Origin of the sequence: Aeromonas sp. 55A, from assembly GCF_051919665.1 — a bacterium.
GTDB lineage: Bacteria > Pseudomonadota > Gammaproteobacteria > Enterobacterales > Aeromonadaceae > Aeromonas > Aeromonas veronii.
In genome coordinates, this window is sequence record NZ_JBQBEH010000008.1 from 173015 (window position 1) to 230685 (window position 57671).

Here is a 57671-nt window from a genome sequence, read left to right on the forward strand (position 1 = left end):
TGAAATTCGTCAAGGCTCGAGCCTTGGCTCCGGGCATAATCGGTTCAAACATTGGCATCATCCCTATAGATAGAGTCAATTAAGGTCATGAAGTCTTGGTTCAGGACATATCTAGTCCAGCCATCGCTATCACGTTCAGCGACAAATAGGTTGAAAAAACGTACGATTTTGCCATCCAATGTTTCCTGACCACTAGATCTGGCACCACATAAGTTGAGGTAGATAGGCAATACTGTTTTAGAACCCAATTTCCGTTCAACGATTTTGGCCCCACGGATAGCAATCCTCTGTGCTTTTATCGGGATCTGCAAAGACTTCTCAACTATCAGAGTTTTGTTAGCAGCGGCGTCTCGTAGTCTGCGCCCCACAAGGCGATCTGTACGCCGTCCCCAATTTTTTAAGTCGATAGCCAAAATCTGCATCCTCCCTTCTATGAACACATCAAATCGCTCAAAAATTTCCCCAGCGCTTGGATGATTTGCTGCATCTATGGTCTTGATCCAAGGACGGCTCGAAATCAGGTTGATAAAAACTAACTCAGCGAAGTAACCCTTCGCATAGTCCATGAAGAATTGTGGTCTTGGAACCCAATCAACAAATAGCGAATCAAGATTAATCACTGTCTTTTGAAGTGCCGCCATAAAATCAGGGGAACTGCGTAAACCTGCTGGAACCAGCTGCTCTTCTGGCTTATATCTTCGACCATCGGTGTGATACAAATCAGTAATGATGGGCAATGAGCTCAATCTACCATTGACGGCGTCAATAACATCCTCTCCTAATGCCTCATCAGCATTAGAGATAGCAACCACAGCTTTGCTAGCTGAAACTAGATATAGATCACTTTTCTTTCTGGAGATAAATGCATAACCAATAAAAGATATCCATCTTTCGGCCGGCATACTGGCAGGTCCACGATCGAGTGAATGCAAGTATCCTATTGGATCAGTAAACATCATGGGATTTCTGATCTTTTCCCATACCTCACGCTTTTCGCTATTGCGAAACCCGCGGTAAAGCGAAGCACTTGCGGCAAGAAATGAATCACCACTTTGTATTTCATGTTTTATATAACACGTCCAATCGTGCTCTGTATGGAACATGGCTGTTCTTTGCTTGACCGCTTCAATATGTTGAAATACAGCATAGTTTCCGGCAGAGAGACGTGTCGCAAAGTGAGGTTCCATTTTGTAAAACTGGACCAACTCTTGTACAACTTCCTTATTAAGGAGTATTTTCTGAACTGTAGGCATACCCTCGACACGTTCTACCCTACCAATCGTTTGAATGAGCTCTCGCCCAATTTTCCGATAATACTCCGGATGAAACGCCTCTTCACGACCATCCGCAATGGCTTGGGGCAGATCACGATAGCGGTACATTCCCAAGGTATTATTAAGATACAAGTGTTGCAACATAGCCTGAAGGCGCTCAGTCAACGTCGCGGCATCATCCGGTGCTCGGTATAAGCCATCATAATATGGAGACATTGCAACCATTAGGATGTCAAAGTCCTTCCGATTGCAACCCTGAACTGATGCTCTGTCGAAACCGGAGTGCTTCAACGTCAAATTCAGTCCTCGCGCAGCAGAGCGGAAACTGCTCGCAAAAAAAATCTTGTGTCCAGTTTCATCCAAAAGAGTTGATAGCAGAGACTCATCAACATCTTCATCAGCTTCATCTGCTTCATCTAATATAAGAATCTCATTATTAATTAATTTAGGGGTATCCTTACCGAAACTTGCAGTATATGCGATGATGCGAATGGGATCACAAGCAACACCAAAGACTTGTGGATCAAAGGTATAAAGCCCCTTGGTTTGTCCTGATGCCTCAACTCCAATACCTCGTGCAGCCATCCGGTTCAGGATCCCCTTTAACTTCTCAACAGTTTGCGTAAAAACCATTGCTGACCGCTCCTGACCACATATAAGCCTAGATAGGAGCGCAGTTAGATAACGGATCTCGTTACATTTATGTGGATTGTTCTCGGCATGACCATCTGTGCTACGTGCATTAAACTCATCCAGAAACTCTTTCTCCAGTCGGCTATAAAGAAAGCCTGGTTTTATCCCAGTTATCAAGCTAGCTCGCTCAGCATCAAAGTCACTCACATGAATTTTCCGCTTTGAAGTACGATAACGCCTGAAGTCTTTCATGAATTGAACTTCATTTTCTGTAGCGTTCTCCAATACCGACTCAGCCAAGCCCAATCGATGGGATAAGTATGGCAAGTTATATCCCCCCCAACAGCCTTGCATTCCACCTGTTGCTGACATTAGATAAACCAGATTACCGGTAGGCATTATACTATTTTTATCGGGAGCGTTTGTTCTAAGGAAAGTAAGTAATAAATTTTCAGGGGTCTTACGAAGTACTGTCGCAGCTATGGAGATAATTCTAAGGTCGGTAGAGTATTCATTTTTACGCCCAAAGTCTTCTACAAGACTCAGAGCAAACTTACTTTGCTGAAAAACCAAAGCCTCAGATAAAAATGGATCATCGGCAGTTACAGAGTCTTCTAGAAAGTGATCTCGACTAATACCCCAGTGACCAATTTTCTGGCGATATCTAAATAAAACCTTCCACTGGTCATCGCTGATTCTCGAAAATTTATTGTCATCCTGAACGGGAATTGGTGTATTCAATAGGATTCGGGTCATCATCATGATGAAGCGAAGGAGCTCACCAAGCGAAAAGCTCTCTTTCTGCTTTGATATCGATTCCTGTTTAAGAGTATCAACAGTTACTAGTTCAAGATTTCGATGAGCTATGGATGGCACTACGCGAACTTTTTCAAGTACAGCATGGTCAAATAACTCTAGCTGTTCATTGAAGAATAGATATTCGAGATCAGTCCTTAGCTCCTTAATGACTTGCCGTCCCGCAAGAATTTGTTTCTTGTCCTGAAAAACTCTTTGTAAACGCCGATAGACATCAAAAGGTGTTTCAGCAGTTTCTGTTAATGGCCATGGTCTATGCACATCAACAATAAATCTCTTTATTTTTTCGAGAATATGTAACTTTTGTTTAAGATTTTTAAATTCATTCTGAAAATCGCTTTTACCAAAAAAGTCATCAACCAAGACTCTAAGTTGCGATCTATTAAACGTTGACAGGCTTGATATTTTTTCTAGGGAATCAATCTTCTCGTATATTGTACTACCAACCTCCATTGCTATTTTTATGTCTATCAGCTGAGCAACAATCTGACTGGTAGAATCGAAAAGGTTTCTGGCAAAATACTCACCTTCAGTATCGGCATAATTGGCGAAGCTACCAAGATCGAAGTGATGGAAAAATGCATATACTACTCGATGTAAATCAACGTCTCGATTCGTTAACTCTTTTTTCTGAGAATTAAAAATGTAAGAGTATACCTCCTCTTCTTCATCAACTAGGAGACAAAATCGTTCATCACGAGACGCCACCCACTCAAAAAAGCTATCATAGGTACGATAAACAGCTTTCACACCACCTAACTTATTTATTTTCTTTTGAACTTCTCTTGCTTGAGATACAAATTTACTTGCTGTTGAAATGATAATTCCTGGCCTGTGAACAAATAAATTAACAGGCATGAGTTTATGCAAAATCACTCTCAGTGCAGGTCTATTAATATAACCACATCTGTAATTACCCAGCACCTCACGCCGAATAATCTCAGAACATAAGGACGTCAGCCCTGCCCATATCCGGTTTAACGCATCTGACATTTGCTCGGAAAGAACTGTGTCTAAAGGGCTAATTTTTACCCATTCTCGACATCGCTGGTATTGATATACAGAATTCTCAACCTGTTTGATCCAATCCCCAGGGAGCTTCCCCTTACGAGATTTGCTGGAGCTATCTACCACCTCAGAAGGAAACGCCTCTTCAATCGGATTGCTCCCATCAAGTACCTGCCTAGCATCTCTACAGAATGGTAGGACATCATCCAGAGCAGCCTCGTCGTTCGCAAAATCGCTTCGCGCATACAATCGATAGATTGGGATATCAACGATCTCTCTTTTCTTCATCTCATCAGAGATAGCTTTCTCGAAATCTTCAACCAGGCGTTTGATTGGTGCGATGTAGATAGGAATTGCTGGATTGGATGCGATGACTGTGTCTATGGCGAATTTGGCTGCGGAATAGGTTTTACCGCTACCTGTTGGTTCATGGATCCACTTGATGATTGGTCGGCCGGTGCGAATACATCGCACCAAAGCAGCTTCAAAGGCATCAAACACCGGAAATTCTGGCCTAGACTCCTTATCTTCGTATCCCATAGCATCCAACCTCAGGTACAAAAGCTGACTATATCCTACTCCAAAGGAAACCCAAATGAGTTCCAATGATCATTTTTTGTGAATCAGGTAATGTAGTTCAAAGGGGCTGAAGACCTTACAAGCAAGATATATCTGTAAACACGGATGGCTCAACACCGCTAATCTATCGGGGGAACTTAACCATGTATCCTATGATTGCGCCCAGCTTCTCTTCGAAACGCACAAGCGCAGCTCAAAGACGATCGGCGTAAAATCTTCTCGCAAAGTTATTTATCGTCAGAAATGCTGTCCTAGTTTGAAGTTACTGTTCATGTTAACCTGAATATACCTCCAGTGTGACTGTGGATCGTTTGCCGTTGAATAACGGCAATTAAAAATAATTGGTCAAGCTATTGGTTAATCATTATTTATACTACCCAACCAACCTAAGGAACCATATTCGTAGGCTTATTTTCGCTAATGGTTAGATGGTTAAGTAGGTTCGCTATAAAGCGATAAGTATATTGACAACGTTGAATTATACTCATCCATACCTCACAATATTATTTTCATTGAAATTACTTAACCACCTAACCATAACTATCACTCAATCAGTAATAATGTGGCTTACGGATGGTTAGCAACATCATAATGCTCACTTAACCAGAATATAATACATTAACCATTAGTCGCATCTTTTGATAAAAACACCCGCCTCAGTGGCGGGTGTTTTTTTACTTTATTGCTTTATTACTTTATTACTTTATTACTTTATTACTTTATCTATCCTATTTGTTCCAATCACTGGCAAACAGTATAGAGTTTGATTAGATCGGCCTTTTTTGCTCTTTATTTTCCCCTCGCTCGCAAGCATCCTGAGTGCCTTACCACAAGATGTTGCCATATTGACCTTCTCTCCATGTAGCTTGCACAATTCACTCGCAACAACCCATTTAGTATCATTATATTTCCCTGACAGATAATGATGGCAAATAATATCGTACCAAGCCCCCTTATCAGTGTGAGCATCGTTTACAGACGCAGCTTGAATGACTGTCGTTTCATCCAGATACCAAGAGCCCCCATCATCATATTTTGCCTTTACCTCCAACCAAAACTGACGTAATTTCTCGGGTTCGGTGTGACGCACTCGCCCCTCATCCCAACTCCAACCAAGAATTTCATTCAGAACATCCATATTTGCTGGTGACGCCAACTCGATCACCGCAAACCGCGAACTCCCAGTAGCATCTTTCAGGAAACCAGTGCCGTTAACCGTGCCAATAAAACTAGTTTGACGCCGCTTAACAGTGAAATTACGCCCATACGGCACTCGAAAACGGTCATGATCTCTCGTTAAAAACGCTTTCAGGCTGCCAGCCTCATGCCTGGTAGTACTCTCAAGTTCGGCCAATTCTACCACCCACGCGGAAACTGCGCGTCTCACATCATCAGGCACATCGGGATTGATGGAGCAATCCAGTGTTGACCCAGGTACCACAGTGGCAATATGGCGTATCCATGCAGATTTTTTGAATGATTGGCCACCCGCGAGGACCGGAACCAATTTTGATATCCAATTGGGTTCATATAATGCAGCAACACATCCAATCAACCATGGATTTATTACCTGAGCGGCATAACCTGGGTTGACCGCACCTAGGGTGGCTATCACCTTATCCACTCGTAATTGACCATCCCACGGCATCCCGTCCTCCAGCCAACTACGTACAGGATGAGGTGATGCATCCGATCGGTTGAGTTGATATGATGAACTCTTTTGAGACCGACAGCTTCATGGCATCCATCACCGTTCACTGCCCTCGCTGCAGGATGAGGTGATGCATCCGATCGGTTGAGTTGATATGATGAACTCTTTTGAGACCGACAGCTTCATGGCATCCATCACCGTTCACTGCCCTCGCTGCAACTCTGACCACGTATATCGCCATGGGAAGACCCCTGCCGGCCATGTTCGCTATCGTTGCCCCGTCTGTCCGCACGTGTTTCAGCTCACCTACACCTATGAAGCCCGCAAGCCTGGCGTCAAAGACAAGATTGTTGATATGGCGTTCAACGGCTCAGGTGTTCGTGATACTGCTCGCGTCCTCAAGATTGGCATCAACACAGTCATACGCACCCTAAAAAACTCACCCCAAGGCAAGTAACCTCCGAAAAGGTGGTGCTCGATGACGTGGCACTTATCTGTGAACTTGATGAGCAATGGGCCTATGTTGGCAACAAACAGCATCGACATTGGCTTTGGTATGCTTTTGATACCAAGAGAAAACGAGTCGTGGCATATACCTTTGGCCCACGCAACGATGAGACATGCCGTCGGTTGCTGAGCCTGCTTTCTCCGTTCCAGATAGGCTTTATCACCAGTGATGATTGGGGAAGCTATGCCAGAGAGGTGCCGAGCGAGATGCATCTGACCGGGAAGATATTCACCCAGCGTATCGAGCGTAACAACCTGACGCTCAGAATGCGCATCAAGCGATTGGCTCGCAAGACCATCTGCTTCTCTCGTTCCGTTGAGCTCCACGAGAAAGTGATTGGTGCCTTTATAGAAAGACACCATTTCAACTGATTGGAGTCATTACCCAGAGAGCTATAGACCTTTGCAGACAAGCACACATGCAAGGCTGGTCTGGTGATTGGGATAAAAGGATCGAGAGATATAAGAAAAAAGCGGGCAAAGTTACAGGCTAGTAATCATCATAATTTGCATCCCACTGACATCCGAAAATGAGATGCAGACCAACAAACAGAGATTCAGAGTTAAGTTTTGTCAGGTTTTCTCCAGTCCCAATCTTGATGCAATGAATTGCAAAGGAGGGGTACAGGGAGGGGTATGAAGCAAAAAAGCACAAAGGGTTAGCCTCACTGAGAAGCTAACCCTTTGTTTTATATGGTGCGTATTCCGGCGAAGTTGAACAGCCATTCCGGCCAACGTGAACACCCTGATCCTTAACGCGCTCACGTCATCCCGTTTCTAACTCGACTGTTCAGATTGGGTCAACTCACTTCTCCTCTTTCTCATCGATTCTCCCTTCAGTGACAGCCGGTGAGCGTTGTGCATCAGCCGGTCCAGGATCGCATCTGCCAGGGTGTTGTCACCCAAGCTCGCGTACCACTCTTCAGTTGGCAGCTGACTGACTACTACCGTCGAGTATTTCCCGTACCGATCATCCATGATCTCCAGCAGGGCGTTGCGCTGCTCGGCATTCACCGCTTCCAGTCCCCAGTCATCGAGGACCAGTAGCTCTATCCTGGCCAGTTGACCCAGCAGTCTGGCGTAACTGCCATCTACCTTGGCCTGGCTCAGCTCAAGTAGCAGACGCGGCAGCCGGTAGTAACGAGTGCTATGCCCTTGCTGACAGGCTTGGTAGCCCAGCGCACAAGCCAGGTAGGTTTTTCCACAGCCACAGGGGCCGGTAATGAGCAGGTTCTGGCCTCGGCGCAGCCACTCTCCTTGGGCCAGGTTTGCAACCTGTGACCGCTCCAGGTTGCGTGCAGACTGGTAGTCCACCTCTTGCACCGTGGCTTGGAGTTTGAGCCGCGCCTGCTTGACTAGCCGAGCTTGTTTACGTTGCTCCCGGCTCAGTTGTTCGTGTTCGACCAGCAGGCTTAGACGCTCGATGAAGGGCAGCCCTTCGTAGGTACTGGCCTGTTCCAGTTGTTGTTGCACTGCATCCGCCATGCCGGTCAGTTTCAGGTTTCTCAGGCGGGTCAGGGTTTGTTGGGTCATGGGGCGTATCCTCTTTAGTGGAAGCTCTGGGGGCCACGGATGTTCTCGTGCTCTTGCGGTAACTCTGGGTAGCTCAGCGGGCTTTCGGGCAGTTGGTCGCGGCCACTGGTCAGCACCGACTTGAGCTGTTTGAGTCGCACCAGTCCTTCCCGATTAGCCAACTGACAGCAGGCCTCGACCCGTGATGGCGGATACTCCCGGCTAAGACTCAGTAGCCCCAGGCAGAGTCGGTATGCCTGCTCGACATGGGCTTTCTCTTCCAGCCGTTCGCTCACCCAGCACAAGGTGCCCGGTCCGATATCAGCAGCCCACTGCTTGAGACGGCCTGGCGTCCAGCGTTGCTGCTTGCTGTGGCGTTCCGGCATGTGCTCCGGGATCGTGCTCATCCCCGGGATGGTTTTACGCGGATGGCTCGCGACCAGCTGTTGCTGGTGATAGACCTGAAGCAAAGTGTCGCCAGCATGGAGCTCCAGTTGCTGGCCCACATACTGGTGTGGCACCGAGTAGTGGTGCTGCTCATAGCTGACGTGATAGTCGATGTTGACCTTGACCGTTTTGATGGCGACATAGCGATAGGGATGCACCGGCAGTGGTCCCAGCGCCGGGCGGTCCAACTGCTCAAACGCCTCGCGCCGGTTACCGGGCAGTTGCTTGAACGGGCGCTCGTTGAGTTCGTCCAGCAAGGCCCGGATGCACTGGTTGAGCTCGGCCAGCGAGAAAAAGGTCTGGTGGCGCAAGCGGGCGAGGATCCAGCGCTCGACGATCTGCACACCCACCTCAGCCTTGGCTTTATCCTTGGGCTTGTAAGGGCGAGCTGGCATCACTGCCACCTGATAGTGCTCGGCCAACTGCTGGTAGCTGGGGTTGAGCTCGGGATCGTATCGGCAAGCCTTGCTGACACCGCTTTTGAGGTTGTCGGGGATCAGCAGTGCAGGTGTACCGCCGAAAAACTCAAAGGCACGGACATGGCTTTGCAACCAGTCCGGCAGTGACTGTGACCAGGTAGCCTCGGCAAAGGTGTAGTTGGACGCACCAAGCACGGCGACAAAGATCTGGGCCTGACGGACCTCCCCCGTGGAGGGCGAGGCGATGGGCACCGTGGGCCCGCAGTAGTCGATAAAGAGCTTTTCCCCCGCCTTGTGGATCTGGCGCATGGAGCGCTTTTGCAACTGACACCAGGATTTGTAACGGTCGCAGAACTGGGAGTAGCTGTAACAGCTGTTGGGATAGCGCTGGGTGTACTCCTCCCAGAGCAGTTGTTTGGAGACCCCCTTACGCTTGAGCTCCTGATGGACAGAGGGCCAATCCGGTACAACATGGCGGGCCGAGATGGTGGTATCGGCCTGCGGATAGAACAGGGCCGCCAGTTGGCCATCATCAAGCTGGCTAGGTAAGGGCCAGGTCAGGCCGAGCGTCTGGGCACTTTTGAGGAGTTTCTGGATGGAGCCAACGCTGACCTTGGTGCAGCAACTTATCTGGCGAACAGAGAGGTCAGCTTCCAGCCGCAGTCGCAGCACTTCACGAATTTTACGCATTGCAATCCTCTTGGCAGACATAGGCTCTTCCCTGGCAAAAGGGAGAGCGTATCAAAGGTTGTTAAATCAATGCGTTAAGGATGATTCCGGTGAATGTGAACAGTGATTCCGGGATGTTGAACACTGTTTCCGGAAAGGAGGAGCAAAGTGTTCAGGTTGAGCCGGAATGAGCGTTCACATTGGTCCGGAAATGGTGTTCACGTTGAACCGGAATCGGTGTTCATGATCGGCCGGAATATGCATATGGTGCCGATAAGGGGAATCGAACTCCTGACCTTCGCATTACGAAGTCAATAAACTCACGTTTAATCCTGTCTTGATAAATCCAACAAACAAATTCATTCACTTTAAATTCAATTGTTTAAGTATGCGACGAATTCACTCTTGTCCAACGACATACAACCCTATACGATGCCAAATGTGGTACCCCATGTGGTACCCCAAAACGAGGTTTTAGGATGATTTCTCAAGATCGACAAGTCGCGGTAGCAGAGCTTAAAGAAGGTGCAACCGCAACCCGATTTGCTATCAGCTCTAAACATGGTAACGGTTTATCACTCGAGGTTCGGGCCGGTAAGCAAAAACGCTTCGTGTATAGATTTAGGCTACTTGGCAAGCAACAAACCATGGTCCTTGGACTATACCCTGCGATGGGACTTGCTCAAGCTCGTGAGCGACATTGTGTTGCGGTGGGGCAAGTCAAACAGGGCATCGATCCCCGTCAGGTTGTTGCAGAGGCTAAACAAAAGAACGAACAGATGCTCGTGCTTGATGAACTGTTTGAGCAATGGCTTAGCCACAAAGCCAGCGTAAAACGTCGTGATGGCGTTCGATCAGAGATTAGCCTTCGAACAGTCACTGATTATCGTCGAATTTACCAAACACACTTGCAAAAGGTCCTTGGTAAATATCGAATTTGCGATATAACCATGGCTGTCCTCCACCAACATTATCAGAAGCTACAGAAGGTCTCTCTTGAAGGACTTCGTAAAGCAATGGGGATAATGAACCAGGTGATGGAAGAGGCTATGCGACGACAGCTTATCGAGATGAGCCCCACGTTGGCACTCAAACCCAAAGTTTACAATGCGACTCCCAATCCACCTCGAGAACGTTGGCTACCAATCTCTGAATTACGAGCCTTGTGGCATGCATTAGAAGAGGGTGTTGAAGGTGGCGGAGCGTTAACAGCTGGTGGCCGTGGCATTGCTACGACTTCTGTTCTTTCTGGAAGTGTCGCCAATGCAATTAAAATCGTCATATTGAGCGCGGTTCGTCGAGGTGAAGTGATATCGATGCAGTGGGCACACTTGGATGGTGATCGCTGGACGATTCCGGAAACCAAAAATGGGCGCCCGCATGTGGTGACCTTGTCGCATTTGGCTCAGGAAATCATTGCAGAGCAGCGAATGATAACCTCCCCTACCAGTCCATATGTGTTCGAATCAACGACGAAGCTGGGTCATGCCATCACAGGTGACGCACTTATGCGCGCCCTTGACCGGCTACAGAAGCGTAAGCTGGCTGAACTTGAGCCTTTTAGCGTACACGACCTGCGGCGCAGTGTTGCAAACTGCTGTGGAATTGAACTTGGTGCAGGACCTCTAGAGATAGAGCATATGCTGAACCACCAAATCAGTGACAAACTCCTGCGAACTTATCAGGCAGGCTCTTTACGTAACCCTGAAAAACTGAGGAGTTTATTTCTTCGGTGGGGGGATATTGTGAAACATCAAATAGCCCAACATGAAGTAGAAAAATCACCTGATGTTATGGGGAACGTAATCCAAGGGGCATTCGGTAAACGCTGAGTTTTCAGCCCAATCAGACCTAAGAAGGAAGCGGCCGATGGCCGCTTCCTTCTATGCTCCTTTTTAGCTTTTCCTCGCCGTTGATGGCATCTTGCCAAACCAGTGTTCCGACAGTTTCTGAGCCTGTTTGACTTCTTGCTTGGTCATCATAGCCTCCAGCTCGTCACGAACTTGTACTACTTCGGTCATCCATTCTGTTGCCACTAGTGAGAGCCCGGCGTAAGCATGTACTCGGTTAGGAGGAGCCCCGAGGCCTTCTTCACGCAGTGTCCCCATCCGGTATTGTGCCATGCGGTCGCCTTGTTGGGCCGCCAGACGATACTACTTGAGAGCCTACGCGTGCCACCTTGTCCCAGACGTAATATTTCACCATAGGTGTACTGCGGGAGAATGTGCCCTTGTTTGGCAGCCTTGGCATAACTGGCTCTGGCCTGTTCCAGTTCACCTTGCATATGCTGTAACTCCGCCAGTTCGAACAATGTCTTGGTTGTGCCACCATTAGCGGCCAGCTCTAGCCAGTCACGACCCAAAGCGGGATCTACTGATACCTTCTCCCCGCCCAGATAAGCTTTGCCAAGCCTAAATTTCATATCGTTTTAATTATCGATTTTGAGCAAGAAATCAGAAAACGTCTTGTCTATAAATTCTGTTTTTCCTGTCTCAAAATCCAAAAAGAAGACCATATGATTATTTCTATCGAAGCATATGTAGTTACCAAAGTTATCAATTGCAAAAGCAACGAGTAGCTTTGATATTCCAGCGACAGCTTTGTTCAATTTGACGATGTTTTCTACATCACTAGGGTTGAAGGATAAAAAGGATTTAATTGTTTTCTCTTGCAATGAGCTCGTTGTAAATACACTTACAGGAGGACGACTACCATTATACTTCTTAACAAAATCCACATAGGAATCCGTGAATTTGCAGCCAAGTTTCTCCTCGACCTCTAAAATGAGGTTTTCCGTCTCCAATGGTTTTATATAACGCCATTCTTTCATTTTCTAGCTCCTCTATATCAACGATTTTCTTTTCCACCGCCCCAAATGGCTTTACCGCCAGTATGTCGGTTGTTTTGATGCTCTTCCGTGTTAATCAGCTGCATTCCACCATATTCTTCACTGTGATGCCAAGTATAGCCATCGGGAGTTTCACCATTTCCAATCTGTTCTAGCTGTTCATCGCTGAATTGCTTTGCAAACTCAGGATCGTTGTCAATTTTTTGTTTAAGTACTTCATTCGCATATTCTGCTTGTGCAGAGTCTCTTGCTTGGATCAACTGTTCGGGCAGTTGTAGATCAATGGTGCTATTGAATTGCGGGAACACACCTTCAATTTCTACGCCATTAACTTCAACTGTTTTGCGTTCATATATAACGCCATCTTCACCTGTTTGACCCTCTTTGCTTTCATTTATTGTTTTTAGGAAAATTTTTCCATTTTCATCGATAGTCGCATTCTCAAGTAAACTCCCTGAGCAACCGATCTTTTCTTTATAGTAATCCTTCTCTTCTTGGGTCAAAGGTCTGACCTCGCCCTCTTCGCATTCAGGTTTCGCATCCACTTGCTCTAAGATAGGGCGGTCAAGCTCATTTAAATCGATGCTTTTTGCATCAATACTCTCTAACATTTTCGACAGTTCGGGTTGCAGCTTATTTGCAATCTCTTTTATTGTCATTAAATCCATCATCCTGCAAGGCTCCTTTTAGCAAACTGTATCCATTCAGAGTAGAGTTTGGTGTATAATTCTCCATTGGGAACTAATGATCTGAGTAGAGGTTGAATGAACATAACTATCTGTTCTTGAGACGCGGCATGGAACTTTTCGAAAACTAGGCTTTGAATATTAGAGTGTATTTGCTCTATGCTATTAGCTCGGCAAACAGCGCTATCTAGCTTGTTCTTACAATCTAATAAGTGTGGTAAAAGAGATGCGAAGTCACTGAATTGCATTTCAGTTAGGCCAGAGTGTAAATAATTTCTGAGTCGAATTTTCATTTCAGTGGGTAAATTACTTCTATAGAGTTCTTCTGCCAGCTGCTCTTCATTCGCTACTGATGGCACTTGATTGTACCCACTCAAAAGATGAATGAGTAGATTAAAGCGAAATGTCATTTCATTCATTGCTTTGGTTGATGCTCTTTCATAACGGTAAAGCCTGTCTTGTCCAGGACAACGGCTAACCTTACATAACACAGCTTCGATCCATTCATTCTGATAAACTACCGCAACCCCCCTAGGTAAACGGGCCATTTCGTCAACTTGCTCATCCGTTAGTGCTGCAGATTTACCAGCCAACAAACGGTCAGCTTCATCCGGTAAGCGCATTAGGATTTTAGTGTTGGTATTGCGGATAGCTGAAATATGTACCGCTGACGGTGATTGATCCGCGATGATAAATCCTTCACCATACGTTCGCATTTCTGCGATGGCATTCGACAGCATTTCGACTGATTTCTCGGCAACGCTGCTGCCTTCAGCGCCACTCATTGATGGGTTTGCTCGCAAGATATTGTGGGCTTCTTCCAACACAGTAATGTGTTTGAGAGGCTGGTTCATGAGCATTTGTTCAGCACGGTATTCACCAAGTCTAATGATCAATAATCCCATTAGAAGTGATTTGGTTTCTTGCGACCCGACTCGGCTCAAATCGATGATGACGTTGCGGTCGAACAGGTCGACATTACTAATTTCATCAGCGGCAAAGATTTGGCCGTTCAGTCCGTTAACCATTGACCGAACACGCGTGACTAATGCACCTGTATAGTTGCTCTTCATTTCGTCAGAGTATGCAGATTGGGCGATGACGGACTCTAGCTGCATAAGCAAATCGGCAAACGTCGGGAACAACGATGTACCGAGTGTTGACGTCGAGTCACTCAAATCCCAACCACAGGCCTCATAACTTCTCAGCACTGCATCTTTGAGAATGGCAGGCATTGCGGCATACATTGGCCAGCAGACGTTAAACACTTCTATCAAGCGATCCACATGTTCAAGGACATGCGTTTGTTCAGGGAAAGAAAACGGATTAATTTTCAGTAGTTCTGTAAATCGGTCGTTTGTGCCCAAAACACGCACATCTAGGCGATTTCCAAAGACGTGCTTATACTCGCCCTTTGCAGGCTCAATGACCAAGAATGGAATGTCTTGCCGTATTGCTTGATTCAGTAGCGCGTAGACCGTATTGCTTTTGCCTGAACCTGTTGAGCCAGTGATCAGGGTGTGGCTTGTCAGTTGGTCAAGGTCTAATTCTACAGTTTGTGGCAAGTCGGTCCACAGGTGACGTACTTGGCCCAATGATATAGTTCGTGAGTTGGTGTTAGCGACTTCAGTGTTCAGCATTTGCACTTTCCGGCCAAATGCGGCGGTTTCCTGAACCACGACTGTAGACGTAGAACGACGAGGAAGACTTAGCTGCAGTGCCATTTCCTTGCTCGATACCAAGGTCGCAGGAGTGAGGTAGGGAATGTGAGTATTCCCTACAAAACTTGGATCAAGTCGAGGGTGCATGAGCTGCCCCAGCCATTGTGTTATCGCATTGGCTTTTTTGCCAGCCCATGTGGTCAGAGCAAAATCTTCCATGGACGATTGAGTCCCGCGGGTTAGGCCTAAGAAAATGCTGGATAGTGCCTCACTGGAGGCTGCGCTGTCACTGACAAAGTAAGCGGTACTGAGCCAGCCACCATGGCTTTTCGCTTCGTTGATACGATTTAGGTGGTGGTCGACCTTCTCAAGCATACTAAGAATGCTCTTATCTGCCGTTTCAAAGCTAACTTGCTGTGTTGAGCCGTGTGTCTGCGTTAGGCCTTTGGTGTTGGTCGTGCTATGTGTGTCAGTCTCTGTTGTTGTGGTACTTGTTGCTGTCGACTGGTTAATCGAATGGCTATTGCTTTCGCTTGTTGAGGTGGAATCAGAGGTGCCGACAGTGTCAGTTGTTTGGAACATGCTCGCAAATTGACCACCAGCGATCACGCCAATTGGGCCAAAGCATGCACCTATTGCCATGGCGCCAATTCCCATGACTCTGTCTTTTTTGTTCGGTGATGTCTTGCTTGTACTTGTGGTGTGAGTCTGGGTACTTGAAGTAGTTGTACTTTCACTGGTACCTGTTGTTTCGGTCAGCCCGAGGCTTTCGCCCAGAGAGTGGCTCAGTCCTTCACTGATGCTGAGGTTGATAGCATCGCTGTCCTGAATGCCGTAGCTGTATTGTCGATTTGACAGAGCGGAAAGCTGGGTCGCGACCTGCTCATAGCCTATTCGAACAGTATTCAATGCTTGCATAGAAACCGGCTCGGCGAGGATCAGTCCCTCATAAGTGCGGTTTTCTGCAGCATCGATAAAACGCTCTAGCCCTTGCATGAAGTGGGTCTGGTCTTCAGTAGAAAGCCCAGGCACGCTGCTGACCGCAGTGACTGTTTTGCAAGTGTTGTCCGCACTGAGTTCGTCCAACAAGGCGTCAACATCGATGCCGTTAAGTGGGGAAAGCTTGCTGCCCGGGAAATGTCCTTTGAAAGTCTCTTGCAATAAGTCTCCCGAATTTTGGCCCAGCATTTTCCCAGGCTCACCACGTGTGCCAATGTAGAGCTGTGTCTCTTTTCCGTTAGATTTTAGATAAAGGAACACTGTGTATCCGGTAGCGCCCAATGCAGTGTAAGCCGCGGTGGTGCTTTCTAGTACGGATTGCTTGTTTTCCTGCACCAAACGCTCCACACGGAAAATGCGTACATCGCCACCTCGGTTAAGTGGCACGCTTTGTTGGTTTTCCACCGGTAACACATCGTAGTGTTTGAGTTCAGCAAGGTAGCTTTTGTTAACCAATGCATGCGCACTCGATAGCGTAGTCAGCGCCTCTTGTTGTGCGGGAAGCAATCCGGTTTCGGAAGGCAGATATTCTCTTTCAGTCGTAGATTGATTCATCGTAAGACCCACTAAACAATAACTGCCAGTATGACTAAGGCGATAGTTGCTGCGATACCACCAATTAATAGCAATAAATTAAAAATATTATCTTCAGATTTAGATGCGGTTTGTAGAGTATTTCCTGTAGACAACTGTTGATGCTGACGTGGTGTGGCTTGTTGCATCGTTCTTTGTGATTGTGTTTTTGGTAATGTTGCAGGGCGAGCGTCATTTTGTGCAATTGTAAACACATGCTCACGCACTGCGATCATATGGCGAATGCGTTCCAATGAGAAATTAGATGTAGCATATAACTCTTGCGTATGGTAGTAGCGACTGTCCCACTTTGTCTTGTCGTGTTCCATTTGCTGGGAATATGCATTTTCTTCGTAAACAACAAAAAGGGTTGGGCATTTAGAAAGTACCCATGCAATAGCTTGTCTAATAGTCTCTGTTGATAGACGCTTATCGTTCATTTCCATAAATAATGAGATGCGAACTGAGGAAAGGTCATTACTGTTAACGCTGTTGCTTAATGAACGGGAGGGGGTGAAGCCTGTTAAATCGACAGACGAAAAATCAGCACTCATCGTGTATTCCTTTGTATTTTTTGCCTCTTCGCGGCTTGTTCTCGAACTGGAGACTGAGCGTGAAAAACCGGCGATACCTTGTTCAGTTAAGTGACTTTTAACCTGAATAAGGTGTTCCAGTCGTTTTAAACAGAAATTTTTTTCTGCCATACTGAGTTGCGAGAAGAAATATCTCCCCGACTCACGCTCCCACTTATAACTGTCTTCACAAATTGGATCCGTTGTGCTATCTGTTCGATATTCTTCCAAAAGTACAAGTTTGTCATCAGGCAGTGCTGACAATATTTGACGGAGCAACTCCGCTTTAAAATCCCTACTTTTAATAAAATCTATTATTTCTGTTTTAAACTCTGCGGCTGTTAAATTTGGCGCTATAAGTACCGTGGATGCAGTCATGGTATTTCTCCTCTGATGGTACACTGATCTTATCAGTGATCCAGTAACCGGTTAAAACTGCAAGATGGCTTCCAGCTCTTGCTTGATAGCGCGAATCTCGTCGATATCAGTTTTTGCTTGAGCAATGGCATTTTCGCGCTGAGCTTGGCTTTCAACTTTTTGTTCTAGATCGGCGAGAATGGCTACGAACTTGGTGCTAAACTCGCCTTCCAAGAAGGCGAGATAGTTATCAATTAGCTTATCCTTGTCTTCTCTAATACGTTGAAGTGCACCGCCCTTTAAGGAAGCAAACTGATTACGGATTACGATAATTCGTTCTTTCCAAAGTTCTTGAAGATCAACGTATTCTTTATCGCCATACACTTTAACTGTCTCAGTATCTCCCCAAGTCCAGGGTTTATACCAAGTAGAAGTGCTTCTTTCGTATGAATCAACCACCACTCTTTTAGTTTGCACTTCATCACTCTTCAATTCAATATTGAGAGAGAAAGAGCTTATAGATTTCTTCAGTGACTGAAATACGGGCAACTCCAATGTGCGACTCTCAGGAAACAGTTGCGCTACATGATTCTGATACTCTTGATGCAATTCTTGTTTAATAATTTCTTGTGAGCTCAGGAATGCCTTCTCGTACTCATTTATGCTGCGATTAAACAGAAACTTAATGTCTTTAGACGCAACATCGATTTTCGATTCTGCCTCTCTGCTACTGACATCACCGATAAACAGGTCGCCCAACTCCCCGATTCGTGTGTAGATGTCTATTTCTAAATCATTCAGAGCATTGTGCACATCCATCGGCAAGTCACGACCTTCTTGTTTGAGCTGCTCTTTGTAGGCCTGCGTATTGAAGCCCTTGTCACGACGCGCTTTTAGGCTATGAATTTCAGACTGAAGCATGGAAAGGGTTTGCTTATCAATCTCCAGCTGTTTGATTAACTCTGCTTCTTGCATTCCACGCTCGATAGCAGCGGTCATGGCCAAATGGGCGCGGTTGAGTCGCATTGGAAAGCTGTATTTATTAATGTATTCACCAATAACAGCTTCAACACTAGGTAAACCACTGTTGAGCAGAGCACGCCACATGGTTTTGTCTTGCAAAGCTTCATCATGTTGCGCTTTTTCTTGCATCGTTGACATTACAGAGGTACTGAGCGACATATATTTCGGAAACTCCATACTTGGTTCTTCAAGTAATAAGTCGGCAATATTTGTTTTGTCGTTACGCTCTGCACGAGTTAATTCACCTTGCTTACGCAGCAGGTAAGCCATGCGCGAGGATACAGGGAAGAGATTCGGGTCGTGAATACCGTTCTCTTCGAGATAGCTTTTCACGCGATTTAGCGCGTCTTCAATGTTCTCACCACGCTCGGGGTCGAACATGTCCATTTTATTCACCACAAACAGGAAGCGATCCTTACTTTGCTTACCGCCTTTGCTCATTGTGTCAGCAACAAGTCTTAGCAACTGAGCATCGTCGTTAGTGCCCAACTGTGTCGCATTCAACACATAGATAATGAGTGGATTACGCTTTGAATCTTGGATAAACCCCAGTGTTGTACGCTGGTGTTCAGGGTCTTGACTGTTATTAGGCCCAGGGGTATCGGTTAGCACGAGACGGACATTGTTGTTTTCTTTGATAGCTCGGATATTACCGTGCAACTTGATGGTTTTGGTTTCACTGTTGGCGTTCCACACCTTCATTGTCGCCAAATCAACGGCTTCATTACACTCAATATGATTGCCATTGCTGTCGAAACGTTCGCCGTAAAAAGCATCACTTTTGGATTTGTCGTCAAAAATGTGGGCAATGGTTGCAGTGGTTGCTTCATTTGCTGCGGGCAGCAAGTCTTGCCCCAGCATGGCGTTGATAAAGGTGGATTTGCCTGAAGACATGGTGGCGACCACATAAGCGTCAAAATCATTGTTCAATGCGTCTTCAAAGTCTTGCTTAGCTTTTAAGTCGCTATTCGCTAAGTAGTTAGCAAACTTTGGCGACTCTTCGCTGACACGTGTCATGAGGGCTTTGATTTTTTCTAGGCGTTCCTCAGCAGGCGCAACAAGGTTGAACTTCAGCTCAACATACATGCCTTTTTGGATTGCATTGTTGGCAGCTTCTTTAATGTCATTGAAGTCCGATTCTACACCTGTGAATTCAATAAAGAAGTCGTTGCTGCCATTAAACAGTGCCTGAAGGTCATCAAAAATCTGTTCTACCCATAGCTGTAATCGCTTAGAGCCATATGCCGTGATGTTCGAACTTTCAGATGGGGAATGACCATTAATAAGAAATTCGGTTTCGACTAAAAACGGGTTATGCGTTATTGCAATGTGATTCATAGTAAAGTCTCGTCTTTATATGAGATAAATTGTTCTAGTCAAGAAGCGTTTACGCAGCCCCCATGATGAGTGCACTCACCGCGCTTAAGCCGGTATAGTCAACGAAGGCATGCAGCTCTTCTTTGCTCATCGCAGGAATTTTTCCTTTCGAAATTTTCGTTAGCCTTTTCCTGACATTTTTTTTCAGTAATTGTGGAACAATTGCAGCACTGTTGAAGTGAAAAGGGTGTTCTCTAAAACGTTCTAATTCAGTGCGTAGGATATTACGCTCTGCGCGCCCTAGGTCAAGGTGATTGAGCGATTTCTTAGCTATCAACGCAGATTGCGCCATAAGCGGTATAATATTGGCATTGGAATAACCAAGACCTGCTAAATATGTGCGTGCTAAGGACACGTAATGCTTAGCGTCTTCGCCCTTCTCCTCATCCAAAGCGTCTACTTTATTCAATGCAAAGATGATGCGTTGTTTTGGGTTAATTTCTCGAATGGTGCGAATGATCTCCGCGTCATCATTGGTGCCGAGTTGTGTTGCATTTAGCACGTAAAGAATCGGACTTTTCGGGTAAGCTTTTACCGCATTGACAAACTGCTCTTTATGTCGGTCGTCTCTGCTGTTGTTAGCTCCGGGAGTGTCGACTAAGGTGTAACCCGCCACCATTGAATGTTGTTTGCTTCCCGAATGAGGAATGACGACATCAAAAGCGGCTATGTCGTCTGATAAGTTCCATGCCCGAATTTGTTCAGAGCAAATGGTGTTGCTTGTTGCAACAACGGCCCCCAAGTGGGAATAGGCCACTGCATTCGGCTTTGTTTTCGAGCCTACAGTTATGCGTGCGACTTTGGCAGTCGTTGCTTCGTTGCCGGCAGGCAGAAGCTCTTTACCGATAAGTGCATTAATTAGTGAAGACTTCCCGGCACTCATAGAGGCAGCAATGAGTATAAATTTTGTTCTTTTGTTCATAACACTACGCTTTCAGTTGTGTTGCTTGTTTAATCGGACCAAGATGTTAGATTTTGTCTTATATCAAGTACAGGACCTTTAGGTGGGCATCAAACGATGCCTCTTTGTGAGGTCATGAGTCTCACTTGGTATCAGGGATAAGGTTCAGCATGAATCACCTGTTCACTTTGCGGATGGCGAGTCCAATGGAAAACGTCGTAAAACCCGCAAGGATTTATTTCTGGCTCGTATGGATATGTGGCTCCCATGAGAGATGATGCAGGAGGCCATCAAGCCTGTCTATCACAAGGCAGGTAACGTGCGTTTTCCCTATACTCGTTACCATGCTGCGCTTTCACTGTATGAATGCAGCAGTAGTACAGCTTCAGCGACGGCCTTCATGGAGGATGCGCTCTACAAGAGCGCCTCGATGTATCTGTTTGCCAAACTTTCCCTAGACCAAGCTATCCCCGATCGCGCCACCATCATGAACTTCCGCCATCTGCTGGAGCTGCGCCAATTGGTACGTCAGCCCTTCAATACCATCAACCAGTGGCTTTCTGACACCAGCATCATGATGAAGTTAAGGCACCGATATAAGTGGTACAGACAGCACAATCCCTTTCGCCACACTATGATTAACTCAGTATATGTCGCCTGTATACTCATGCCGATACTGGTTACATACACATGTCGCATTTTGGAGCACATATGACCCCCAGAGATCTCACTTGGGATCAGACCCTGCGCTTTCGCCTCCTAGAGATCGTGTTGCAATGGGAAGGACGGCTGACCACCAATCACCTGACAACCGCCTTCAATATCGGCCGCCAGCAAGCATCCCGGGATATCAATCACTACCTGACCCACTACTCACCAGAAGGGTTGATCTATGACCGAAGCCTGAAGGGATACAAACCGACCGAGCAGTTTATGCCGCGCTTTAGTGAAGGAAAAGTAGATGAGTACCTGATGCTGTTACATCGTGAAAAACAGCACCAACGCCAACATGAAGCGGGGCTGTTGACCCTGCCGCTGATGGATTTGCGCTACGGCCATATCGAGATCTTGGATGTACCCAACCGCCATATCGACCCCAAGATTGTGCGGGGTCTGGTGCAAGCGGCTCGCGGTCAGTTGCGGGTCGATGTCGATTACGTATCCCTCAGCTCAGAGGAGCAAAGCGGCCGCAATATCGTGCCCCATACCCTGGTCTATGACGGGATCCGCTGGCACGTGCGCGCTTACTGCGAGAAGAAAGGGGTATATCTGGATTTTGTGATGAGCCGGTTTCGTGGGGAACCTGAGCTACTTGATACCTCTCCTCACGGCCGAGATCAGGATCTTGAGTGGAACACTCAAGTCACTGCGGTAGTCATACCCAATCCAACCCTCAGCGCAGGACAACAGGCCATCATTGCCAGTGACTATGCCATGCCAGATGGCAAGCTGCTGCTCAACCAGCGCATCCCTTTGATGCATTACGCGCTGGAGCGCATGCAAGTGAGCTATAACGGCGATCATGAACAGCATCCGCTGCTCTACCCGCTGGTGCTGGCAAACCGGGACGAGTTGGTAGCCAAGGGCTGCATCTTCAAGCTCCGAAGCCCGGATTTACGCGAGAGTTAAGGGCTTTATGATGTCCCACATAAGAACGTGAATAAAGGAGGGAGCCAAGGCTCCCTCCTGCGGCAAGGACCTATACGTTGTCTCTAGGTTCTTTCTCTGTGGTATGACGACCGCAGAAATACTCCTTCTGGGCGGTGTTATCACCGTAGATCCGGTGCCCACTGAGCAGCCATGCAAACCGCTCGAACTGTACTACCTCACTGCTGGTGCAATGATAGGCTATTGGCCCCAACCCAGGCTCAAGTGGAATCCGTTCAATTTCTTTCCAAAAATTAAATCGCCGCATCACGCACTCACGCCAGTAAGCAGCCACTTTATAAGCAAACACCTCAGGGGCTAGACGAACCTGTTCTTCAAATACAAATACAACACGCAACAACGAGCACTCGCCTGATAAGCTAACGCGGCACAGTACGCCATCTAACTTACTAAATATCCCTTTGGTCTGGATACGCCGACTTAACCAAGTTGTCATCCATTCGCTTGCTGCACAAACGTACTCGAAGTACGCCGCACCAAAGTAAATCTCTAAACTAACCGAGTGCTGAAGTCTGCCCGAATCGATGACCCTCAGCCACAGTTTCTGGAAGTCCATCTTTTCCAGGTCCGGATACACTTCAAACCTTTCCTCTGTGTAGCTGTCGTTGGCGATTTGAACTAAATATTGTTCCTGCTGCGGCGGCACCTTTTCACCGACTGCTACATTTTCGTTAATTTCCGTCATCTTACACTCCTTAGTTTGAAAAAGGTTGACTACTACCAAAATTACGCTGACCGGGAACCTTTGTTCTGGTCTTCGCTAAATAAGCAGCTCGCAATAAAAACTCGCGAAACACAGGGGAATGTACCGTCGCAGCACGGCGGTCAAATACGTACGCAGGGTTCTTCGGAAAATGCACTAAAGACGCATAGTCCGGGTAGGTAAGCCCAAGGGCACTACACCAAGCACGCTGTATTCTAATAGCCATATTGTCGCTCTCAGCATTATGGTAATCTCCCAAGAACGCATAAATGTCTTTATTAAAAAGCAGCACCACGTGGTAATGCTGACTCGCACTCGAGTCCTGCTCACGCACCCAGATATACGCAGGGAAGGCTGTCGGCCCTCGTCTGCCTTTACGGTAGTGGTCCGCCACTAATTGGCTTTTAAGTGCACCAAAGAAACGTGTAATTACCGCTGAGTCCTGCCGAGGAAAACACAGTGGTATATCAGGCTCCTCCGGCCAATTAGCTTGTGGTAAACGCAAGTCCACACGCACGGCAAACACACGGGGATATATATCCAAGCAGTTTGCAATGACCTGTGACAACTTGGTTAAGTAATAAGGTGAAACACTCCCATAACGCTGCTCAGCTGCTGCGAGCAGGTTATTAAGCTCCTCAGGGCTAAGCTGGTAGCCCAATGATGAATTCATCTCGCCTCCTTTCGGCACGCATGGTTAGTCCCATGCCGATTTAATGCATGTAGATTTTGTGGATGGGTCAGGAGTGGCCGTACAAGTCCACTCATCTATTAAGTGGATGATGTAATTTATTACAGTAGTACGTCAGTACAGAGGGTATGTTGCCCTAGCGGACATACCCATTGAGTCAGGTCTGAGCAATGCTGCGTAGGCTGTACAGCCACTTAGTGTGGCTGATATTCCCGTGGTAGGTATGTAACATAGAGTGTTCTGTTGATGGGTATATTACATATACCGACAATCCCTCCTGTCACTTATTGCAGCGATATACACATTTGTTGCAACCAACAGGCCATGTTTCCTTAGAAAGTAAATACAAGCCTTACTCTGAAGTTATATTCCAGCACCAACGTCATGCGGTAGTCGCTGCGAAGCGGGACAAGATCCAGTCATCAATCTCGGACTCCAACCAGCCCACACTGTGTTGCCCTATCTTTATTCGTTTGGGGAACGTCGGGGCATAACGGGGAGATCGTTCATCCATCCAGTCATACAACGTACTACGGGCAATATTGAGCTTGTACAACACGTCCTTTAAACGCAGCACTCGCACCGGTCGATGGTTCGTCATAGTCTTGCACTCCTGATAGTGATATGGATAACGCTGGGTAAGCTCGTTGCCCAGCAAGAACTCACTCAGGTCTCATTCATCGAGCCCGGCGCGTTCTCATATCACTGTCCTACGCCGTAATTTTTGACATATTTCACACAACTCCATCTTGATAGCTCCAGTTTCTTGCTAGTCATTAGCAAGAATGAGAGTTTGACATATCAACAAATGGAGTTACTCGCATGCATCGTCGCGAACCACCGCCCTCTTATCCCTTTCCCCGGACCAACAGTCCAATGTGCAATCTCCTACCCAAGGAGCTGCAGCACGTTGTCATCGACGTACGTCAACTCACGCAGGCAGATGATGACATCATCATCAACAGCATGCTCAATGCCATGGCTATTGCCGTACAAGCAACCGCCGATATGCTTCATCCTTTTACTCACACCCCTATTCCTCTCTCACTTTATTGCGTCACGGTAGCTGATTCCGGAACACGTAAAAGTACAGTGGACAATATATTTTCAGCACCATTTCAACGCTTTGAACAAGCACAACTAAAAAGCAACCAACAATTAAAAGAAAAACATGAACACGAAAAAACCATTCATCAGATAAAGCTCGGCGCACTCAAATTAAAACTAAGGAAAGCATATGCCAGCGATGATGCCTCTGCCGCTAAGGTAATTGAGGGTGAAATTTTTGAGTTAAACCAGCGAGCCCCATCACATATACCTGCACCTACTATCTTGGTCAGTGACATCACACCATCTGCATTAATGAAAGAGCTGTGCGCACCATGGAGTAATCTTTGCTTGAGTACTGATGAAGCAGGACAAATACTCAACAGCAAAAACTTCTCTACACCGAGCTTTTATAACGACCTCTGGGATGCAAATGAAATATCAATGACACGCGTAGCATCCGGACATCAAGCTGGGAAGGATTATCGATTTAGCATGAACCTCATGTTACAGCCCTCACTTTTTGCGAAGTATGTTCATCGTTATGGAGAGTCTGCTCGAGAGAGTGGCTTTTTTGCTCGTTGTCTATTTGCATTGCCTCGCCCGTTATACCGCGCCAACCATCCCTTAATAGAGCCGACACAAACATCTCATCTCACCAAGTTTCTTACTCGAGTGGAGGGTATATTAAATGATGCTTATCAGCGCTTTATTTCAAAGCAACTCTCCGAGCGTCGTTTATTAAAAGCCAAAAACAATGCAGTGCTGTATGATTTCGAGCAGAATAAAGAGCAAACGCTCGCTTACAATGCATCTAATGCTGTGCTGGACGCCCCTGAGTTTATGCAACGTGCAACGGAACATGCGTTACGGTTAGCCGGTGTCATGCATGCTTTTTTATCTGATGAAGACACTGTTTCTGATACTGTTCTGGACGCAGCAATCAGAATGACCATGGAATACTCGCGCCGATATCAACAAGCTATAGATTACAATGAGTTGACAGTTCAGCTAGTTGATAATTTACTAAAGTTTATTACTCAGCATGCGAGGCCTCATTATTTGTTACCAACCCCAGTCATCAGTAAAACTTTGCTACTGCAAAGAGGCCCCTCTAAATTACGTAAAAAGGAACAATTGAATGCAGCCTTGGCGATATTAGAGTACAACCAGGAAATTAGCATTCATCGTATATCCAACGGTGTTTTCATTGCGCCAATACTCGCATCATTCGCGCCTGCTCTTTCCGCACCTCATGTACCTGGCAGCAGCCTTTAAAGGCTGCTGTTAGATATTATCCCAGGATGTTTCAAACCTATATCACCTTCATGAGTTAGTAGGCTGAATGTCTGCATTTCACAATTCCTGGAGGAAATATGGCTCACTTAATTGACACCATGGCCTACACCGGCCAAACCCCCTGGCATGGCCTTGGCAATGTTTTGCCCCCGCAACAATCTCTCGATATCTGGCTACAGGCAGCCGGGATGGATTGGACCATCGAGCAGAGCGACGTGATGTTTAACGTCGCCTCCGATGCACTACATATCCGCCCCTACAGCGACAGCAAGGTACTTTATCGCTCTGATACCCTTGCCCCCCTGTCGGTGGTCTCAAGTCGCTACAACGTGGTACAGCCTCATGAGGTGCTGCACTTCTATCAAGACCTAGTGGAAGCCGGTGGCTTTGAGCTGGAAACAGCAGGCTCGCTCAAAGGTGGCCGCAAGCTGTGGGCACTCGCTAAGACCGGCCAAGACCTAAAACTCAAAGGCAATGACTTGGTAAAGTCCTATCTGCTGCTGGCGACCAGTTGCGACGGCACGCTCTGCACCACGGCGCAGTTCACCTCGCTGCGAGTAGTCTGCAACAACACCCTGCAGATGGCACTGCGCGGCGCTACCGGTGCCATCAAGGTGCCCCACTCCACTCAGTTCGATGCTGCTGCCGTCAAAGAGTCGCTTGGGCTCGGACTCTCTCATTGGGATGAGTTCAAGGCACAGACTAAGGCGCTGGCACAACGGCCCGTCGCCCCCGAAGAGGCACTGCGCTTTTTCAGCGACCTGCTGGCGCAACCGCTGGATGAGGAGAGCATCATTCTCACCAAGCCGGTACAACGGCTGCATGAGCTCTATCAGGGCGCGGGTATGGGCTCAGAGCTTGCCAGCTCCCGCAATACCGCCTGGGGGTTGGTCAATGCGGTCACCGAATACGTGGATCACCACCGCCGTGCCCGCAGCCAGGATCACCGGCTCGATTCCGCCTGGTTTGGTCAGGGCGCCCAACTCAAATCCCAAGCCTTGAATCAAGCTCTTACCCTGCTGCAGTAATTCCTCTTCCCTATCTAAGCCGCATAACGACCTCCCCCGGACTAGCGCAAGCCAATCCGGGCGTTGGCGTTTATGCCGTTAACAAGGAATAGTCATGAAAGCAAAAACCAAATACGGCCAAGCCCTGCGGCTGGCCTCCACTACCCAATTAACCCGCGAGCAGTGGCTCGCTATCCGCAAACTCGGCATTGGCTCCTCCGATGCCGCCGTGGCAGTGGGGCTCTCCCCCTACAAATGCCCGCTCAGCCTGTGGTTGGAGAAGACCGGTCGCAAGGAGCCGGAGGATATCTCCCACAAGGAAGCGGTGCTGTGGGGCATCGAGCTCGAACCTGTGCTGGCACAGGTCTATGCCAAACGCACCGGCTACAAGGTACGCCGGGTCAATGCTGTGCTGCAACACCCCGAACAACCCTTCATGCTCGCCAACCTCGATCGGGAGGTAGTGGGCCACCCCGATGGGCCGGGCATTCTGGAGATCAAGACCGCCAGCTATCACAGCGCCCCCCAGTGGGAAGAAGGGGTGCCGGTGGCTTACCAGTGTCAGGTACTCCATCAACTGGCCGTCACCGGCCATGCCTGGGCCGAAGTGGCTGTGCTGATCGGCGGCCAGGATTTTCGGATTTACCGCATCGAGCGTGACGAAGAGAAGATCCAGGATCTCACCGAACGGGAAGCGCAGTTCTGGCAGATGGTGCAACAAGATCAGCAGCCTGAACCTGACGGCTCCAGTGATGCTGCCAATGCTCTGAGCTGGCTCTTCCCCCGTGACGATGGCCAGACGGTGGATCTCTCCGATTCTTCCGAGTTCAACCAGCTGTTTGGGGAGCTACTGCGCTTGCGTCAGCAAAAGGAAGCTGTCGAGCAACAAGAGTCTCAACTCAAACAGCGGCTGCAAGCGACCTTGGGTGAAGCGACAGCCGGGCTGTTTGCCGATGGCAAGATCACCTGGAAGCGCAGCAAAGACCGGCTGGCACCGGATCTCGAAAAGCTCGGGCAGGATCATCCCGACTTGCTCACCCGTTACGTCAAACCGGTGCCCGGCGTGCGCCGTTTCACCATTCAACCCTTGAGGCAAACACCATGATCAAAGGACTGGCGATTACTCCGCCCGTGATCGGACGGATCTGTATCGGCAAGCTGGTGCAAAAACAGGATAAGTGGGTGCCGGAGAAGGACGACAGCTTCACCCTCACCACCCAGGTACAACAAAAGGGGGGATGGTTGCTCCATCCCCTGCACCAACACTACTCATCGCAAAAGAGTGGCCAAGGACAGGAGCAGACCAAGATCCGCGCCATTCCGGTGCGGGTGCTGTTCAACGATAGCGACCTGAATCTGCGGGCGGAATACAGCGCGTTTGACCGACAAACCGGCAGGCCGCTCTGTGTCGGGAATGGGGAGGTGGCAAGACGTGTGGGGGGACAAGGCATGGAGGAGGTCAGCTGCTCTGGACCAGAGCGCTGCGCCTTTGCCGGGCAACAGGGCTGCAAGCTGTACGGGCGACTGAACCTGTTTGTGGAGGGGCAAGGGGATGAGCTGGGCAGCTTTATCTTCCGAACCACCGGCTACAACTCGGTGCGCACTCTGTCGGCTCGACTGAAATACCTGGAGGCCGTGAGCGGTGGTCACACCCGTTATTTGCCGCTCACCCTGCGGTTGCGAGCCAAAAGCACCACCCAGTCCTACCGCACACCGGTCTACTACGTGGATTTGACCTTGCGGGAAGAGACCAACCTGACCGAGGCAATCAGACAGGCACACGAGGCCGCCCAGCGTGACCAAGAGGCGGGACTCGCCATCGACCAGATGGAGCAGGCCGCGCGCGAGTTGCTGCGTAACGGCCAGTTTGAGGATATCGATGAAGAGGTGCCGATGCTGCTGGAGGAGTTCTATCCCGAAGCTAACAGCGACGAGACAGCGAATGGTAACGCTGATGCAGTGGCGACTACCTCGCTTAACGCACCGCAAAGCCAAGCAACCAAAACGTCACAGAGGCCGCAACCAAGAAGGAGTCCGCTCACCAACAAATTGGGAAAAGGGACCCCATCCCCTCCTCCAGTAACTGGCGGGTGATCAGCGGGGACGAGCCAACCGATCTACCAACCGCTCCACTGTTTCCAGCAACAGGGTTCGGTCGGCATCATCAAGCCGGGCCAATTGCTGGCTCAGCACAATGCCCTGCTCGGTCGGGCGGTTACTGGTCTCACGCAGAAAGTCGGCTAGCTCACAACCAAACAGTTGAGCGAGCTCCGCCAGCCGCACCACGGTCGGCACCACAATTCCCCGCTCCATTCGAGAGACGGCCTCCATCCCGATATTGAGGTGTTCAGCCACCTGCTCCTGGGTAAACCCGGCCTGGTTACGCTGACGCCCAATAGCCTTGCCCACGTTCTTGGCTAACTGCTCAAAGTTGATATCTGTCATAAGTCCTCCAACCAACCTCTATGGTTGGATATAGACCCATTGACATGAAGAACCCTGAAGGGTGAGGATCAACCGATCAGGTTGACATTGGTGCTTTGGCAGGGAATTTCAGAACGAAAGGAAATCCATCACCCAATACTCCACAACCCTCATTTCCCGCTGTGCAACCACCGCATGACAACGGGAAATGAAAAGTCATTTTTATCCATAAGGAGACATCATGAAACGTTACTTTGCTATCGCGGGCCTGCTTTTTCTGGCCCTGACCATCAACATCGCCTGGACCGGCAAAGCTCCCTGGCTTGGATTTTGGGGGCTGACCGCCACCTTCGTGTTCGGCACGCTTTTTACCGGTGTTGGCATGTGTATCGGGGAGTGGTTTCGCCGCTTTACCCACCCGGACTGGATCTCGACCAGCGGCGCAGTCGAGACCTTCAAGGCCAAAGTGTTTTGGCTTATGGGGCCGCAGGCCATCGGGGCACTGATTGGCTTTTTCGCCTTTCAGGGCTTTATGAACAATATCCTCGGCTATGCCGTGTAAGGAGTGTGGGATGCATCAATGGATAATAGCTCTACTGGGCTTGCTGCTAACGCCCGCCGTGCTGGCGTTTGGAGACCATGGCCGCTGGAACGATGGCTGGGGTCAGGGGGTAACGGAGTACTCAGCAACGGTCGATGACGCGACCTATCTCTATCTATCGTGCCGGATGGGCCAGCTTAGCCGCATCGAACTCAACCAAGCAGGCCAAGCACCGACTGAAACCGTTTGGCTACGCATCGATGGCCATACCTATCCCCCGCTATCCGGCATGGTGGCAGGGAATGACAGTAAGGCGTTCTATGACATGTGGGCCGCGCTGCGCTCAGCCAAGTCGCTGCAAGCCATCACCCAGGATGGCCGCACCGTTGAGCTGCCGGTCGCGGGTGTACAAGAGACGCTAACTGCCGCTACGGACGCGGCCTTTGGTTGTGCCTTTCCGGCTCCAGAGCCTGAGCCAGCCGCCGCCCCCTTGAACTTTGAACTGCGCGCACAACAGGGCGTACTGCAGATTGTGTCTCGTAATGACCCTGTCACGATTAAAGACATCACCATCAACCGTGGCCAGTGTCAGCTGGTTCGGGAAGTGCCGAGTGATGATTGTGTCAGCGGTCGTGTGAAATGGAGCACCTGTCTCGCCAGTAAAGACCGGTTAAAACCAGAGTACATCAAGCAAGTGTTCCCTGTTGCGATGAACTTTGGACAGCAAGCTCGGTTCACCCTCAAGTCAACACCGCTGTGCCGAGTATTGGAGGTGGTTATTCATACCGACCGGGGAGATGCCGGTTACACCTTCGAGTGAGCCCACTCCACTTCGCTATGCCCGGTCTCGTACCGCAATGCTGTTCAGATAAGCACTTTATTGACTGATTATTCATAAATTAGATTTGAGTTGGGGGGACAAGGCTGTGTCCAGTCGCTCTTCCTCCAGCCTTTATCCAGCGAGGCTTGCAATAGAAAGAGGGAGGCATCATGCCTCCCTCGCTTTTTGTCCTGATACTACGTGGACTGGAACTCAAATTCTCTTAAGTGAACAGCATTGGGTCTCGTACCGGGCTTTTTGTTTTCTAAAAGGAGTAGACATGCAACCTGGTGACCATCTGGTCGTAAGCCGATGGGGCTACGACCATCACGGCCTCTACGCGGGCAATAACCAAGTCATCCACTATACCGGGCCTTTCTCGAGTGAAGGCCCGGTGACAGGGCGGATTATTGTTTCATCGTTGGAGATATTTACAGGCAATAGCGACTGCTACCGGCGTGAATACAGCCACCGTTACTACAGTCCGAGCGAAAGCCTGGCGCGAGCGTATCAACGGCTGGGAGAGCGGGCCTACAACCTGCAGTTCAACAACTGCGAGCACTTCGTGACCTGGTGTATCCAGGGTGTGCACCACAGTGAGCAGGTAGACCAGGCGTGGAGTACCGTCTTGCTAGCCATCACGCTTGCACAAACGCCCCTGCCGCCGATCCGCACCACCGTGCCTACGTTCCCCGCACTACTCACACCGCTGACGAACAAGCTGACAACCTGGCTAATACCCTGGCGACTGCGCTAGTCCCAACCCTTTATTCGGAGAACTCCATGACCATTCCCTTTTTCCGGGACGGCTTTGCCCTGCCCGTTGACCAAGCATTGCTGATTCTGCTCAACCAGGAAGTCGCTAAAACCGAGCTCAATCTTGAGCGCTTAACCCAACTGACCTTCAACTTTCGCAATCCCGGCTACAGCGCCGAGCAAGGCGGCGTGCACCCGGTCGAGATCCGCCTGATCCGCGGGCTCGATGGCTGGCTGTTCGATTACGTCACCGACTTCAGCTACCAAGGGCTCGCCCAGGATGCTGAGCTCTGCAAAGAGCTCGATTTCAACTTCCTCGATGGGGAACACACCATGTTGGGCTGGGGACCGCTGCGGCTGGCCGAAGCGCGGGAGTTGTTCGATATCTGGCAAAGCAACTTCATTGCCTACTGCCGGTTGGAATGCTTCAGCGTCACGGTCGCAGGGGATTAGGAGGTCACGATGAGCCAAGAATTAGCGCTCTCCCACTACTCACGTCAATGGTTGGGACAAATCGCCGCCAACGCCAAGCTAACCCCCACCCGCAGTGGCCAGCGCTGGCTGCTGCACCTGACACCGGATAGCCCACAAGCCAGCACAGTCACCTTACAAGTGCGCTGGTCTGGCGTGCGGTGGCAACTGCTCTCTCTCACCAATGCTGGGGACTGGCACACCATGAGCCAGCCGAGGGATGAGATCTGCATTGACCCCAAGCGCAGTTGTTTCTGGCGTTGCCAAGCAGGGCCAGTCTCACTCACCGATCAGCCTCGCGTGCTTGCAAGCTTCCTGACTGACCTGCAGCGCATCTGCATCCATCGCGGCTATCGGGTAGAGAGTGACCCCATTGAGCAACAGGAGAATAAGGATGATTAATACCATGATCGCTATCGAGCTGGAGGCTTATCTTGAACACGATGGTCAGATTGAAGTGGTGCATGACCAAGGCCAGGCGGTGGACGGTTATGCCCTCTATCTGCGCTATGAAAACGAACGGGGCGATGCACTGGCGCAATGGCTGTGCGATCACCCGGATCGCCGCTGGCTAGCCCACTTAGGCAACCTGATCGCGACCAGTTACCACATTCCACTGCACGACTACACCCCGCACACCTTGGCGGCCTGAACGCCGCCAGCCAATCCTGTTGTTACATCCCATTGAGTAACCTATTAACCAAACACCTCGCCGACCCTGCCGCGTCCAATGCGGTGGGGCGATGGCGTATGGAGCCTAATCATGTTGCATCAAAAACTCACCGCCGGGGAGATCCCCGGCACCTACCGGGTGACTGACCTTGTCACCGACGATGACCTGCTCACCATCGCCCAAGCTGTTGCCCGGCAGAAACTGGCCAAGGGAGAAGCTATTACCGATAAACACTTGGCCCATCAAGCCCTGCAAGGACTGCTGCAAACACGAGATCGCGAAGTGTTTGCTGCACTGTTCCTTGATAACCAGCATCGGATCTTGGCCTATGAAGAGCTGTTCCTTGGCACCCTGTCCGCTGCAACCGTCTACCCCCGCGATGTGGTCAAGCGGGCACTGCACTACAATGCTGCCGCCCTGATATTGGTGCATAACCACCCGTCGGGATACCCGGAACCCAGCCGGGCAGATATCGAGATCACCCTGCGCCTACAGAATGCCCTGGCACTGGTGGATATCCGGATTTTGGATCATCTGGTCGTCGGTACAGAGGGTGTGGTGTCGCTGGCAGAGCGGGGAGAGCTGTAATCAACCTCAAGCCATCCACACAGGGTGGCTTTATTTTTTTGAAATAAATCACAGTTTTTTGATTTTGTACTGCTTTGTAGCTGCGTCCTCTACACACCGTTCTGATTCTGAAACATTGGGTATCGTGTCTTGCTGCATCAATGGTTTACCATTGTGCCCAATCGAATATGAACACTGCCCTCCCTACCGTGGGGGTGACATTGCAGTTGAGCACCAAGGATCATCATGGCCGTCAATCAGGGAAAGTGCGAACAAGTATCCCACGAACAAAAAATGAAAATTTTAGTCATTTAATATCAATGGGTTACCAGTAAATGCTCTCGTGCCATATGACTTATTCGCACCTTCCTTAGCGGAATACATCAGAATTTAATCGAGCGTTTGACTCGCTCAAGTATCGGGCGCCATACAATCGCATCCGACTGCCTGTGCGACAAGGTTATTTCAATAAGACGATTGGAAACAGGAATCTTGTATTGCGTCACTTGCCAAGGAGAAGGCCCATTAACCCCCGCGCGAATGTAAGGCATTACGAGCACTCGGTAATTATTGAGCCGCTCAATGCGGACAGGCTGCATCTCAATTATCTTTGGGCCGCCAGACGCCTCAAGTTGCCTGAACATTTTTAACATTTCAGTTCCAACCTCTTGGAGGTCTGCGGGGGTAGCTGCTGCAAGATCGGATTGTGTGTAATCAGGGGGGGACGTGACACTTACACGAATCATCGCACCGGTTGGATTAGGCGTAGCATTCATCGCCAGTAAGGATTCTTTTCGACCACTTGATCCTTCGATGCCGGCATTATCAGTCATTGCTTGGCCAGCAGCGCCGAGATTTTTGCGATTTTCCAGAGACAATACCGTCCAATGAGATGGAACATCGAGTGAGATGCCGTAGGCCAACTGAACACTACGAAATGAAGTGTCTTGCGCGAATGCTGAATGTGCAAGCAGCGTTAAGGCAATAAACGCGGCAAGAAATAGATGTTTGATATTCACTCTCATTGCTCCCCTCCTGCGCTAGGCGGTTGCTTTTTCTCTTGTCTATTAAGAAATGAGAAAAACAGCCAAGCAAATACAAATGCGCCCCCCATATCGAGTGGGTTTTGTGGACTGATCGGCACGCCGACGCTATCGGAAATGGCCTGATACCTGAGCACCTTCAGGACCGATAGCGCGACCACACTCACAATAAACATCAAAATGGTCAACGACCATGCAGCCAGGCGAGACGCCGACTTCTGCTTAAATGCAGTCACGTTCAGTAGCTTTGCCGCACCAAACACGAGCAGTCCGTAAATGAGCCAATCGACGAGCATGGGTAGTTCTCCTATCCGCTAACGCTTGGCATCAGCGGTGGTGCGGCAGCACCGTCCGCTGCATGCCATTGTTAATTGGATTTTGCTTTTGGCCATGATCTCGCACCTCGATAACTGTACGTAAGATCAGTATAGTTCGTGGTAACTGACTGCTAATCATGGGTAATCAGGATCTGGTTTTGCCGGCACCATACCACAAACTTACCTAACTACTCTTCCCTAATACCCCCACCGGTTAAACGCCAGCGGCATCTTGTTGAGCTTCTCGCGATGCTCGCGCCAGTTGGGCAGATGGGTATCCATCAGTGTGATAAATCGCTGGTTATGTTTGCGCTCTAACAGGTGAACCAGCTCGTGCACCACAATAAATTCCAGGCATTCGGGGGGCTTCTTGACTAATTCGAGGTTGATCCAGATGCGGGATGTATCTGTTTTGCAGCTCCCCCACATGGTCTTCATCCGTTTGATACCGACAAACGAAGGGGTGACGTTGAGCAAGGCCTGCCACTTGGCAATCAATATCGGCAACCGCTGGCGCAGCAATTGGCGATACCAGCCCAGTAGCAAGGCTTCTCGCTTCGCGGCGTCATAATGAGCGGGAACCCGCATCCGGATCCACCCCCCTTGTAGCTTGACGCTGTGCGCTCCCTCAACCGGGATCACCTCCAATCGATAGCCCCGTCCCCAAAGGTAGTGCGTCTCGCCGCTGCACATCTGGCGCTCGCTCTGACGTGGCTGCGCCTGAAAGTGGGCCTGTTGCTGCCGGATCCACGGCAAGCGTCTGACCACGGCCATTCTGATGGCCGTCTGTGACAGCGACGCCGGGGCCGAGACGCGCACGCGACCATCAGGGGGCAGCACATTGATGTGCAGGTTCTTGATCCCCTTATGCTGCAACTCCAGCGTGAGCTCACCAATGGTGATCAGGGGCATCAGTGGTACTCCTGCTGCGCTTTCACCAGCTCCATCACCTCGGCAACGGTCACATCGTATCCCTTGGTTTCTTCGGCAATGGCAAACGCGATCTCCCGCTCCTTGAAGCGATCGCCATACCAATCGGCCTTCTTGGTATAACGCACGGCGGTATCAATCCTGGCCACCAGCAGCTCATCCTTGCCCAGATTGTCATAGAGTGCCCGTTTGGCTGCCGTGTCTATGCTCTCTGGGTAGGCGCTCTGGCTATGGCTCTGTGGATATTTCACCTGCTTGGCCAGCTCGCGGACCTTTTCCAGATACTCCTGATAGGAGATGGCCTGCTGGCGGCGCAGATCGATCAGCTCATCGAGCAGCACCGACATCCTCTCGTAGTATTTGGGGTTGACCGGGTTCTCATCGACGATGGTCCGGCGCACGTTGTTTTCAATCGCCTCGGCCATCGACTCCTGATTGTCGCGCATCTCCTTGGGCAACCCATCCAGCGCCTCGGGGCCGCGCTGGATAATGAGCTCCAGCAGCCCCAGCTCCTCAAAGTCCATCAGCGTCTCGCTGGGGTCGGCATCCACCCACAGATCCAGCATCTGGCGCATGCCCGGCTCGAACTGCTTCATGTCCACCAGATCACCACTGGCCAGCTTGATCTCATCCCGGACCTTGGCGAAGTGTTCGACCTCCTGCTTGATCGAGGCGGCCTGCGAGGCGCTGTAACCCGCCTCCTCCAGCTCACCCGCCAGATTGGTAAAGGCGCGGATCAACTTGGCCACCAACTGATAGAGGGTCAGCCGCAATGCCTCTTTCTCGCTCAACGTCTCTTCATCGGCTCCCGGCTCACAACAGAAATAATGCTGATAATCGAGTTGCGACTTGGGCGCCTTCACCGGCTCACACAAGGCACGAACGGCTTCCAGAGCGTTATCCAGATCCTCTTTGGCCTGGGCCAGTCGATCCTTGAGCAGCCCGGCCACATCCTCCTTGTCATAACCCGCGAAGGCCTCGGCCGTATAGTCGTTGACCGTCTTCTCCAGCGACTTGAACAGGTCTTTGTAATCGATGATGTAGCCGTACTCCTTGTCGTCACCATCCAGCCGATTCACCCGACAGATGGCTTGGAACAGGTTGTGATCAGCCATCTTCTTGTCGATATAGAGGTAGGTGGCAGAGGGGGCATCAAAACCGGTCAGCAGCTTATCCACGACAATGAGCAGCCGCATCTGGCCCGGCTCTTTGATAAAACGCTGCTTGACCAGTTTTTCAAACTCTTCGACCCGCTTAGCCGCCTCATCCTCCGGCTGCTCGAAATAGTCGGCCAGCATCTTGCGATAGATGTTGTACTTGGCCAGCTTCTCCGTCAGCCCCTCGCCCGTCTCCTCGCCCTTGATCTCGCTGGCATTGGGTTGGTAACTGGTGACGATGGCGCACTTGCCAGCAAAACCGGCCTGGCTGAACATCTCGTAACTTTTGCAGGCTTGATAGACGCTGGCGCAGACCAGCATGGCATTGCCACGACCATCGGCCAGCCGGGGCTTGCGCTCGAAGTCGAGCAGAATATCGGCCACTATCTGCTCCAGCCGCGAACGACTGGAGAGCAGCTTCTGCATGGAGGCCCACTTCTGTTTAAGCTGCTGCTTGCCCAGCCGCGAGAGATCCTTGGTCTTGGTATCGAACCACTCATCCACTTTCTTCTGGGATTTGACCCGCTGATCGATATCCCGCGCCTCGTAGCGCAGATCCAGCACCACGCCATCACTCACCGCCTCGTTGAACTTGTAGGTGTGAATGTAGGGGCCAAAGACCTCGATGGACTTTTTTTTGTCCTGCTTCATCAGCGGTGTGCCGGTAAAACCGATAAACAGCGCCTCTGGCAACAGGCTCTTCATAGCCCCATGCAGCTTGCCGGACTGAGTGCGGTGGCACTCATCGACAAACACAAACAGCTGCCCCTTGGGGCTGAAGTCCGAGGGCAAACTGCGGCGCATATCAGCAATAAAATCATCCGAGCTGCCATCATCTTCGTCATCCGACTCGCCTTCTGGCGTGCGACCGAACTTGTGTACCAGCGAGCAGATAAGCCAAGGGTTATGGGCATGCAGACGGGTCACCAGATCGGCACCGCTTTTGGTGCGCAGGATCTCCTCCTCCACCCCACTGAATACCTTCTCGATCTGCTCATCGAGTTCGGTACGGTCGGTGATGATAAGCACCCGGCTGTCGGTCACATTTTCGCGGATCCACTTGGCCAGCCAGACCATGGTCAGGCTCTTGCCGCTGCCTTGGGTGTGCCAGATGATGCCGCCATCCCGGCGGCGGATATAAGCCTTGGCGGCACGGATGCCGAAATACTGGTTATGGCGGCAGGTTTTCTTGGTGCCCGCATCAAACACGATAAAGTCGTGGATCAGCTCCAGAAAGCGCGCCTTACTGCACAACTGCGTCAGATGCTGGTCCAGCAGATTGGCACCCGGCAGATCGACATGGTCGGAATGGATTGGATCGGCTGGCTCTTTCCACTCCAGATAGTATTTCTCGTGGGTTTCGATAGTGCCGTAGCGCACCCCTTGGGTGTCGTTGCCCGCCATCACCAGCTGCATGGTGGTGAAGAAGTTACGGATAAAATCCTTCTTCTGGTTATCCAGGTTCTGGTGGATACCTTCGGAGACAGAGACGGTAGATCGCTTGAGTTCAATGACGCCAAGGGCAATGCCGTTGACATAGAGCACCAGATCCGGCCGTTTCTTATGCTCGCCTTTGACCGTCACCTCTTCGGCAATGGCAAAGTCGTTGGCCTGCGGATTGGCCCAGTCGATCAGCCAGACGGTTTGGTTCTGCTCGCCTGCCCCTACTTTTTCCTTCACGCCATAACGCAGCAGGCGATAGACCTCCTTGTTGGCGTCATAGAGGATGCGCCCTTCGCCCAGGCTTGCCGCCCGATCCAGTTGCCTTAGCACCTTGGGGATAAGCGCCGCGTCCACACCACGCCCCGCCAGCCAGGCGGTCAGCAGTTCCGGCTCGACATTCCGGTTGTTCTCCCGTGTATGCCAATCCCCCAGATAGCGATAGCCCAGCTCCGCTTGAAATAACTTGATGACGCGGTTCTGGGTTGCCCGCTCCCGTTGGCCGACTGAAATCATGCTCTCTATCCCTGTTATTCTCTCAAGCCGCCGCGACAACCGCGCAGCCGCTCTTATTTGTTACACCCACTTCGTTACACCAATCCCTGCTGCAAACGGGTCAAGGCGATCTGCAGACTGCGATCATCAAACAGCCGCGCCTTGCGCTCACCCCACGGGGTTCCCGCTGGCCAGCGATGCAACCCCTCTCGCAGCGCGCTCAGCGTCGGCGCACAGCCCTCTTCGGCTATCAACCAATCGACCGTGGCCAATAACTCCATGCCATAGGGCGACTCAAAACCGTCGATTAACGCGGTCGTCTGCTCCAGTATCGGTAAAAATGCTTTGGCCTCGGTATGGAGATAAACGGCAAGCTCTTGTTTTTTGGCCTCATTAAACCAGATGACATCAAACGGCTTGCTATCCGGAATGCGCTTGTCGGACTGCAGATAACTGCCGTCCATCGCATTGAGCAGATGGGTCAGATTGTTGGCATAAGGGCCATAACGATGGGCCTTAAACTGCAACTGCAGCGGATCCCCCAGCGGGTTGCGGCCAATGACCCGAGCCAGAAACCAGGCCAGCTTCTGGATTTCCAGCAAGCTGCACTCCATCCCTAAAAACCAGTAGCGACGTACCAGTTCAGCAATCAAGGCCCGAGCCGGAGTCAGCTCCGCCACCCCGCCGCGCTTGGCCACATTTTGGTATTGGCTACTGGGCTCATAGAGCAGGATATCGATATCCAGATCGCCCAGTGCCGTTTCAATCGCCTGTTTGACCTCTGGCCAAGGCAGACCACCGTTGCCAGCCCCCAGCGGCGGAATGGCAATCGAAGAGACCTGCTGCGCCTGTAACCAGGCCCGCAGATCCTGCAAACCATCCTGGATCCACGCCATCTGTGCCGGATTGCGCCAGTGCTGTTTGGTCGGAAAATTCACGATCCAGCGCGGCCCCAGCAGCTCACCCGTCTGGGTAATAAACATCTTGCCGGTGACGACATCACCCTGTTTGCACGCCTCGGCATAGGCGCGCATATTGGCCGGGAACCGCTCCTTGAACATCAAGGCGATCCCCTTGCCCATGACACCGACGGTGTTGACGGTATTCACCAGCGCTTCCACCGGAGCATCCAGCAGATTGCCTGTTGTATATCGAATCATCTGAAATACCACCCATCACGGACATAGACGGGGCGCGCGACCCCGACCCGATTCATGCATTGTTCCACGCGGTTCTTTATCTCTTCGTTGTAACACACCACGCCCAGCAACGCCTCGATGGGGCAATGTTGATGGATCAAGGCCTCGGCCTGATAGCGTTCCAGCTTGCTCAAATCTTCCGCATCACGCTTGAAATCACGGCGCTGCAGCAGTGGCCAGTCAATACGCCCCAGATCGCCAAGGTCGACATAGAAATTGGCCCACTGGTAATAGGCATGGCTATCGGTAAATACAAACGGCAGCCCCAATTCAGCCATGCGATGCAGGCTGGAAACCAGGATCAAGATTTCATCATTTTCACGCTGGGGAACACCGCGCCCTGAGTGAATATTGCTGAGCATGGGAGAAAACGGCGTGAAGTAGAAGGGCACATAGTCATTCAACACGCCGTAAGGGGCCAGCGGCACTGGATGGCGCGCGCTTGGCAATCAGCTCCGGCAGCCCGATATGCACCCAGTGCGGGTTTTGCTGCTGACCATTCCCCGCCCACAGGCCATGGGTCAGGATCCATTCCAGGTTATCCCGATGCACGATCCGGAATATCAGCGCCTTCTGCGGATTCAGGCTCTGGCTATAGTCATAGGCCATGGGTGGCTAGCTCCTGCGATACCCAGCGCTTGATAAACACGCCAACGATGACCCCACCCGCTTTTCGTATGCGGGTGGCCGCTGTGCACGCCATCAAACAACTCACAATAAAAGTATCTCTTTCTTTTCAGATAGATAAACATCTATCGCGCCAATTAACAACGCCCCAGTCACGCAACAGTCAAGCAAATCCGGCGCTGGGTGGCTCCGGTGGCCAGGCTCGCGGCAGAGGCGGTCATCCGGTTGGGCTGCACTTATGCCCCCGTCTATGCCCCCGCCGCCAGCGGCAGGCGAATTTTGCCGGTCAGCAGTTGCTGCATCATGCCTTGCTTCAGGGCGCGGGCCTTTTCCAGCTTCTGGGTCAACGCCTGCAGCTCGTTATCCATATCGGATAAAATAGTTGCGATGGCGGTTTGTTCTTCAATCGATGGGAAAATGGATTTTGTTGACTCCATTTTCTCCTTTGTGACATGCAACATTGTGCCGCCACTCGAAGAACTATTCTTTAACCTCTCGGTCATATCACCCAGCAAATAGAACAAGAATGCTTTATTATTGCCACTCTTACATTCAACTTTCCAAATGTGATAATGATAAATAGCCTTGCTTCCTTTCCATATTACGGGTCCAAAAGTTGCCGACCACATAAATAGAAGGTCTCCAAAATCGCAATACTGCCTTTCTGGAAGTTGCAAATTTGAATAATAATATTCATCTCCCCTCCCAGTCAGATTTTGCAATCTAATGACGGGTACTCCGGACGATTCCCATTCGTGTAAAGCGTAAGCTCGACCATTAATAAATTGGCTCGCATCTCCAAGTGACACAACCTCCCAATCCTCCGGAATATCTCCCAGTTCGCTGAGTTTATAGCCCTTTTGAGTACCATCGGGGCGCAGGGCGAAGGCGGGCAGACGGGTGCGGCCGGTCAGCAGTTGCTGCATGGTGGCGCTCTTGATGGCCTGTTTCTTGGCGATCAGCTGCTCCAGCGCATCGATCAGCGCATCACTATCCGACAGCACATTGGCAATGGCGGTTTGTTCTACAACCGTAAGAGGTAATGCAAATTTCAACTGCCTTACTTGAGCAAAGTTCAATCCCTCCCTATTACCACCAGCTTGAAAGCTATCGATTTGATTTTGACCAACACTTGAATTAATAAGCTCAACCAAAACAACTGGAACAAATTTAGAACCGTCGACTCTGATTATGCAGACGTGCTGGTTTACATTGCCACCGATGACTTGAATATCTGCTTTTGCACAGCGCCCGATTGATGCTCCAGTTATATTTAGTAGTACATCATCACGTTTGATTTCTGAACCAAGAAAAGTAGAGTGAACAGTCTCCGTTATATATGCAACATCAGATAAATCGAGTTTCCCCCATCCGACATTTTGGCTTCTAACAAATGGTCTCCCACTATCAACATATACAGAAGAACCTCCAGTTGGAGTTTTTCCACTGCCAACCTTTACCGCACAATTATCAATTAAAAAAACATCCCAATCCTCCGGAATAACCCCCACTTCCGTTTGCTTATAACCCGCCGGGATCGCCTTGCCTGCTGTCTCTTGCATCATCTGCTCTGTCATTATGCCCACTCCAGCCCCATGCTTTTGAGATGCGCGGCCACCTTGGCCTCCAGATCTGCGACCTGCTGGGTCAGTTGCGGCAGGGTGGCGCGGTAGCGCTCCTCCAACTCCTTGACGCGGTTGGCCAGCTGCTGGGTGATGCGCTCAATCTCCGCCTCGATGGCGGCCTGCAAGCTGGCGCGCCACTTATCCTCCACCAGCAGTTGCTTGATCTCACTCTCAGTCAGCTTGGGGTAACGGGCCACCACCGCCCGATCCAGCGCCTCTTGCGCTTCTTTTACCGCCTTTTTAGCCTGGCTTTCGGCTTCGAACCGCTTGATGGCGGTTTTTAGCGCCGCCTTTTCCTCGGCATCACTGGCTTGCTTGAGCCGCGCCTTCAGGCTGGCGGCGTTGATCTTCCCTGCGTCGTTGGCAGCGTCACTTAGCAGCCCCTCCTCGCCGCCCTGCTCTTCCAGATAGCTTTCCAAGGATTGGTTGGCCTCATCCGCGGCGGCCTGCAGGGCGTCGATGTCGGCCTGCTTATCGCTAAAGAAACGGGCCACCAGCAGCGCCGGTGGCAGTAGCTCGGCCTTGTATTTGCTCTTGCCCAGCACCAGATCCGGCGTCTCTTTAAGCTTTTCGCCCTTGTCGACTTTAAGCTCGCGCAGCACCTTGCCCGCCGCCCAGCCATCCTGGGAGAGCACATAAACATCGTCCTGCATCACGGCATGCCAGTAGTCCAGCAGCAGTTGGTAGATATCGTAGTTATCCAGCAGCGGCAGCGGCGCATAGGCGGCGAGCAGCGATTCGCTGATCTCTTCGATCAATGCCTTGGGCGACTCACCCTGCTCAATCTCCGCCAGATGGCACTCGGTAAACCAGCGCGAGAAGGGTTCGAGCGAAGCAGATGCAAAACGGACAAACTCGGGGTGCGCCAGTATGGTGCCCTTGACCTTGGCGGCCTCCACCAGACCATGGCTATAACCCGCATGGGCCGGAGCAAACAGATCGGCCCGCAGGGTCGGGAACACCTGCCAGTAAGCGCCCAGGGCGTCGATATCGCGATTGGGAATGCCGCCTTTAAGGTGGGCGGCCAGATCGTGCAGATCTTCGGCCTCGCTGGCATCGATATAGCGCGGAATATTCAGGTTGTAGTCGTTGGCGGCGATTTCCAACAGCGGCACTGCGCGGCTGTAACGGGGGATCAGCTGCTCGCGGGTAAAGGTATCGACGATCTTGTGGATGTCCTGCTCGCGCAGCCGGTTCTTGTTGCCATCTTTGATAAAGCCTTTACTGGCATCGATCATAAACAGGCTCTGGCTGCTGTAGCCGTTGGCCTGGATGGCGCGCTGGTGCGCCGTCTCCTTGTCGATGACGATGATGCAGGCCGGAATGCCGGTGCCGTAGAAGAGGTTGGCAGGCAGGCCGATGATGCCCTTGATAAAGCCTTGTTTGAGCAGATTCTCGCGAATGCGCGCCTCGGCATTGCCACGGAACAGCACGCCGTGGGGCAGGATCACAGCCCCCTTGCCGCGACTGTTGAGGCTCTTGATGATGTGCAGCAAGAAGGCGTAATCGCCATTTTTCTCCGGCGGTACGCCCCAGACAAAGCGGCCAAACTCATCGTGCTCGGCATCCAGGCCGCTGGTCCAGTTCTTGTTGGAGAAGGGCGGGTTGGCGACGGCAAAGTCGAAGCACTTGAGCTGGTTGTTGCCCTCCTTCCACTGGGGCGCGGCCAGGGTATTGCCCTTCCAGATCTTGGCGGTCGGGTTGTCGTGCAGGATCATGTTCATGCGCGCCAGTGCGCTGGTGGCGTTATCCATCTCCTGACCGTAGATGGTGAGCCCCTTGGGGCCCGCCTCGTCACTGGCCTTGAGCAGCAAGGAGCCGGAGCCGCAGGTGGGGTCGTAGACGGTGGCATCTTGCGGCGTCTGGCGACTGATGCCGATCACCTTGGCCAGAATGCGCGACACCTCGGCCGGGGTATAGAACTGCCCCTTGGACTTGCCTGATTCGGTGGCGAAGTGGCGCATCAGGTATTCGTAGGCATCGCCTAACAGATCATCGCCCTCGGTGCGATTGGCAGAGAGATCCAGCCCCTCAAAGATGCCGATCAGCTTGGTCAGGCGGTCGATCATCTCCTTACCCTTGCCCAGCTTATCCTCATCGTTGAAGTCGGCGATGTCGATAACGCCCTTAAGATCATTAGCTTCGGCCAGCGCCGAGATGGTGAGGTTGATCGCCTCGCCGATATTCGCGGTCCCCTTGAGCGCCACCATGTCACTAAAACTCGCCCCGTGCGGCACCTCAATCATGGCGTAGGGGTTACCCTTGGCCTTGTCGGAAACGTACTTCACAAACAGCAGGGTCAGCACATAGTCCTTGTACTGGGAGGCATCCATGCCGCCACGCAGTTCATCGCAACTGGCCCACAGGGAGGAGTAGAGTTCGTTTTTCTTGATAGCCATGGAAAGGGTTCCAATAAGAGTCAGTTTGCGCCAAGGGCGCATGGAAAACGAAAAGAGGCGATTGTTTGCACCCATACGGGTGAGCACGCCAGAGATTGCCAACGAGTTTACCCACTTGACCCCGTGGCAACCATGGTGGATATCACATCAGTGACGGATAGGCAGATCGTTTGCTGCAAAAGCCATCATTTGCCTTCCAGCAAGGCCGGCGGTGTGCTCTCGCCACGGCATTTGAGTTGCCCCAGCGCGTTGGTTCGACAGACGGTGCCATCAGATGCACGCAACTGACCAAGTGCATCTTCACGCCATGTCACCCGTTCACCGGTTTTGGCATTGCTGCCGCGAATATTGCCCAGCGCGTCTTGCCGATAGGTAGTGCCATCGCTCCCCTTAAGATTGCCGAGCGCGTCCTTACGCCAGGTCGTTCCGGTTCCCGAGTCTTTGATGTTGCCAAGCGCATCCTCACGTAAGGTGCCCTGCTTGCCATCGTCACATTGATAGCGGGTATGGCCCAATGCATCTTTTCGATAGGTGCAGTCGGCTGCAAACACGACTTGCGGCGTTAGGCTCAGCAGCAGTGCGGCCAGCGACCACTGGCGTGTCGCTAGCCAAAAGCCGGGTTGGTGACTCATTGCATCTCTCCTCTGACGTGAACTCGATTGACTATACCGGGCCAGCCGCTCAGCTTCGATACTGAGGTTTTTAACATGTCGTGTTTTCAGGCGGATGCGTGATGGCAAGACGTCCACTGAGGCGCGTTCAGTCCAGCTTGAGATAATTAACCTCGTTTGTATTTACCCACTTGCTCAAGAAAGTAGCTGCCCAGCTCACCCTTATGCTGGCTTGCTTCGCTTTCTGCGCTGGCCAAGTGACCGTTGCGCTCTTTCCATACGGCATATGCGGCAGCCTTCTCGACCTCGACCCGTTCTTGCTGCTCTTTCGGTAGGGCACACAGATTGTGACTCATACTGACCTCTTTGTTATTTGTTGGCGCCATGGTACGCCATCAGTGGCATGCGGGACTTGCGCTGGTTCAAAGGTGGCGCGCTATAATGCCTGTATATAAACACAGGCGTTATTACCATGAAGCTGTTAACCCCAGACCCATCACCCGCCGAGGTGACCATCCCGCTGTTCTTGCACCGCGCCTCTTGCGGCTTTCCCAGCCCAGCCAGCGACTATCTGGAAGGGAAGTTGGACCTCAACACCCACTGCGTGCCGCACCCTGCAGCCACCTTCTATCTGCGTGCCGAGGGGGAGAGCATGACCGGGGTCGGCATCTTTCCCGGTGACTTGCTGGTGGTCGATAAGAGCCTCACCCCGCGCCATGGTGATGTGGTGATTGCACTACTCGATGGCGGCTTCACGGTAAAGACCTTGCAGCTCAAGCCGAGGTTGCGGCTGTTGCCAGCCAATCCGGCGTTCGCGCCTATCGACCCTTGTATGAGCCTCTCCCTGGAGTTGTTCGGAGTAGTCACCCATGTGATTGGCAATCTGAGGCAGCGTGATGGCTATAGCGCTCGTTGATGTAAACAACTTCTACGCCAGCTGTGAGCGGCTGTTTCGCCCTGAGCTGCGTGGCCGCCCGATCGTTGTGCTCTCCAACAACGATGGATGCGTGGTGTCGCGCAGCCCCGAAGCCAAGGCGATGGGTATCAAGATGGCCGGGCCCTACTTCAAGATCCGCGAGCAGTTCGAGGCGCATGGCGGTGTGGCATTCAGCTCCAACTACGCGCTCTATGGAGACATGTCTGGCAGGGTGATGAGCACGTTGGAGACAATGGCCCCCGAGCTGGAGGTCTACTCCATCGATGAAGCATTCCTGTCACTGTCGGAGTCGTTTGCCGGGGACCTGACGGCCTATGGGCAACAGATCCGGCAGCGAGTGTGGCAGTGGACCGGCCTCACGGTAGGGGTTGGGATCGGCCCCACCAAGACCCTCGCCAAGCTGGCCAACTATGCAGCCAAGAAGTGGCCTGCCACGGGCGGCGTCGTGGACTTGCGTGACGAGCTGCGCCGTGCCCGGCTGATGGCTATCACCCCGGTGGACGAGGTGTGGGGCATAGGGCGGCGCTTGGGGGCCAAGTTGGCGGCACAAGGCATCAACACCGTGGCAGACCTGGTGGCCAGTGATGCCAAAGGGTTGCGCGCCCAATACGGCGTGGTGGTCGAGCGGATCGTACAGGAGCTGCGTGGCCTGCCTTGCGCGGAGCTGACCGTTGAACCGGTGGCGAAGCAGCAGATCCTCTCGAGCCGTTCCTTTGGTGAGCGCGTGACTGACCGTGGGGAAATGGCCCAAGCGTTGTCAGGCTTTATGGCTCGCGCTGCCGAGAAGTTGCGGGCCGAGGGAATGTGTTGCCAGCGGGTGCATCTGTTCGTGCGAACCAGCCCCTTTGACGAACGAGCCCCTTACTACAGTGAGCAGGCTGGCGTCCGGCTGGTCTGCCCTAGCGATGATACCCGGTTGTTGCTGCAGCAAGTGAACGTGCTGCTAGCGCAGATTTGGCGCGACGGTTACCGTTATCAGAAGGGGGGCGTCATGCTGAGTGAGTTCACCCCCAAGGGGCAGCAACAGGCAGATCTGTTTGCCCCGTCCTCCGCTCAATCGGACGCGCTGATGGCTGTGATGGACCAGATCAAAGCCAAGGGATTGGGGCGCGTAGGCTTTGCCAGCCAAGGCACGGGGTCGCCTGAGTGGATGATGCGACAAGAGCACCTGAGCCCCTGTTACACCACCCGCTGGGAGGACCTGCCGGTGGCCAGGTAAGTGGATACAGTAATGTTCCTACCGTTTGCTAGATGTGGTACCCCACGTGGTACCCCAAGCCAAAAAGTACAAATGGCCAGCTTCGCTGAGAAGCTAACCCTTTGTTTTATATGGTGCCGATAAGGGGAATCGAACTCCTGACCTTCGCATTACGAATGCGCTGCTCTACCAACTGAGCTATACCGGCTTGTCGCCAGTCAGATTCATGAAAAATGGCAGGCGTGTCAATCGAGCCAACTCAATTTTATGAGTTGGCTCATGGTGTTAGAGCCAGATTTACAGGTCGGCAAACTCGGGGATATGGGCCCGGCCGCGGCTCTCGAGGAAATCGAGCAGGGCGCGGGGGGTGCGCACCAGGATCCGCTCCAGCGGAAAGCCCGCTTCGGTCACCAGACGGTGGCAGTGGTCAAAATCGCCAAGAGTAAATGCCACGTGGGAATCGGAGCCGAAAGTGAGATAGGCCCCCAGATCTCGCGCGGCTTCAACGATGGCGCGACAGTTGCCTTCGCTACCCGGGCGCGAGTGAATGAAGGAGGAGTTGTTGATCTCCAGCGCCACCCGATAGTCCGCCGCCGCCTTGACCACCGCCTGAATGTCGATGGGAAATGCGGGGTTGCCCGGGTGGCTGATCATATCGACCCGGCCGCTCTTGATGGCGTTGATCATCGCCTGGGTATGGGTTGCCTGATCGCAGGGAGGGAATACCTGCTCATGAAAACCCGCCATGATCATGTCGAGGCGCGACTCATAGCGCTCGGGAAAATCGATCTCCCCGTCGAGGTTTTTGATGTTGGCTTCGATACCCCGCAGGATCCCCACCCCTTCCACCACTCTTGGCAATATCGGCAAGTTGGCAAAATGCCAGACATGAGGGGCATCGGCCATCTCGGGGCCATGATCCGTGGTGGCGAACAGCTTGATCCCTTTGGCTCTGGCAACAGGCAGATAGTCGTGGATGGTGCTGTAGGCGTGGGTGCTGGCAATGGTGTGAGTGTGGGTATCGACCGGGTACTTCATCTTCTCTCCCCTCATATTTTGAAGGGGCAGCATAACAAAGTAGGGGGAATTGGGCCACGCCGGCACTTGCCACACTTTGTCACAAAATACCGAGGAACTGACATAGTCTGAGCCGGACTGACTGGCATACTGGCTCCCGTCGATACATGCCTGAACTCGCATCGACAGTTTGCCATCAGGATGATGCAAACTCACTTTCCCCACCGTCGCTCCCCGCGGCGGTTTTTTTTACCTGTTTGTTACCCTCTGCCACCGTCAACCGGGCAAAAAAATGCCCAACTAGCAAGAAGCAGGTTGGGCGAGACTTAATGTTTAATTGCAGTGGCATAGATATAGAGTCTCGCGCTGTGGAGTTAGTTCCGACCTTTTTGCGCTTTTTCACAAAAAACATTCTGCTAACACCCGTTCACAATCTCTTGACACCTCGCGTTATGAAACGTACTTTTTAAACATTCGTTTAAGTGAGGTGTCCAGTGAGTAAAATCGATACCAAAAACCGTATTCTCGACGCCGCTGAAGTGCTGTTTGCCGAGCGGGGATTTGCCGATACCTCTTTGCGTCTGATCACCAGCGAGGCCGATGTCAATCTGGCGTCGGTGAACTATCACTTCGGCTCCAAGAAGGAGCTGATCCAGGCAGTGCTCGACCGTTACCTGAGCCTGTTCATGCCCGATCTGGATGCCCGCCTGCGGGTACTGATGGAGCAGGAGCAGCTGACCCTGCTGCAACTGTTTGAAAGTTTTGTCGAACCGCTGATGAAGCTATCGGCCGTGCGGGCCAACGGCCCGGCCATCTTCATGCAGCTGCTGGGGCGCGGCTATATCGACAGCCAGGGCCACCTGCGCCGCTTTATCACCGCCCACTATGGCCCCATTTTGCAGCGGATCACCCAGGCTATCTCCAAGGCCAACCCGGCCCTCTCGCCAGCGGATCTGTTCTGGCGCCTGCACTTCACCCTGGGCACCGTCGTCTTCACCATGGCCTCTGCCGATGCGCTGCGCGACATCGCCCTGGCCGACTTTGGCCAGCAACTCGATGTCGAGGGGCTGGTACGCAACGTTATTCCTTATCTGGCGTCCGGAGTCGGGGCACCAGTGGAGTCGACCAGGCTCTCCCTGGCCGTGTAACAACCAACAATAAATCAACGGAAACAGTGAAATAGAAGGAACTTCGGTATGATCACATTGCTTGTCCTGCTGGTGCTGGCGATAGCCGTTGTGCTCGGCGTACCCTCCATCCGTAAAAAGGTGGTAACCCGTCCGGTGTTCGGCATCTTCAAAAAGATACTGCCGCCCTTGTCAGCTACCGAGCGGGAGGCCATGGAAGCCGGCTCCGTCTGGTGGGATGGCGAGTTGTTTCGCGGCAATCCCGACTGGAAAAAACTGCACGGCTACGGCAAGGCCGAGCTGACTGCAGAGGAGCAGGCCTTTATCGACAATCAGGTCGAAACCCTGCTCGCCATGGTTGACGACTTCAAGATCGTCAACGAAACCAAAGACCTGCCGGAGCCAGTGTGGGACTATCTGAAGAAGGAAGGCTTCTTCTCCCTGATCATCCCGAAATCCTACGGCGGCCGCGAGTTCTCGGCGATTGCCAACTCCACCATCGTCACCCGCATCGCGACCAAGAGCCTGAGCGTGGCGGTCACCGTCATGGTGCCGAACTCCCTTGGCCCGGGCGAGCTGCTGATGCACTACGGCACCCAAGCCCAGAAAGATTTCTGGCTGCCGGGGCTGGCCAATGGCAAAGAGGTGCCCTGCTTCGCCCTGACCGGGCCGGAAGCGGGCTCCGATGCAGGCGCCATTCCTGACAAGGGGATCGTCTGCAAAGGGATGCACAAAGGTGAAGAGGTGCTGGGTATTCGTCTCAACTGGAACAAGCGCTACATCACTCTGGCGCCGCGCGCCACCGTGCTGGGACTGGCGTTCAAACTCTATGACCCGGAAAAACTGCTGGGTGACAAGGAAGAGCTCGGCATCACCTGCGCGCTCATCCCCACCAGCCACCCGGGCGTGCGGGTGGGCGATCGCCACTACCCCATGGGTCTGGCGTTCCTGAACGGCCCGACCTTCGGCAAGGATGTGTTCATCCCGCTCGACTGGATCATCGGCGGCCCCGATTACGCCGGCCGCGGCTGGCGCATGCTGGTGGAGTGCCTCTCCGCCGGTCGCGGCATCTCGCTGCCTGCTCTGGGCACCGCTTGCGGTCACATGGCGAGCCGCACCGTGGGCGCCTACTCCTACGTGCGCAAGCAGTTCGGCATGTCCATCGGCAAGTTTGAAGGGGTGCAAGAGGCGCTGGCCCGCATCGGCGGCCTCACCTATCAGCTGGAAGGGGCTCGCCGCATGACCGCCGGTTCCCTGGACTTGGGTCAGGCGCCGGCCATCGTCACCGCGATTTCCAAGTACCACATGACCGAAATGGCGCGTCAAATCATGGATGACTCCATGGACATCCACGCCGGTCGCGCCATCCAGCTGGGCCCGAAAAACTACACCGGCTACGCCTACATGGGGATTCCGGTGGCCATCACGGTGGAAGGGGCCAACATCCTGACCCGCAACCTGATGATCTTCGGGCAAGGGGCCACCCGCTGCCACCCGTACGTCTTTGCCGAGCTGGAAGCGGCGGCTGATACCGACGTGGAGCGCGGTCTCGAGAAGTTTGACGCCCTGCTGATGAAGCACATCGCCTTCGGCGCCGGCAACTTCTTCGGTTCCCTGTTCCAGGGGCTGACCCTGGGTCAGTTCAACAGCGCGCCGGTAGCCGGTGAAACCGCTCGCTACTACAAGCAGCTCTCTCGCATGAGTAAAGGGCTGGCGCTGTGCGCCGACGTCTCCATGCTGATGCTGGGTGGCGATCTCAAGCGCAAGGAGATGATCTCTGCCCGTCTGGGTGACGTGCTGAGCCACCTCTATCTGGCCTCCGCCACCCTCAAACACTACGAGGATCAGGGCCGTATGGTCTCCGATCTGCCGTTCGTGCAGTACGCGGTGGAGCGCAACCTCTACCTGATTGGCAAAGCGTTCGAGGGCTTCTTCCAGAACTTCCCGAACAAGGTGGTGGGTGCTGTACTCAAGCGCGTGGTGTTCCCGTTCGGCGTCGGTTACAAGATGCCGGCCGACGATCGTTGCCACGCCATCTGTCTGGCCATGATGAAGCCGGGCGAGTTCCGCGACCGTCTGACGGCGCTGTGCTACGTAGGCAAGGACGAGGCGGATCCGGTCGGCCTGATGGAGCGTGCCTTCCAGGCCATGGTGGCAGTGCAGCCCTACGAGAAGAAACTGGTGCAGGCCCAGAAAGAGGGCAAACTGCCCCGCAAACTGGCGCTGCCGGAACTGGTGGAAGCTGCTCTGTCTCAGTCCATCCTGAGCAAGGACGAGGCGGACAAGCTGCTGGCCGCCGATGCCCTGCGCTACGAAGCCATTCAGGTGGACAACTTCGCCCCGGGCGAGCTGGAAGGCTTTTCCCAGCAAGCAAACAAGCAGCCAAACAAGGTCGAGCACGCCGCCTGATCCCCTTGCAAACCTGCCCCAAACCGGCCCTCGTGGCCGGTTTTTTTTGTTTGTTAACCATGCATTTACAAGCAAGGAGAATTCCAGTTAAATGCTTGAATCCCTGTTGCAGGGACTTTGGAAGCAAGGCCAGCGGAATGGCCGATAACAACAACTCAGGAAGAGTGAATGAACCTCGCCAAAACGGCGATCGAACGCCCCATCTGGGTGGCGGTCTCGATCGTGCTGATTTTCCTGCTGGGCCTGCTCAGCATCCGGGGACTGCCGATCCAGCTGTTCCCCGACATCGACCGTCCACACCTCAACATCTCGGTGAGCTGGCGTTCAGCCTCTCCCCAGGAGATGGAGTCGGAGATCACCGACCCCATCGAGCAGGAGATGCAGGGGGTGCAAGGGCTCAAGAGCCTTGTCAGCAACAGCTATCCCGGCTTTACCGAAATCGACATGGAGTTTGCCCTCGGCACCGACATGCAACGGGCCCAACTCGATGTGATTTCGCGACTGAACCGGGTCTCGGGACTGCCGGACAAGATTGGCGGCCCCTACGTCAACAACTACAGCAGCAACGATACCCTCACCTTCTTCTTCATCCAGCAGCTGCCCGGCGCCAAGGGGGTGATCGATGATCATCAGGCGTTGATCGAGGCGCGGGTCAAACCCGAGCTGGAGCGCATTGAAGGGGTCTCGACGGTCGCAGTCGAGGGGATCAACGAGCGCCAGATCCAGATCCGCTTCGACCCCTATCGCGCCGCCGAGCTGGGGGTGGAGATCCCGGTGTTGGCCAGCCGGGCCACCACCGGCTGGGACGTGTCGGCCGGTACCCTCGACATCGGGCGCTGGGAGTACAAGCTGCGCTTCGCCGGTCGTTACGATGTCGAGACGCTGGGGGACAAGGTGGTGGACTGGCGCAATGGCCTACCCATCTATCTGCGGGATGTGGCGGAGGTAAGGGTCGCACGGGAGGAGAACCCGGTGCTGCGGATCCAGAACGGCAATACCGCCATCGCCACCCAGATCTTCAAGGAGAGCGGTGCCAATGCCCTAGCCTCCCTTGAGGCGATCAAGGCTCGGGTGAACGAGCTCAACCGCGAGGTGCTGGAGCCGGTCGGGCTGCACATGGAGCAGTCGTTCGATGCCTCCCTCTACATCAATCGCGCCGTCAGCATGGTCACCGCCAACCTGGGGCTCGGGGTGCTGCTCTCCTGCGCCATCCTCTGGCTTTTTCTGCGCCAGCTCAAGGCGACCCTGATGATTGCCCTCGCCATCCCCATCAGCATCATGCTCACCTTCTGCCTGCTCAAGGTGATGGATCGCACCCTCAATATCATCTCACTGGCGGGCATCGCCTTTGCCGTCGGCATGGTGCTCGATGCCGCCATCGTGGTGCTGGAGAGCATCTACCGGCGCCACGAGCGGGGGGATTTGAGCAAGGCGGAGGCGGCGCTCGAAGGCACCCGTCAGGTGTGGACGGCGCTGGTCGCCTCCACCCTCACCACGGTTGCCATCTTCCTGCCGGTGCTGCTGCTCAACGATGTGGAGGGTCAGCTGTTTGCCGATCTGGCGCTCACCATCGCCTGCGCCGTGACAGTCTCCATGCTGGTCGCCGTCACCGTGCTGCCTGCGGTGGCGGCGCGCTGGATGGGACATGAAACGCTGACCGATCCCTATGAGTCGCTGTGGCAGCGCACTACCCGTCATGTGATCCGCTGGACCTCGACCTCACGCCAGCGCTGGACGGTCATTACCCTGATGATGAGCCTGCCAGCCCTAGCCACCTGGGCGCTGCTGCCCAAGATGGACTATCTGCCAGACGTGAAACGGGACGCGGTGGATGTCTGGATGAACTTCACCCCCGGGGTCAACCTCAAGGCCCAGCGCGAAGAGGTGATCGATACCCTGATCGCCCGCCTCGCCCCCTACATGAAGGGGGAGAAAGAGCCTGCCCTCAAGAACTACTACATCTTGCGCTACCCGGGGGGCGCCCAGATTGGCGTGCGCCCCAAGGACGAGACCCGCATCAAGGAGCTGGAGAGCCTGTTGATGAAACAGCTGCTGATAGGTATTCCCGACACCCGGGTGTTCGGCGGTCAGGGGTCGCTGTTTGGCGGCTTTGACAGCGAGAACGGCGTCTCCCTGCTGCTGCAGGGGGGCAACCTGCCCGAGCTCTATCAGGCGGCCCGTGCCAGCATGGGGATCCTCAGCAAGGACCTGCCGGGAGCACAGATCCGGCCCGAGCCGAGTCTCGACTTCACCGCCCCCGAGCTCAAACTGGTGCCGCAAGATCGGCGTCTCGCCGAAGTGGGCTGGGATCGCACGCCCCTGCCCACCATCATCCAGACCTTTGGCGACGGCTTGCGGGTCGGCGAGTATTTCGATGGCGAGGATCGGCTCGACATCATGCTGATGGGGCAGAGCTCCGCCAATCCGGACGAACTGAAGGCAGTGCCGCTGGCCACCCCCTCCGGGCGCATCGTTCCCCTTGGCGAGCTACTGCGGGTAGAGCACGACATGGGCCCAGCCAGCATCTTCCGGGCCGATGGGCGGCGCAGCATCATCCTGCAGATAGCTCCCCCGGCAGGCATGACCATGGAGCAGGTGATCGACACCCTGAAAAACCGCAGTTTTGCCGCTATCCGCCCCCTGCTGCCCGCCGGTGGCGAACTGCGCATTGCCGGCAATGCCGACAGCCTGCAACAGGCGCTCGACAATCTGGGGACCATCTTCCTGTTTGCCGTGGTGATCCTGCTGGTGCTGCTGTGGGGGGTGTTTGCCTCCCTCAAGGATGCCCTGCTGGTGCTGCTCACCCTGCCCCTTGCCTCGGTTGGCGGCGTGCTGGCGCTGCAACTGAGCGGGCTGCTGGTGCCGCTGCCGATGGACCTGCTCACCATCATCGGCTTTGTCATCCTGCTGGGACTGGTGGTCAACAACGCCATCCTGCTGGTGCATCAGACCCGCACCGCCGAGCGGGACGGCATGAGCCGTCAGCTGGCGGTGGCCGATGCCCTGCAAAGCCGGATGCGCCCCATCGCCATGACCAGTCTCACCAGCATCTTCGGCATGCTGCCGCTGATGCTGAGCCCGAGCGAGGGGAGCGAAATTTACCGCGGGCTCGCCACCGTCATTGTTGGCGGCATGAGCTGCAGCACTCTGTTTACCCTGATCCTGTTGCCTGCCTTCCTGCGTCTCGGGGAGCAGGTGGCGATCCCACAACCCCTGCGCCAGCGGGCCTGAGCAAGGAGCTCATCGATGACACACATGATTACCCGAATGTTGGCTGGCGCTGTGCTGATTGCAGGCAGTGCGCTACCGGTATTGGCCGATCAGGGCAAGATGGTGACCCTGGCGGATGTGACCCAAGGGGATGCGGCCGCCAATATCTGGGTCAGCGGCACGGTGGCGAGTCGCCAGCAGGCGGCGCTCAGCGCCGAAGTGAGCGGCCGGGTTGAGTGGATCGCCGAATTTGGCAGCCGGGTCAAAAAAGGGGACGAGCTGCTGCGCCTCGACAGCGCAGCACTGCGCCTCTCGCTGGAGCAGGCCCGCGCCGAGCAGGCGAAATGGCAGAGCAACTTGCGCTTCGCTCGCGCCGAATCCCAGCGGATCACCCGGCTGCACCAGCAAAAGAGCGCCTCCCAGAGCCAGTACGACAAGGCCAGCTACGATGTGGAGCAGGCCGCGCTGGCCGAGCGACTGGCCGCCATACAGGTGAACCAGATTGAAGAACAGCTGCGACGCAGCCACATCTATGCCCCGTTCGACGGGGTGGTGAACAACCACTTCATCCAGCCCGGCGAGCATGTGGACGCGGGCGAGCAGGCGCTGGAGCTGGTCAACCCGGATCAGCCGGATATCCGCCTGCAGGCCCCCATTCTCTGGGCCCAGCAGCTGGCGCCGCAAACCCGGCTGCGGGTGGAGGGGGAGCAGCTGAGTGGTCACGGCGTCTATTACCAGCGGGCCGCCAGCGCCGATCCCAAATCGCGCCTCATCGAGCTGCGCCTCAAACCGGAAGCGGGCACCTTCATCATCGGCTCGCCAGTACGGGTTGCCCTGCCACTGGGGGATCAGCAGAGCATGCTGCTGCCCCGGGACGCCCTGGTGCTCGGCACCGATGGCAGCGTGGTCTATCAGGTGGCGCGAAGCGGCAAGTCGCTCAAGGTTAATCGGGTGCCGGTCACCGTGCTGTTTGGCGACAGCCAGCAGGTGGCGGTGAGCGGCGCCCTCAAGCAGGGGGATCGGGTGGTGGTGCGTGGCGCAGGCAGCCTGCAGGATGGCGACACCATAGCGCTGTTCAAGGGCTAACCACGCTCGACGCAGGCTGGCCAATCTTTGCCCGCTTGACCCGGGACATACAGCCAAACGGGCCACAGTTTGCTATCTTGGCGGCCATCACTCGCGTTTAGAGCAATCAACACCCATGAGCATTATTTTGGGCATCGATCCGGGATCGCGGATCACCGGATACGGGGTTATTCGGGTCGTGGGCGGCAAGGCTGAATACCTTGGCTCTGGCTGCATCCGCACCGATTGCGGCGAGCTGCCGGAGCGCCTCAAGCAGGTTTATGACGGGGTATGCGAGATCATCACCCAGTTCAAACCCACCGAGTTTGCTATCGAGCGGGTCTTTATGGCCCGCAACGCCGACTCGGCCCTGAAACTGGGGCAGGCCCGGGGCAGTGCCATCGTCGCCGCGGTCAACGCCTATCTGCCGGTGAGCGAATACTCCGCTACCCAGATCAAGCAGGCAGTGGTCGGCACTGGCGGTGCCGCCAAGGAGCAGGTGCAGCATATGGTGACCCATCTGCTGAAACTCTCCGCCACCCCGCAGGCGGACGCAGCAGATGCCCTCGGCGTCGCGCTCTGCCACCTGCACACCCGCCAGAGCCTGATCAAGATGGCCGGCCGCGCCAGCAGCTCGGTACGTGGCCGCTATCGCTGAGCCCTTATGTCGCCCACGGCTCGTCACAGTATCACCAAATAAAAAACCGCCCCGGAACTCCGGGGCGGTTTTTTATATTTCCCCACATAACGGGGCCATCACTGATGGCCCCGTTATGTTTCTCATGTTGAATGGATTTGCCTTACACCAGCTCCCCCAGCGCGCCGATCAGAGCGTCGAGTCCTTGATCGACCTTCGAGCGCGGGCAGCCGACGTTGAGGCGGATATAGCCTGTGCCTTCCGGGCCGTAGGTGTCGCCGCGCATGATGGCGACCCGGTATTTCTCCACCAGCAAGGTTTGCAGCGCATCCATCCGTTCGGTGGAGTCGATGCCGAGGCCGCGCAGGTCAATCCAGGCGAGATAGGTTCCCTCGGGCACCCGATAGTCGATGGCGGGGAAAGCGGCGTTGAGCCGCGCCGCCACATGAGTGAGGTTGCCGTGCAGGTAGGATTTGAGCGCATCGAGCCAGGCAGCGCCATCGCGATAGGCACTGATATGGGCCAGCACCCCGAGAATGGGCGGCGATGAGAGGCCATGGGCCGCCTTGAGCCGCTGCAGATAGGCGGCCCGCGCCGCGGCGTTGGCAATAAAGGCATAGGCGCCTCCAAGGGCGGGAATATTGAAGGATTTCGAGCCCGAGCTCACCAGCGCCCAGTGATCGTCCGGTGCCACCTCGCTCCACGGCAGATAGCGGGCAAAGCTCACATCCATATGGATGTCGTCCGAGATGACCTTGACCCCGTGGCGCTGGCAGATGGCAGCCATTTTACCGAGCTCATCCCGCGTCCAGACCCGGCCGGTGGGGTTGTGGGGGCTGCACAGCAGTAGGATGCGGCAGTCGGTGCGGGCGGCTTGCTGCTCAAAGCACGCCCAGTCGATCTGGTAGCTCCCCTCCTCTTTTTTAAGCGGGCAAGGCAGCAGCACCCTGTCGTTGGCGGCCAGCATATTGCCGAAGGCATCGTAGGCGGGGGTATGCACCAGCACGCCCTCCCCCGGCGCCGACCAGAGGCTCACCAGCTGGGCAATC

The 57671-nt window shown here is 52.9% G+C and carries 50 protein-coding genes, 1 tRNA gene and 1 pseudogene (2 of these 52 running past the window's edge); 22 read left to right on the plus strand and 30 right to left on the minus strand.

Annotated features, from left to right (window positions below; genetic code table 11):
• The 3 genes from ACTG2G_RS04530 to ACTG2G_RS04540 form a co-directional block, all read right to left on the minus strand.
• Positions 1-52: the 5' end (the start) of a hypothetical protein gene (locus tag ACTG2G_RS04530; protein WP_042656015.1), read on the minus strand. The gene continues 2066 nt to the left of window position 1, outside the view; 52 of the gene's 2118 nt are visible here — the first part of the coding sequence; it begins with the start codon at positions 50-52; the stop codon falls past the left edge of the window.
• Positions 45-4271 (minus strand): hypothetical protein, encoded by a 4227-nt coding sequence (locus tag ACTG2G_RS04535; protein ID WP_439985215.1) that lies wholly within the window; start codon positions 4269-4271, stop codon positions 45-47. The genes ACTG2G_RS04530 and ACTG2G_RS04535 overlap by 8 nt, the downstream gene beginning before the upstream one ends.
• Before the next feature lie 745 nt (positions 4272-5016).
• Positions 5017-5958, minus strand: a complete 942-nt coding sequence (locus ACTG2G_RS04540) for a VapE domain-containing protein (RefSeq protein WP_439985216.1) — start codon at positions 5956-5958, stop codon at positions 5017-5019.
• A 187-nt stretch (positions 5959-6145) separates the two neighbouring features.
• Here ACTG2G_RS04540 and ACTG2G_RS04545 point away from each other — a divergent pair.
• A protein-coding gene (locus ACTG2G_RS04545) for an IS1 family transposase (RefSeq protein WP_270657729.1) occupies positions 6146-6840 on the plus strand; the annotation gives its coding sequence in 2 pieces (ribosomal slippage) (positions 6146-6392 and positions 6392-6840; 696 coding nt in all).
• Positions 6841-7245: 405 nt separating this feature from the next.
• Here ACTG2G_RS04545 and istB read toward each other — a convergent pair.
• Together istB and istA are read right to left on the minus strand one after the other, a co-directional pair.
• Positions 7246-8001 (minus strand): IS21-like element ISAs29 family helper ATPase IstB, encoded by a 756-nt coding sequence (gene istB / locus ACTG2G_RS04550; RefSeq protein WP_059296348.1) that lies wholly within the window; start codon positions 7999-8001, stop codon positions 7246-7248.
• A gap of 14 nt (positions 8002-8015) precedes the next feature.
• Positions 8016-9557 carry an IS21 family transposase gene (gene istA, locus ACTG2G_RS04555; protein ID WP_059296349.1) on the minus strand — a complete coding sequence of 514 codons (1542 nt, stop codon included), beginning with the start codon at positions 9555-9557 and terminating at the stop codon, positions 8016-8018.
• Positions 9558-9994: 437 nt separating this feature from the next.
• On the opposite strand from istA, the gene ACTG2G_RS04560 reads away from it, so the two are divergent.
• Entirely contained in the window at positions 9995-11347 is a 1353-nt protein-coding gene (locus ACTG2G_RS04560) for a tyrosine-type recombinase/integrase (protein ID WP_439985217.1), read from the plus strand.
• Between the two features lie 63 nt (positions 11348-11410).
• Here ACTG2G_RS04560 and ACTG2G_RS04565 read toward each other — a convergent pair whose 3' ends face one another.
• From ACTG2G_RS04565 to ACTG2G_RS04595, 7 genes are all read right to left on the minus strand, one after another.
• Positions 11411-11638, minus strand: a complete 228-nt coding sequence (locus ACTG2G_RS04565; RefSeq protein WP_439985218.1) for a hypothetical protein — start codon at positions 11636-11638, stop codon at positions 11411-11413.
• Positions 11639-11943: 305 nt separating this feature from the next.
• On the minus strand, positions 11944-12345 hold the full coding sequence (locus tag ACTG2G_RS04570) for an SMI1/KNR4 family protein (RefSeq protein ID WP_128816704.1): 402 nt from the start codon (positions 12343-12345) through the stop codon (positions 11944-11946).
• 17 nt (positions 12346-12362) lie between these two features.
• Entirely contained in the window at positions 12363-13034 is a 672-nt protein-coding gene (locus ACTG2G_RS04575) for an HNH endonuclease (protein WP_439985219.1), read from the minus strand.
• The gene (locus ACTG2G_RS04580; RefSeq protein WP_439985220.1) at positions 13031-16264 is read right to left on the minus strand and encodes an ATP-binding protein; all 3234 of its coding nucleotides are present in this window, start codon (positions 16262-16264) and stop codon (positions 13031-13033) included. Before ACTG2G_RS04580 ends, ACTG2G_RS04575 begins: the two co-directional genes overlap by 4 nt.
• A gap of 11 nt (positions 16265-16275) precedes the next feature.
• Entirely contained in the window at positions 16276-17232 is a 957-nt protein-coding gene (locus ACTG2G_RS04585; RefSeq protein WP_128816701.1) for a hypothetical protein, read from the minus strand.
• A 51-nt stretch (positions 17233-17283) separates the two neighbouring features.
• Positions 17284-19572 (minus strand): dynamin family protein, encoded by a 2289-nt coding sequence (locus ACTG2G_RS04590; protein WP_151286349.1) that lies wholly within the window; start codon positions 19570-19572, stop codon positions 17284-17286.
• A gap of 49 nt (positions 19573-19621) precedes the next feature.
• A complete protein-coding gene (locus ACTG2G_RS04595) occupies positions 19622-20533 on the minus strand; it encodes a dynamin family protein (protein WP_128816700.1) in 912 nt (303 codons plus the stop codon).
• 130 nt (positions 20534-20663) lie between these two features.
• Between ACTG2G_RS04595 and ACTG2G_RS04600 the strand changes: the two are divergent.
• Positions 20664-21092, plus strand: a pseudogene (locus ACTG2G_RS04600) (transposase); the annotation flags it as partial.
• 131 nt (positions 21093-21223) lie between these two features.
• Positions 21224-22141 (plus strand): WYL domain-containing protein, encoded by a 918-nt coding sequence (locus ACTG2G_RS04605; RefSeq protein WP_182954698.1) that lies wholly within the window; start codon positions 21224-21226, stop codon positions 22139-22141.
• Between the two features lie 70 nt (positions 22142-22211).
• Here ACTG2G_RS04605 and ACTG2G_RS04610 read toward each other — a convergent pair whose 3' ends face one another.
• The 3 genes from ACTG2G_RS04610 to ACTG2G_RS04620 all read right to left on the minus strand — a co-directional run bounded on the left by ACTG2G_RS04610 (position 22212) and on the right by ACTG2G_RS04620 (position 24175).
• Positions 22212-22865, minus strand: coding sequence for a hypothetical protein (locus tag ACTG2G_RS04610; RefSeq protein ID WP_128816697.1), 654 nt, complete (start codon positions 22863-22865; stop codon positions 22212-22214).
• A gap of 10 nt (positions 22866-22875) precedes the next feature.
• Entirely contained in the window at positions 22876-23556 is a 681-nt protein-coding gene (locus ACTG2G_RS04615; protein ID WP_439985221.1) for an inovirus Gp2 family protein, read from the minus strand.
• A gap of 400 nt (positions 23557-23956) precedes the next feature.
• Positions 23957-24175: a helix-turn-helix transcriptional regulator gene (locus tag ACTG2G_RS04620; RefSeq protein ID WP_128816695.1), complete on the minus strand. Its 219-nt coding sequence runs from the start codon at positions 24173-24175 to the stop codon at positions 23957-23959.
• A gap of 221 nt (positions 24176-24396) precedes the next feature.
• Here ACTG2G_RS04620 and ACTG2G_RS04625 point away from each other — a divergent pair, with 221 nt between their 5' ends.
• The 4 genes from ACTG2G_RS04625 (at position 24397) to ACTG2G_RS04640 (ending at position 29021) form a co-directional block, all read left to right on the plus strand.
• Positions 24397-25899, plus strand: a complete 1503-nt coding sequence (locus tag ACTG2G_RS04625; protein ID WP_439985222.1) for a DUF3987 domain-containing protein — start codon at positions 24397-24399, stop codon at positions 25897-25899.
• 98 nt (positions 25900-25997) lie between these two features.
• Positions 25998-26948: a DUF932 domain-containing protein gene (locus ACTG2G_RS04630; protein ID WP_043133802.1), complete on the plus strand. Its 951-nt coding sequence runs from the start codon at positions 25998-26000 to the stop codon at positions 26946-26948.
• A 94-nt stretch (positions 26949-27042) separates the two neighbouring features.
• The gene (locus ACTG2G_RS04635) at positions 27043-28032 is read left to right on the plus strand and encodes a YqaJ viral recombinase family nuclease (RefSeq protein ID WP_043133800.1); all 990 of its coding nucleotides are present in this window, start codon (positions 27043-27045) and stop codon (positions 28030-28032) included.
• Positions 28029-29021 carry a recombination directionality factor gene (locus ACTG2G_RS04640; protein ID WP_043133799.1) on the plus strand — a complete coding sequence of 331 codons (993 nt, stop codon included), beginning with the start codon at positions 28029-28031 and terminating at the stop codon, positions 29019-29021. Before ACTG2G_RS04635 ends, ACTG2G_RS04640 begins: the two co-directional genes overlap by 4 nt.
• On the opposite strand, the gene ACTG2G_RS04645 is transcribed toward ACTG2G_RS04640, so the two are convergent.
• Positions 29022-29372, minus strand: a complete 351-nt coding sequence (locus tag ACTG2G_RS04645) for a helix-turn-helix domain-containing protein (protein WP_043133797.1) — start codon at positions 29370-29372, stop codon at positions 29022-29024.
• A gap of 220 nt (positions 29373-29592) precedes the next feature.
• On the opposite strand from ACTG2G_RS04645, the gene ACTG2G_RS04650 reads away from it, so the two are divergent.
• The 7 genes from ACTG2G_RS04650 to radC all read left to right on the plus strand — a co-directional run bounded on the left by ACTG2G_RS04650 (position 29593) and on the right by radC (position 33200).
• A complete protein-coding gene (locus tag ACTG2G_RS04650) occupies positions 29593-29913 on the plus strand; it encodes a hypothetical protein (protein ID WP_043133795.1) in 321 nt (106 codons plus the stop codon).
• Positions 29914-29923: 10 nt separating this feature from the next.
• Entirely contained in the window at positions 29924-30712 is a 789-nt protein-coding gene (locus ACTG2G_RS04655; protein WP_053288702.1) for a hypothetical protein, read from the plus strand.
• A 280-nt stretch (positions 30713-30992) separates the two neighbouring features.
• Positions 30993-31469 (plus strand): lecithin retinol acyltransferase family protein, encoded by a 477-nt coding sequence (locus tag ACTG2G_RS04660; protein WP_439985223.1) that lies wholly within the window; start codon positions 30993-30995, stop codon positions 31467-31469.
• 26 nt (positions 31470-31495) lie between these two features.
• Positions 31496-31921 (plus strand): DUF2787 domain-containing protein, encoded by a 426-nt coding sequence (locus ACTG2G_RS04665; RefSeq protein ID WP_439985224.1) that lies wholly within the window; start codon positions 31496-31498, stop codon positions 31919-31921.
• 9 nt (positions 31922-31930) lie between these two features.
• Positions 31931-32341 carry a hypothetical protein gene (locus ACTG2G_RS04670; RefSeq protein ID WP_201975751.1) on the plus strand — a complete coding sequence of 137 codons (411 nt, stop codon included), beginning with the start codon at positions 31931-31933 and terminating at the stop codon, positions 32339-32341.
• Positions 32334-32591 carry a hypothetical protein gene (locus ACTG2G_RS04675; RefSeq protein WP_103828958.1) on the plus strand — a complete coding sequence of 86 codons (258 nt, stop codon included), beginning with the start codon at positions 32334-32336 and terminating at the stop codon, positions 32589-32591. Before ACTG2G_RS04670 ends, ACTG2G_RS04675 begins: the two co-directional genes overlap by 8 nt.
• Before the next feature lie 111 nt (positions 32592-32702).
• A complete protein-coding gene (gene radC / locus ACTG2G_RS04680; RefSeq protein ID WP_024941038.1) occupies positions 32703-33200 on the plus strand; it encodes a RadC family protein in 498 nt (165 codons plus the stop codon).
• Between the two features lie 362 nt (positions 33201-33562).
• Here radC and ACTG2G_RS04685 read toward each other — a convergent pair whose 3' ends face one another.
• The 11 genes from ACTG2G_RS04685 to ACTG2G_RS04735 form a co-directional block, all read right to left on the minus strand.
• A complete protein-coding gene (locus tag ACTG2G_RS04685; RefSeq protein ID WP_156157160.1) occupies positions 33563-34204 on the minus strand; it encodes a hypothetical protein in 642 nt (213 codons plus the stop codon).
• On the minus strand, positions 34201-34518 hold the full coding sequence (locus tag ACTG2G_RS04690) for a hypothetical protein (RefSeq protein WP_039964969.1): 318 nt from the start codon (positions 34516-34518) through the stop codon (positions 34201-34203). The genes ACTG2G_RS04685 and ACTG2G_RS04690 overlap by 4 nt, the downstream gene beginning before the upstream one ends.
• A 219-nt stretch (positions 34519-34737) precedes the next feature.
• The gene (locus tag ACTG2G_RS04695) at positions 34738-35451 is read right to left on the minus strand and encodes a M48 family metallopeptidase (protein WP_181497544.1); all 714 of its coding nucleotides are present in this window, start codon (positions 35449-35451) and stop codon (positions 34738-34740) included.
• Complete coding sequence (locus tag ACTG2G_RS04700) at positions 35451-38582, minus strand: type I restriction endonuclease subunit R (RefSeq protein WP_234576873.1); 3132 nt, start codon at positions 38580-38582, stop codon at positions 35451-35453. Before ACTG2G_RS04700 ends, ACTG2G_RS04695 begins: the two co-directional genes overlap by 1 nt.
• A gap of 74 nt (positions 38583-38656) precedes the next feature.
• Positions 38657-39721, minus strand: a complete 1065-nt coding sequence (darG, locus tag ACTG2G_RS04705) for a type II toxin-antitoxin system antitoxin DNA ADP-ribosyl glycohydrolase DarG (protein ID WP_103828953.1) — start codon at positions 39719-39721, stop codon at positions 38657-38659.
• Entirely contained in the window at positions 39718-40188 is a 471-nt protein-coding gene (darT, locus tag ACTG2G_RS04710; protein ID WP_439985225.1) for a type II toxin-antitoxin system toxin DNA ADP-ribosyl transferase DarT, read from the minus strand. Before darT ends, darG begins: the two co-directional genes overlap by 4 nt.
• Positions 40157-40369 carry a DarT ssDNA thymidine ADP-ribosyltransferase family protein gene (locus ACTG2G_RS04715; protein ID WP_439985226.1) on the minus strand — a complete coding sequence of 71 codons (213 nt, stop codon included), beginning with the start codon at positions 40367-40369 and terminating at the stop codon, positions 40157-40159. Before ACTG2G_RS04715 ends, darT begins: the two co-directional genes overlap by 32 nt.
• 266 nt (positions 40370-40635) lie before the next feature.
• Positions 40636-41964 (minus strand): restriction endonuclease subunit S, encoded by a 1329-nt coding sequence (locus ACTG2G_RS04720; protein ID WP_439985227.1) that lies wholly within the window; start codon positions 41962-41964, stop codon positions 40636-40638.
• Positions 41964-44411, minus strand: a complete 2448-nt coding sequence (locus tag ACTG2G_RS04725) for a type I restriction-modification system subunit M (protein ID WP_439985228.1) — start codon at positions 44409-44411, stop codon at positions 41964-41966. Before ACTG2G_RS04725 ends, ACTG2G_RS04720 begins: the two co-directional genes overlap by 1 nt.
• 185 nt (positions 44412-44596) lie before the next feature.
• Complete coding sequence (locus ACTG2G_RS04730) at positions 44597-45043, minus strand: hypothetical protein (RefSeq protein WP_021138009.1); 447 nt, start codon at positions 45041-45043, stop codon at positions 44597-44599.
• 146 nt (positions 45044-45189) lie between these two features.
• Positions 45190-45378, minus strand: a complete 189-nt coding sequence (locus ACTG2G_RS04735; RefSeq protein ID WP_021138010.1) for a DUF3283 family protein — start codon at positions 45376-45378, stop codon at positions 45190-45192.
• Between the two features lie 116 nt (positions 45379-45494).
• On the opposite strand from ACTG2G_RS04735, the gene umuD reads away from it, so the two are divergent.
• Together umuD and umuC are read left to right on the plus strand one after the other, a co-directional pair.
• Complete coding sequence (umuD, locus tag ACTG2G_RS04740; RefSeq protein WP_024945037.1) at positions 45495-45938, plus strand: translesion error-prone DNA polymerase V autoproteolytic subunit; 444 nt, start codon at positions 45495-45497, stop codon at positions 45936-45938.
• A complete protein-coding gene (umuC, locus tag ACTG2G_RS04745; protein ID WP_439985229.1) occupies positions 45919-47178 on the plus strand; it encodes a translesion error-prone DNA polymerase V subunit UmuC in 1260 nt (419 codons plus the stop codon). Before umuD ends, umuC begins: the two co-directional genes overlap by 20 nt.
• 111 nt (positions 47179-47289) lie before the next feature.
• Here the strand turns inward: umuC and ACTG2G_RS04750 are convergent.
• A tRNA-Thr gene (locus ACTG2G_RS04750) sits at positions 47290-47365 on the minus strand.
• A gap of 89 nt (positions 47366-47454) precedes the next feature.
• On the minus strand, positions 47455-48195 hold the full coding sequence (locus tag ACTG2G_RS04755) for a phosphatase (RefSeq protein WP_439985230.1): 741 nt from the start codon (positions 48193-48195) through the stop codon (positions 47455-47457).
• Between the two features lie 473 nt (positions 48196-48668).
• On the opposite strand from ACTG2G_RS04755, the gene ACTG2G_RS04760 reads away from it, so the two are divergent.
• The 5 genes from ACTG2G_RS04760 (at position 48669) to ruvC (ending at position 56643) form a co-directional block, all read left to right on the plus strand.
• Complete coding sequence (locus ACTG2G_RS04760; RefSeq protein ID WP_005334507.1) at positions 48669-49322, plus strand: TetR/AcrR family transcriptional regulator; 654 nt, start codon at positions 48669-48671, stop codon at positions 49320-49322.
• A gap of 48 nt (positions 49323-49370) precedes the next feature.
• A complete protein-coding gene (locus tag ACTG2G_RS04765; protein ID WP_439985231.1) occupies positions 49371-51710 on the plus strand; it encodes an acyl-CoA dehydrogenase in 2340 nt (779 codons plus the stop codon).
• 168 nt (positions 51711-51878) lie between these two features.
• Entirely contained in the window at positions 51879-54941 is a 3063-nt protein-coding gene (locus ACTG2G_RS04770; protein ID WP_429204624.1) for an efflux RND transporter permease subunit, read from the plus strand.
• A gap of 15 nt (positions 54942-54956) precedes the next feature.
• Complete coding sequence (locus ACTG2G_RS04775; protein WP_118853563.1) at positions 54957-56006, plus strand: efflux RND transporter periplasmic adaptor subunit; 1050 nt, start codon at positions 54957-54959, stop codon at positions 56004-56006.
• A gap of 115 nt (positions 56007-56121) precedes the next feature.
• Positions 56122-56643, plus strand: a complete 522-nt coding sequence (gene ruvC / locus ACTG2G_RS04780; RefSeq protein WP_005334512.1) for a crossover junction endodeoxyribonuclease RuvC — start codon at positions 56122-56124, stop codon at positions 56641-56643.
• 142 nt (positions 56644-56785) lie between these two features.
• Here the strand turns inward: ruvC and ACTG2G_RS04785 are convergent, their stop codons facing one another.
• Positions 56786-57671: the 3' portion of a MalY/PatB family protein gene (locus tag ACTG2G_RS04785; protein ID WP_439985232.1), read on the minus strand. It continues 305 nt past the right edge of the window; only the last 886 of its 1191 coding nucleotides appear in the window; its start codon lies off the right edge, out of view — the gene reads right to left on this strand; it ends in the stop codon at positions 56786-56788.

What these genes read in the sequence shown, in the direction of transcription:
- ACTG2G_RS04535 (WP_439985215.1), bottom strand. Translation starts at nt 4,271, where the DNA reads ATGGGATACGAAGATAAGGAGTCTAGGCCAGAATTTCCGGTGTTTGAT.
- ACTG2G_RS04540 (WP_439985216.1), bottom strand. Translation starts at nt 5,958, where the DNA reads ATGCCGTGGGATGGTCAATTACGAGTGGATAAGGTGATAGCCACCCTA.
- istB (WP_059296348.1), bottom strand. Translation starts at nt 8,001, where the DNA reads ATGACCCAACAAACCCTGACCCGCCTGAGAAACCTGAAACTGACCGGC.
- istA (WP_059296349.1), bottom strand. Translation starts at nt 9,557, where the DNA reads ATGTCTGCCAAGAGGATTGCAATGCGTAAAATTCGTGAAGTGCTGCGA.
- ACTG2G_RS04560 (WP_439985217.1), top strand. Translation starts at nt 9,995, where the DNA reads ATGATTTCTCAAGATCGACAAGTCGCGGTAGCAGAGCTTAAAGAAGGT.
- ACTG2G_RS04565 (WP_439985218.1), bottom strand. Translation starts at nt 11,638, where the DNA reads ATGGCACAATACCGGATGGGGACACTGCGTGAAGAAGGCCTCGGGGCT.
- ACTG2G_RS04570 (WP_128816704.1), bottom strand. Translation starts at nt 12,345, where the DNA reads ATGAAAGAATGGCGTTATATAAAACCATTGGAGACGGAAAACCTCATT.
- ACTG2G_RS04575 (WP_439985219.1), bottom strand. Translation starts at nt 13,034, where the DNA reads ATGATGGATTTAATGACAATAAAAGAGATTGCAAATAAGCTGCAACCC.
- ACTG2G_RS04580 (WP_439985220.1), bottom strand. Translation starts at nt 16,264, where the DNA reads ATGAATCAATCTACGACTGAAAGAGAATATCTGCCTTCCGAAACCGGA.
- ACTG2G_RS04585 (WP_128816701.1), bottom strand. Translation starts at nt 17,232, where the DNA reads ATGACTGCATCCACGGTACTTATAGCGCCAAATTTAACAGCCGCAGAG.
- ACTG2G_RS04590 (WP_151286349.1), bottom strand. Translation starts at nt 19,572, where the DNA reads ATGAATCACATTGCAATAACGCATAACCCGTTTTTAGTCGAAACCGAA.
- ACTG2G_RS04595 (WP_128816700.1), bottom strand. Translation starts at nt 20,533, where the DNA reads ATGAACAAAAGAACAAAATTTATACTCATTGCTGCCTCTATGAGTGCC.
- ACTG2G_RS04605 (WP_182954698.1), top strand. Translation starts at nt 21,224, where the DNA reads ATGACCCCCAGAGATCTCACTTGGGATCAGACCCTGCGCTTTCGCCTC.
- ACTG2G_RS04610 (WP_128816697.1), bottom strand. Translation starts at nt 22,865, where the DNA reads ATGACGGAAATTAACGAAAATGTAGCAGTCGGTGAAAAGGTGCCGCCG.
- ACTG2G_RS04615 (WP_439985221.1), bottom strand. Translation starts at nt 23,556, where the DNA reads ATGAATTCATCATTGGGCTACCAGCTTAGCCCTGAGGAGCTTAATAAC.
- ACTG2G_RS04620 (WP_128816695.1), bottom strand. Translation starts at nt 24,175, where the DNA reads ATGACGAACCATCGACCGGTGCGAGTGCTGCGTTTAAAGGACGTGTTG.
- ACTG2G_RS04625 (WP_439985222.1), top strand. Translation starts at nt 24,397, where the DNA reads ATGCATCGTCGCGAACCACCGCCCTCTTATCCCTTTCCCCGGACCAAC.
- ACTG2G_RS04630 (WP_043133802.1), top strand. Translation starts at nt 25,998, where the DNA reads ATGGCTCACTTAATTGACACCATGGCCTACACCGGCCAAACCCCCTGG.
- ACTG2G_RS04635 (WP_043133800.1), top strand. Translation starts at nt 27,043, where the DNA reads ATGAAAGCAAAAACCAAATACGGCCAAGCCCTGCGGCTGGCCTCCACT.
- ACTG2G_RS04640 (WP_043133799.1), top strand. Translation starts at nt 28,029, where the DNA reads ATGATCAAAGGACTGGCGATTACTCCGCCCGTGATCGGACGGATCTGT.
- ACTG2G_RS04645 (WP_043133797.1), bottom strand. Translation starts at nt 29,372, where the DNA reads ATGACAGATATCAACTTTGAGCAGTTAGCCAAGAACGTGGGCAAGGCT.
- ACTG2G_RS04650 (WP_043133795.1), top strand. Translation starts at nt 29,593, where the DNA reads ATGAAACGTTACTTTGCTATCGCGGGCCTGCTTTTTCTGGCCCTGACC.
- ACTG2G_RS04655 (WP_053288702.1), top strand. Translation starts at nt 29,924, where the DNA reads ATGCATCAATGGATAATAGCTCTACTGGGCTTGCTGCTAACGCCCGCC.
- ACTG2G_RS04660 (WP_439985223.1), top strand. Translation starts at nt 30,993, where the DNA reads ATGCAACCTGGTGACCATCTGGTCGTAAGCCGATGGGGCTACGACCAT.
- ACTG2G_RS04665 (WP_439985224.1), top strand. Translation starts at nt 31,496, where the DNA reads ATGACCATTCCCTTTTTCCGGGACGGCTTTGCCCTGCCCGTTGACCAA.
- ACTG2G_RS04670 (WP_201975751.1), top strand. Translation starts at nt 31,931, where the DNA reads ATGAGCCAAGAATTAGCGCTCTCCCACTACTCACGTCAATGGTTGGGA.
- ACTG2G_RS04675 (WP_103828958.1), top strand. Translation starts at nt 32,334, where the DNA reads ATGATTAATACCATGATCGCTATCGAGCTGGAGGCTTATCTTGAACAC.
- radC (WP_024941038.1), top strand. Translation starts at nt 32,703, where the DNA reads ATGTTGCATCAAAAACTCACCGCCGGGGAGATCCCCGGCACCTACCGG.
- ACTG2G_RS04685 (WP_156157160.1), bottom strand. Translation starts at nt 34,204, where the DNA reads ATGAGAGTGAATATCAAACATCTATTTCTTGCCGCGTTTATTGCCTTA.
- ACTG2G_RS04690 (WP_039964969.1), bottom strand. Translation starts at nt 34,518, where the DNA reads ATGCTCGTCGATTGGCTCATTTACGGACTGCTCGTGTTTGGTGCGGCA.
- ACTG2G_RS04695 (WP_181497544.1), bottom strand. Translation starts at nt 35,451, where the DNA reads ATGCCCCTGATCACCATTGGTGAGCTCACGCTGGAGTTGCAGCATAAG.
- ACTG2G_RS04700 (WP_234576873.1), bottom strand. Translation starts at nt 38,582, where the DNA reads ATGATTTCAGTCGGCCAACGGGAGCGGGCAACCCAGAACCGCGTCATC.
- darG (WP_103828953.1), bottom strand. Translation starts at nt 39,721, where the DNA reads ATGATTCGATATACAACAGGCAATCTGCTGGATGCTCCGGTGGAAGCG.
- ACTG2G_RS04715 (WP_439985226.1), bottom strand. Translation starts at nt 40,369, where the DNA reads ATGGCCTATGACTATAGCCAGAGCCTGAATCCGCAGAAGGCGCTGATA.
- ACTG2G_RS04720 (WP_439985227.1), bottom strand. Translation starts at nt 41,964, where the DNA reads ATGACAGAGCAGATGATGCAAGAGACAGCAGGCAAGGCGATCCCGGCG.
- ACTG2G_RS04725 (WP_439985228.1), bottom strand. Translation starts at nt 44,411, where the DNA reads ATGGCTATCAAGAAAAACGAACTCTACTCCTCCCTGTGGGCCAGTTGC.
- ACTG2G_RS04730 (WP_021138009.1), bottom strand. Translation starts at nt 45,043, where the DNA reads ATGAGTCACCAACCCGGCTTTTGGCTAGCGACACGCCAGTGGTCGCTG.
- ACTG2G_RS04735 (WP_021138010.1), bottom strand. Translation starts at nt 45,378, where the DNA reads ATGAGTCACAATCTGTGTGCCCTACCGAAAGAGCAGCAAGAACGGGTC.
- umuD (WP_024945037.1), top strand. Translation starts at nt 45,495, where the DNA reads ATGAAGCTGTTAACCCCAGACCCATCACCCGCCGAGGTGACCATCCCG.
- umuC (WP_439985229.1), top strand. Translation starts at nt 45,919, where the DNA reads ATGGCTATAGCGCTCGTTGATGTAAACAACTTCTACGCCAGCTGTGAG.
- ACTG2G_RS04755 (WP_439985230.1), bottom strand. Translation starts at nt 48,195, where the DNA reads ATGAAGTACCCGGTCGATACCCACACTCACACCATTGCCAGCACCCAC.
- ACTG2G_RS04765 (WP_439985231.1), top strand. Translation starts at nt 49,371, where the DNA reads ATGATCACATTGCTTGTCCTGCTGGTGCTGGCGATAGCCGTTGTGCTC.
- ACTG2G_RS04770 (WP_429204624.1), top strand. Translation starts at nt 51,879, where the DNA reads ATGAACCTCGCCAAAACGGCGATCGAACGCCCCATCTGGGTGGCGGTC.
- ACTG2G_RS04775 (WP_118853563.1), top strand. Translation starts at nt 54,957, where the DNA reads ATGACACACATGATTACCCGAATGTTGGCTGGCGCTGTGCTGATTGCA.
- ruvC (WP_005334512.1), top strand. Translation starts at nt 56,122, where the DNA reads ATGAGCATTATTTTGGGCATCGATCCGGGATCGCGGATCACCGGATAC.